This is a genomic window from Streptomyces longispororuber, assembly GCF_024448165.1.
Taxonomy (GTDB): Bacteria; Actinomycetota; Actinomycetes; order Streptomycetales; family Streptomycetaceae; genus Streptomyces; species Streptomyces longispororuber_A.
Window position 1 is genome coordinate 1 of the sequence record NZ_JAMOLN010000011.1, and the last position, 57,095, is coordinate 57,095.

General features: G+C 72.6%; 50 protein-coding genes and 1 riboswitch (1 of these 51 running past the window's edge). Of the genes, 30 read left to right on the top strand and 20 right to left on the bottom strand.

What is annotated here, in order from left to right; genetic code table 11:
* Positions 1-50: 50 nt before the first annotated feature.
* The 3 genes from M4J07_RS05040 to M4J07_RS05050 all read right to left on the bottom strand — a co-directional run bounded on the left by M4J07_RS05040 (position 51) and on the right by M4J07_RS05050 (position 4,188).
* Complete coding sequence (locus M4J07_RS05040; RefSeq protein WP_255967617.1) at positions 51-785, bottom strand: SDR family oxidoreductase; 735 nt, start codon at positions 783-785, stop codon at positions 51-53.
* 115 nt (positions 786-900) lie between these two features.
* Positions 901-1,836, bottom strand: coding sequence for an RNA polymerase sigma-70 factor (locus M4J07_RS05045; protein WP_255967620.1), 936 nt, complete (start codon positions 1,834-1,836; stop codon positions 901-903).
* 30 nt (positions 1,837-1,866) lie between these two features.
* A complete protein-coding gene (locus M4J07_RS05050; protein ID WP_255967622.1) occupies positions 1,867-4,188 on the bottom strand; it encodes a chitinase C-terminal domain-containing protein in 2,322 nt (773 codons plus the stop codon).
* Between the two features lie 246 nt (positions 4,189-4,434).
* Positions 4,435-4,565: riboswitch (FMN riboswitch) on the top strand.
* Between the two features lie 157 nt (positions 4,566-4,722).
* Here M4J07_RS05050 and M4J07_RS05055 point away from each other — a divergent pair.
* The 9 genes from M4J07_RS05055 to M4J07_RS05095 all read left to right on the top strand — a co-directional run bounded on the left by M4J07_RS05055 (position 4,723) and on the right by M4J07_RS05095 (position 12,455).
* Positions 4,723-5,373 (top strand): riboflavin synthase, encoded by a 651-nt coding sequence (locus M4J07_RS05055; protein WP_255967624.1) that lies wholly within the window; start codon positions 4,723-4,725, stop codon positions 5,371-5,373.
* Positions 5,370-6,020 carry a nicotinamide mononucleotide transporter family protein gene (locus M4J07_RS05060; protein ID WP_255967626.1) on the top strand — a complete coding sequence of 217 codons (651 nt, stop codon included), beginning with the start codon at positions 5,370-5,372 and terminating at the stop codon, positions 6,018-6,020. The genes M4J07_RS05055 and M4J07_RS05060 overlap by 4 nt, the downstream gene beginning before the upstream one ends.
* Entirely contained in the window at positions 6,017-7,306 is a 1,290-nt protein-coding gene (locus M4J07_RS05065) for a bifunctional 3,4-dihydroxy-2-butanone-4-phosphate synthase/GTP cyclohydrolase II (protein WP_255967628.1), read from the top strand. Before M4J07_RS05060 ends, M4J07_RS05065 begins: the two co-directional genes overlap by 4 nt.
* A gap of 76 nt (positions 7,307-7,382) precedes the next feature.
* Complete coding sequence (gene ribH / locus M4J07_RS05070) at positions 7,383-7,868, top strand: 6,7-dimethyl-8-ribityllumazine synthase (RefSeq protein ID WP_255967630.1); 486 nt, start codon at positions 7,383-7,385, stop codon at positions 7,866-7,868.
* 35 nt (positions 7,869-7,903) lie between these two features.
* Positions 7,904-8,176, top strand: a complete 273-nt coding sequence (locus M4J07_RS05075) for a phosphoribosyl-ATP diphosphatase (RefSeq protein ID WP_018534786.1) — start codon at positions 7,904-7,906, stop codon at positions 8,174-8,176.
* Between the two features lie 59 nt (positions 8,177-8,235).
* Entirely contained in the window at positions 8,236-9,093 is an 858-nt protein-coding gene (hisG, locus tag M4J07_RS05080) for an ATP phosphoribosyltransferase (RefSeq protein WP_255967636.1), read from the top strand.
* Positions 9,094-9,104: 11 nt separating this feature from the next.
* A complete protein-coding gene (locus M4J07_RS05085; protein WP_255967638.1) occupies positions 9,105-9,548 on the top strand; it encodes a PH domain-containing protein in 444 nt (147 codons plus the stop codon).
* A gap of 490 nt (positions 9,549-10,038) precedes the next feature.
* A complete protein-coding gene (locus M4J07_RS05090) occupies positions 10,039-11,379 on the top strand; it encodes a hemolysin family protein (RefSeq protein ID WP_255967640.1) in 1,341 nt (446 codons plus the stop codon).
* The gene (locus tag M4J07_RS05095; protein WP_255967642.1) at positions 11,376-12,455 is read left to right on the top strand and encodes a hemolysin family protein; all 1,080 of its coding nucleotides are present in this window, start codon (positions 11,376-11,378) and stop codon (positions 12,453-12,455) included. Before M4J07_RS05090 ends, M4J07_RS05095 begins: the two co-directional genes overlap by 4 nt.
* Before the next feature lie 60 nt (positions 12,456-12,515).
* Here the strand turns inward: M4J07_RS05095 and M4J07_RS05100 are convergent, their stop codons facing one another.
* Complete coding sequence (locus M4J07_RS05100) at positions 12,516-14,384, bottom strand: AAA family ATPase (RefSeq protein ID WP_255967643.1); 1,869 nt, start codon at positions 14,382-14,384, stop codon at positions 12,516-12,518.
* A 407-nt stretch (positions 14,385-14,791) separates the two neighbouring features.
* The gene (locus tag M4J07_RS05105) at positions 14,792-15,433 is read right to left on the bottom strand and encodes a uridine kinase family protein (RefSeq protein WP_255967644.1); all 642 of its coding nucleotides are present in this window, start codon (positions 15,431-15,433) and stop codon (positions 14,792-14,794) included.
* Positions 15,434-15,660: 227 nt separating this feature from the next.
* Here M4J07_RS05105 and M4J07_RS05110 point away from each other — a divergent pair, with 227 nt between their 5' ends.
* Positions 15,661-17,031: a peptidase C39 family protein gene (locus M4J07_RS05110; protein WP_255967645.1), complete on the top strand. Its 1,371-nt coding sequence runs from the start codon at positions 15,661-15,663 to the stop codon at positions 17,029-17,031.
* A 46-nt stretch (positions 17,032-17,077) separates the two neighbouring features.
* Here the strand turns inward: M4J07_RS05110 and M4J07_RS05115 are convergent, their stop codons facing one another.
* Complete coding sequence (locus tag M4J07_RS05115) at positions 17,078-18,562, bottom strand: M1 family metallopeptidase (RefSeq protein WP_255967646.1); 1,485 nt, start codon at positions 18,560-18,562, stop codon at positions 17,078-17,080.
* Positions 18,563-18,749: 187 nt separating this feature from the next.
* Here M4J07_RS05115 and M4J07_RS05120 point away from each other — a divergent pair, with 187 nt between their 5' ends.
* Both M4J07_RS05120 and M4J07_RS05125 read left to right on the top strand, forming a co-directional pair.
* A complete protein-coding gene (locus M4J07_RS05120; protein WP_255967647.1) occupies positions 18,750-18,908 on the top strand; it encodes an SCO1431 family membrane protein in 159 nt (52 codons plus the stop codon).
* A 121-nt stretch (positions 18,909-19,029) separates the two neighbouring features.
* Positions 19,030-19,659 carry a TetR/AcrR family transcriptional regulator gene (locus M4J07_RS05125; protein WP_255967648.1) on the top strand — a complete coding sequence of 210 codons (630 nt, stop codon included), beginning with the start codon at positions 19,030-19,032 and terminating at the stop codon, positions 19,657-19,659.
* Positions 19,660-19,723: 64 nt separating this feature from the next.
* On the opposite strand, the gene M4J07_RS05130 is transcribed toward M4J07_RS05125, so the two are convergent.
* Positions 19,724-20,965, bottom strand: coding sequence for a glycoside hydrolase family 18 protein (locus tag M4J07_RS05130; RefSeq protein WP_255967649.1), 1,242 nt, complete (start codon positions 20,963-20,965; stop codon positions 19,724-19,726).
* Positions 20,966-21,294: 329 nt separating this feature from the next.
* Here M4J07_RS05130 and M4J07_RS05135 point away from each other — a divergent pair, with 329 nt between their 5' ends.
* A complete protein-coding gene (locus tag M4J07_RS05135; RefSeq protein ID WP_255967650.1) occupies positions 21,295-22,458 on the top strand; it encodes an acyl-CoA dehydrogenase family protein in 1,164 nt (387 codons plus the stop codon).
* Here the strand turns inward: M4J07_RS05135 and M4J07_RS05140 are convergent.
* The gene (locus tag M4J07_RS05140) at positions 22,421-22,729 is read right to left on the bottom strand and encodes a hypothetical protein (protein WP_255967767.1); all 309 of its coding nucleotides are present in this window, start codon (positions 22,727-22,729) and stop codon (positions 22,421-22,423) included. The genes M4J07_RS05135 and M4J07_RS05140 overlap by 38 nt on opposite strands.
* A 324-nt stretch (positions 22,730-23,053) precedes the next feature.
* On the opposite strand from M4J07_RS05140, the gene M4J07_RS05145 reads away from it, so the two are divergent.
* Together M4J07_RS05145 and M4J07_RS05150 are read left to right on the top strand one after the other, a co-directional pair.
* Entirely contained in the window at positions 23,054-24,118 is a 1,065-nt protein-coding gene (locus M4J07_RS05145; protein ID WP_255967759.1) for a hypothetical protein, read from the top strand.
* 27 nt (positions 24,119-24,145) lie between these two features.
* A complete protein-coding gene (locus M4J07_RS05150; protein WP_255967651.1) occupies positions 24,146-25,249 on the top strand; it encodes a phosphotransferase family protein in 1,104 nt (367 codons plus the stop codon).
* A 9-nt stretch (positions 25,250-25,258) separates the two neighbouring features.
* On the opposite strand, the gene M4J07_RS05155 is transcribed toward M4J07_RS05150, so the two are convergent.
* Positions 25,259-25,702 (bottom strand): hypothetical protein, encoded by a 444-nt coding sequence (locus tag M4J07_RS05155; protein WP_255967653.1) that lies wholly within the window; start codon positions 25,700-25,702, stop codon positions 25,259-25,261.
* Between the two features lie 246 nt (positions 25,703-25,948).
* Here M4J07_RS05155 and M4J07_RS05160 point away from each other — a divergent pair, with 246 nt between their 5' ends.
* The 4 genes from M4J07_RS05160 (at position 25,949) to fxsA (ending at position 30,031) form a co-directional block, all read left to right on the top strand.
* Positions 25,949-26,389 (top strand): Lrp/AsnC family transcriptional regulator, encoded by a 441-nt coding sequence (locus M4J07_RS05160; RefSeq protein WP_018534770.1) that lies wholly within the window; start codon positions 25,949-25,951, stop codon positions 26,387-26,389.
* Between the two features lie 104 nt (positions 26,390-26,493).
* On the top strand, positions 26,494-28,107 hold the full coding sequence (locus M4J07_RS05165) for an amidohydrolase (protein ID WP_255967656.1): 1,614 nt from the start codon (positions 26,494-26,496) through the stop codon (positions 28,105-28,107).
* A gap of 510 nt (positions 28,108-28,617) precedes the next feature.
* Positions 28,618-29,403, top strand: coding sequence for a polyprenol monophosphomannose synthase (locus M4J07_RS05170; RefSeq protein WP_255967667.1), 786 nt, complete (start codon positions 28,618-28,620; stop codon positions 29,401-29,403).
* 46 nt (positions 29,404-29,449) lie between these two features.
* Positions 29,450-30,031, top strand: coding sequence for an FxsA family membrane protein (gene fxsA, locus M4J07_RS05175; RefSeq protein WP_255967669.1), 582 nt, complete (start codon positions 29,450-29,452; stop codon positions 30,029-30,031).
* A 109-nt stretch (positions 30,032-30,140) separates the two neighbouring features.
* On the opposite strand, the gene M4J07_RS05180 is transcribed toward fxsA, so the two are convergent.
* The 4 genes from M4J07_RS05180 to yczE all read right to left on the bottom strand — a co-directional run bounded on the left by M4J07_RS05180 (position 30,141) and on the right by yczE (position 33,622).
* Positions 30,141-30,515: an RNA polymerase-binding protein RbpA gene (locus M4J07_RS05180; protein WP_003977404.1), complete on the bottom strand. Its 375-nt coding sequence runs from the start codon at positions 30,513-30,515 to the stop codon at positions 30,141-30,143.
* A gap of 254 nt (positions 30,516-30,769) precedes the next feature.
* Complete coding sequence (locus tag M4J07_RS05185; RefSeq protein ID WP_255967671.1) at positions 30,770-32,125, bottom strand: MFS transporter; 1,356 nt, start codon at positions 32,123-32,125, stop codon at positions 30,770-30,772.
* Between the two features lie 43 nt (positions 32,126-32,168).
* Positions 32,169-32,936 carry a glycerophosphodiester phosphodiesterase gene (locus tag M4J07_RS05190; RefSeq protein ID WP_255967673.1) on the bottom strand — a complete coding sequence of 256 codons (768 nt, stop codon included), beginning with the start codon at positions 32,934-32,936 and terminating at the stop codon, positions 32,169-32,171.
* Positions 32,933-33,622 carry a membrane protein YczE gene (gene yczE / locus M4J07_RS05195; RefSeq protein WP_255967675.1) on the bottom strand — a complete coding sequence of 230 codons (690 nt, stop codon included), beginning with the start codon at positions 33,620-33,622 and terminating at the stop codon, positions 32,933-32,935. The genes M4J07_RS05190 and yczE overlap by 4 nt, the downstream gene beginning before the upstream one ends.
* Positions 33,623-33,759: 137 nt before the next feature.
* Between yczE and M4J07_RS05200 the strand changes: the two genes are divergently transcribed.
* Positions 33,760-35,259: an SCO1417 family MocR-like transcription factor gene (locus tag M4J07_RS05200; RefSeq protein WP_255967677.1), complete on the top strand. Its 1,500-nt coding sequence runs from the start codon at positions 33,760-33,762 to the stop codon at positions 35,257-35,259.
* A gap of 37 nt (positions 35,260-35,296) precedes the next feature.
* Here the strand turns inward: M4J07_RS05200 and M4J07_RS05205 are convergent, their stop codons facing one another.
* Together M4J07_RS05205 and M4J07_RS05210 are read right to left on the bottom strand one after the other, a co-directional pair.
* A complete protein-coding gene (locus M4J07_RS05205; RefSeq protein WP_255967679.1) occupies positions 35,297-36,907 on the bottom strand; it encodes a hypothetical protein in 1,611 nt (536 codons plus the stop codon).
* A 37-nt stretch (positions 36,908-36,944) separates the two neighbouring features.
* Complete coding sequence (locus tag M4J07_RS05210; protein ID WP_018534760.1) at positions 36,945-37,139, bottom strand: hypothetical protein; 195 nt, start codon at positions 37,137-37,139, stop codon at positions 36,945-36,947.
* 281 nt (positions 37,140-37,420) lie between these two features.
* Here M4J07_RS05210 and M4J07_RS05215 point away from each other — a divergent pair, with 281 nt between their 5' ends.
* From M4J07_RS05215 to M4J07_RS05235, 5 genes are all read left to right on the top strand, one after another.
* Positions 37,421-37,813: an ankyrin repeat domain-containing protein gene (locus tag M4J07_RS05215; protein ID WP_255967684.1), complete on the top strand. Its 393-nt coding sequence runs from the start codon at positions 37,421-37,423 to the stop codon at positions 37,811-37,813.
* A gap of 280 nt (positions 37,814-38,093) precedes the next feature.
* Positions 38,094-39,512, top strand: a complete 1,419-nt coding sequence (locus M4J07_RS05220) for a HEAT repeat domain-containing protein (RefSeq protein WP_255967686.1) — start codon at positions 38,094-38,096, stop codon at positions 39,510-39,512.
* Between the two features lie 161 nt (positions 39,513-39,673).
* Positions 39,674-40,798: a glycosyltransferase family 4 protein gene (locus M4J07_RS05225; protein ID WP_255967688.1), complete on the top strand. Its 1,125-nt coding sequence runs from the start codon at positions 39,674-39,676 to the stop codon at positions 40,796-40,798.
* Complete coding sequence (locus M4J07_RS05230; RefSeq protein WP_255967690.1) at positions 40,795-41,946, top strand: glycosyltransferase; 1,152 nt, start codon at positions 40,795-40,797, stop codon at positions 41,944-41,946. The genes M4J07_RS05225 and M4J07_RS05230 overlap by 4 nt, the downstream gene beginning before the upstream one ends.
* Positions 41,943-42,836: an SGNH/GDSL hydrolase family protein gene (locus M4J07_RS05235; RefSeq protein WP_255967692.1), complete on the top strand. Its 894-nt coding sequence runs from the start codon at positions 41,943-41,945 to the stop codon at positions 42,834-42,836. Before M4J07_RS05230 ends, M4J07_RS05235 begins: the two co-directional genes overlap by 4 nt.
* 91 nt (positions 42,837-42,927) lie before the next feature.
* Here M4J07_RS05235 and M4J07_RS05240 read toward each other — a convergent pair whose 3' ends face one another.
* The gene (locus M4J07_RS05240; protein ID WP_255967694.1) at positions 42,928-43,488 is read right to left on the bottom strand and encodes a TetR/AcrR family transcriptional regulator C-terminal domain-containing protein; all 561 of its coding nucleotides are present in this window, start codon (positions 43,486-43,488) and stop codon (positions 42,928-42,930) included.
* A gap of 106 nt (positions 43,489-43,594) precedes the next feature.
* Here M4J07_RS05240 and M4J07_RS05245 point away from each other — a divergent pair, with 106 nt between their 5' ends.
* On the top strand, positions 43,595-44,818 hold the full coding sequence (locus M4J07_RS05245) for an FAD-dependent monooxygenase (protein WP_255967695.1): 1,224 nt from the start codon (positions 43,595-43,597) through the stop codon (positions 44,816-44,818).
* A 48-nt stretch (positions 44,819-44,866) separates the two neighbouring features.
* Here the strand turns inward: M4J07_RS05245 and M4J07_RS05250 are convergent, their stop codons facing one another.
* Together M4J07_RS05250 and M4J07_RS05255 are read right to left on the bottom strand one after the other, a co-directional pair.
* Positions 44,867-45,664, bottom strand: coding sequence for a putative hydro-lyase (locus M4J07_RS05250; protein WP_255967698.1), 798 nt, complete (start codon positions 45,662-45,664; stop codon positions 44,867-44,869).
* Positions 45,661-46,965: an MFS transporter gene (locus tag M4J07_RS05255; RefSeq protein ID WP_255967700.1), complete on the bottom strand. Its 1,305-nt coding sequence runs from the start codon at positions 46,963-46,965 to the stop codon at positions 45,661-45,663. The genes M4J07_RS05250 and M4J07_RS05255 overlap by 4 nt, the downstream gene beginning before the upstream one ends.
* Before the next feature lie 158 nt (positions 46,966-47,123).
* Here M4J07_RS05255 and M4J07_RS05260 point away from each other — a divergent pair, with 158 nt between their 5' ends.
* The 4 genes from M4J07_RS05260 to M4J07_RS05275 all read left to right on the top strand — a co-directional run bounded on the left by M4J07_RS05260 (position 47,124) and on the right by M4J07_RS05275 (position 55,054).
* Positions 47,124-47,822: a GntR family transcriptional regulator gene (locus M4J07_RS05260; protein ID WP_255967702.1), complete on the top strand. Its 699-nt coding sequence runs from the start codon at positions 47,124-47,126 to the stop codon at positions 47,820-47,822.
* Positions 47,823-47,891: 69 nt separating this feature from the next.
* The gene (locus M4J07_RS05265; RefSeq protein ID WP_255967704.1) at positions 47,892-49,418 is read left to right on the top strand and encodes a hypothetical protein; all 1,527 of its coding nucleotides are present in this window, start codon (positions 47,892-47,894) and stop codon (positions 49,416-49,418) included.
* Between the two features lie 49 nt (positions 49,419-49,467).
* Positions 49,468-50,361 carry a hypothetical protein gene (locus tag M4J07_RS05270; protein WP_255967706.1) on the top strand — a complete coding sequence of 298 codons (894 nt, stop codon included), beginning with the start codon at positions 49,468-49,470 and terminating at the stop codon, positions 50,359-50,361.
* A gap of 52 nt (positions 50,362-50,413) precedes the next feature.
* Positions 50,414-55,054 carry a hypothetical protein gene (locus M4J07_RS05275; RefSeq protein ID WP_255967708.1) on the top strand — a complete coding sequence of 1,547 codons (4,641 nt, stop codon included), beginning with the start codon at positions 50,414-50,416 and terminating at the stop codon, positions 55,052-55,054.
* Here the strand turns inward: M4J07_RS05275 and M4J07_RS05280 are convergent.
* Positions 55,051-56,199: an aromatic ring-hydroxylating oxygenase subunit alpha gene (locus tag M4J07_RS05280; RefSeq protein ID WP_255967710.1), complete on the bottom strand. Its 1,149-nt coding sequence runs from the start codon at positions 56,197-56,199 to the stop codon at positions 55,051-55,053. The genes M4J07_RS05275 and M4J07_RS05280 overlap by 4 nt on opposite strands.
* 20 nt (positions 56,200-56,219) lie before the next feature.
* Positions 56,220-57,095, bottom strand: the final stretch of a protein-coding gene (locus tag M4J07_RS05285) for a GcvT family protein (RefSeq protein WP_255967713.1). Its footprint extends 1,608 nt past the window's final position; 876 of the gene's 2,484 nt are visible here — the last part of the coding sequence; its start codon lies beyond the right edge, outside the window — the gene reads right to left on this strand; it ends in the stop codon at positions 56,220-56,222.

Sequence of the window (57,095 nt, forward strand, 5' to 3'; positions counted from 1 at the left end):
CGCACCTCTCCGGCGGTTGAGGGGGGCGGGGCCGGGGCGTCCGGGCGCGGTCAGCGCTGTGCCATGAACTCCTCGAACGACCGCTTCCCCACCGCCCGTTCGGGCGTCAGGTGCCCGCCCTCGCGAAACGCCCGGTACGTCTTCCCCGCCAGCGGGACGCTGAGCACCGCCCGCTTCTTCCCCGTCGCCCTGAGATACGTACGGGCCAGTTCCTCGAACGTGCGCACCTCGGGGCCGCCCATGTCCGCCACCCGTCCCGCCGGCGGCCGCAGCGCCAGCTCGGCCAGCCGGTCGGCCACTTCGGACACCTCGATCGGCTGGTCGCCGACGCCCGCGGGCAGCAGCATCACCGGCAGCTTGGCGAAGCCCCGCAGGACGCCGCGGACCAGGTCGTGGAACTGGGTCGTGCGCAGCACCGTCCAGCCGAGCCCCGACTCCTCGACCAGCCGCTCCACCGCGTGCTTGGTCCGGTAGTAGCCGAACGGCACCCGGTCCACGCCGACGATCGAGATGTAGACGAGGTGCCCCACGCCCGCCCGGCGCGCGGCCGCGATCAGGTTCGCCGCGGCCTTCTCGTCGCCGCCGGTCTGCGTCGACGCGCAGTGCACGATCACGTCCACGTCCGCCACGGCCAGGTCCAGGCCGGGACCGCCCTTGCGCAGGTCCACGGCGTACGGCTGCGCGTGCCTGCTCAGCACCCGCACCTCGTGCTCCGTCGCGCGCAGCCGCTCGGTGACGAGCCGGCCGAGCGTGCCGGTTCCGCCGGTCACCAGGATCGTGGTCATCGCCGCATCAGCTCCTTCGGGCCGGGGCGCCCCCTCGTGGAACGCCCGCCGACAACTGAGAACCGGCGAGCCCGCGGAAATGTGACAACCGCGGGAGATCCCTTCCCGGACGCTCTCAGCCGGAGGTCAGCTGCCGGGCCATGAAAGCAAGTTTGTCCGGGTTCAGCACGGTGCGCGCAGCCGCCACCACTCCGCCGCGCACCTCGAACGTGACGACCGCGAACAGGGTGTCCCCGTGCCGGGCGACGAGCCCGGTGTCCCCGTTGACCTCGGCGACCGTGAGCTCCATGCCGTCGAGGTACCGCTCGGCGATGCCCTCCAGGAACCGCAGCACCTTCACGCGCCCCTCGACGGGCCTGCGCGCGGCGGTGACCTTGCCGCCGCCGTCGCCCCACCACAGGACGTCCGCGGCGAGGACCGTCTCCAGGTGCGCCAGATCGCCCTCGCGGGCCGCGTCGACGAACGCCTCCACCAGCTCCCGGCGGACCCGCTCCGACGGCTCGAACCGGGCCTCGTCGGCCGCCAGCCGGGACACCGAACGCCGGTACAGCTGGCGGCAGTTGGCCTCGCCGAGGTCGAGCACCCCGGCGATCTCCCGGTACCCGTACGCGAACGCCTCCCGCAGTACGTACACCGCCCGCTCGGTCGGGGTGAGGCGCTCCAGGAGGACGAGCAGCGCGGCGGAGACCGAGTCGCGCTGCTCGGCCGACTCCAGCGGACCGAGCACGCCGTCCGCGGTGAGAACGGGCTCGGGCAGCCAGGGGCCCGCGTACCGCTCTCGCTGTACGCGGGCCGAGGTGAGGCGGTTGAGGCAGAGGTTCGTGACGACCTTGGCGAGCCAGGCCCCGGACTGCTCGACGGAGCCCGGCTCGGTGGCACGGAACCGCAGGTACGCGTCCTGCACCGTGTCCTGCGCCTCCTCGGCGGAGCCGAGCATGCGGTAGGCGAGCCCGAACATGCGCGGGCGGTGCCGCTCGAACTCGGCGGTCCGGCCGGTGCTGCGGGCGCTGTCGGTGCTGTCGGTGCTGTCGGTCTGGCGTGCCGTCGTCACGTCCTCAGCCTGCCAGAACGGGTGGCCGGGTCAGCAGGCCCCCTGGTCCTGCCAGACGCCCCAGTCACCCGTCGTCCCGGGCTCCTCGCCCTTCGTCCACCACTTCGCCTTCCAGGAGCGGCCGTCGTGCGCGACGACGGTGCCGCTGCCGTACTCGGCGGTGGCCGTCCACTCCGGGGCGGTGCAGGTTCCCCCGCCGGGCGTGGGCGTCGGCGTCGGCGTGCCCGATCCGGTGCCCGGATCCACGACGCTCGTGCCGCGCGCCAGGTCACCGGCGAGCGCGTACGTCGTCCCGCCGAACGTCACCGTCCAGTTGGAGGGCGTCGACACCGGCAGGTAGTACACGAAGTCGAGCGTCACCGAGGCGCCGGGGGCCAGTGTCTGCCAGGTCGGCAGCTTCAGCGAGACGCGGTGGTAGTCGCCCTTCAGGCCGCCCACGTTGCTGCCACTGTGGTCGCTGCGCACGATCGTCGTGCCGAACCCGGACTGGTCCTTGGCGTTGGCCGGCGCCGACGTGCCGTAGTCGAACTGGAACTCCGTGCCGCCGGGCAGCGTCGCCTTCGTGTTGTTGGTGATCTTCACCTTGGGCGAGATCGGGTAGTTGGAGTCGCCCAGCGGGAACTCGCCGAAGCTCACGTCGATGTCCAGCGCCTCGGCCGGCAGGTCGATCGTCGAACGCTTCGCGCCGTACGGCTTCGCGGACTTGAACGCGTCGTAGAGCGTGGAGGTCAGGGTGTCACCCGGCTCGTACTGGCCCTTGGCGGCGTTCCACCCGTAGTCGCCCGCGAGCTCCCAGATCATCGTGCCGCCGATGCCCCGGTCGGCGACGTAGGCCGCCTTCGCGGCCACCGACTGCTCGTCCTCCGTCGACAGGAACACCTTCTTCTCGGCGTTCCACAGCCAGGGCGCGACGAGCGTGGAGTCGTAGTTGCGCTGGTAGGTCCCGGTGAGCTTCGTGTCGGCGGGGAAGCCGTACTCCGTCACGTAGTCCCCGACGATCCCCTTCTCCAGGTTCTTCGCGTGCCACATCGGGTTGGAGCCGGCCGGGGCCTCCTTGCCGTTCGTGTCGAGATCGTGCCAGAGGTTGTCGATGCCGACGGCGCCGTCCCCGCACTTCGTCAGCCCCGCCCCGGCCGGACAGTCCGTGGCCGGCGCCCTGCCCCACAGCCCCGCCGTGCCGCCCTGCACGTTCTTGAACCCCCGGGTGTAGTACGGGAGTCCGATGTTGATGCGGCCGGCCGGCATCGAGCCGCGGAAGTAGTGGTACGCCCAGTCGGTGTTCAGATAGCCGATCCCGCCGTACTGGGACGTCGAGTACACCCCCGCCGAGGCGAGCTCGGCGTCCTTGCCGTCGTCGAACAGCGAGGCGTTCGGGCCGACGTACTCGTTCCAGGCGCCGTGCAGGTCGTACGACATGATGTTGACGTAGTCCAGGTACTTCTGGACCTGGAAGGTCTCCATGCCGCGCAGCAGGTACCCGGACGACGGAGCCGCCACCGACAGCAGATAGTGCTTGCCGTCGGCCGCGCCGGCCCGGTCCAGCTTCTCGCGCAGCGTCTTCATCAGCGCCGCGTAGCCCTTCACCAGACCGGCGCGGCGGGCGTTGGCGAGGGACTGGTCGAGCGGATTGCCCGCGTCCTTCATCGTGGTCGGGTACTCGTAGTCGATGTCGACGCCGTTGAATCCGTACTTCTCGACGAACGCGACCGCCGAGTCGGCGAACGTGTCGATGCCCGGCTGGTTGACGCTGCCGTCGGCGTTCGTCGCCATCGAGTAGAAGCCGCCCGAGTCGACGCGCTTGCCGTCGTCGCCGAAGTAGCCGCCCGTCTCGGCCCAACCGCCCACCGAGATCAGGGTCTTGACGTTCGGGTGCTGCTTCTTGAACTTGGTGAGCAGATTGAAGTGGCCCTTGTAGGGGAGGTCCGGGTCCATCTCCGCGCCCGCGACGCCCGGCCAGGTCATGCCCGTCGCGGCGTTCTTCGCGGAGTCGGCGCCGACCGAGATCCGGTTGCCCGAATCGACGTGCGCGAAGGCGTAGTTGAGGTGGGTGACCTTGTCCCACGGGATGTCGGACGCGAGGTAGGCGGGCGTCCCGTCCTGCCCGGTGCGCCAGCCCGTGAAGTAGCCGATGACGCGGCGCTGGTGGTCCGCGCCCATCTTCTCGCGGCCGTCCGTGTCGTAGACCGAGCAGTAGGGGACCGAGACGCCGGGGGTCTCGTACAGGCCGTCGGGGCGACAGGACTCCTGGTCCGCGGCCTGCGACGCGGTCGCGGGCAGCGAGGCGAGCAGCAGGCCCGCGACGGCGGCCGCTCCGGCGAGCAGGGCCGGTCTGGGTGGTCTGGGGAACGGCACGGCGGTTCCTCCCGGGGAAGGGATCGGTGGTGCACGGCTGGAGTTGCGAGGGTTGCGAGGAACCTAAGAGGACTAGACCACGCCGTCAATAGGTCTGTACCAATCTCAACGATCCGCCCGGAGGGCCGAGTTGGCGCCGTATTCCCGGCCGCGCCCGAAAACCATCGAAGCGGGCTGTGAGTCAGCCCACAGCATTCGCATGCATGCACATCGATCGGACGTGGCACACTGGCCCTGTACCAGAAGCAGCGCACTCCGGGGTCGGTGAAAGTCCGAACCGGCGGTTACAGTCCGCGACCCGGTCACGTCCAGTGACCGGTTGACCAGGTGAAATTCCTGGACCGACGGTTAAAGTCCGGATGGGAGGCAGTGCGCGGCGGGCGGGCACCCAGTGTGCGCGTCGCCGTCTGTTCCGGGCACCCGACGGGTGTCCCGCTCTCGGCGTCGTCGCTCCCGGTGTCGTCGCCCGTACGTTCTGTCGTCGTCGTACGACAGTGCCCCGGAGTCTGTGCCCGTAGAGGGAGGACCCGGGAAGTGTTCACCGGAATCGTCGAAGAGCTGGGCGAGATCACGGCCGTCGAGAACCTCGGCGACCCGGTTGAGGCGTCCCGCTTCCGCGTTCGCGGACCCGTCGTCACCGAAGGCGCCAAGCACGGTGACTCCATCGCCGTCAACGGTGTCTGTCTCACCGTCGTCGAGCACGACGGGGACGAGTTCACGGCGGACGTCATGGCCGAGACCCTCAAGCGCTCCAGCCTCGGCGCGCTCACCGCGGGCTCCCGCGTCAACCTCGAACGCCCGATGATCGCCGACGGCCGCTTCGGCGGACACGTCGTGCAGGGCCACGTCGACGGCACCGGCACCATCGTCGAGCGCACCCCCTCCGAGCACTGGGAGATCGTCAAGATCTCGCTCCCCGCCGGACTGGCCAGGTACGTCGTCGAGAAGGGGTCGATCACGGTCGACGGCGTCAGCCTGACCGTCGTCGACGCCGCCGACGACCACTTCACCATCAGCCTCATCCCCACCACCCTCGCGCTGACCACGCTCGGCCTCAAGAAGGCGGGCGACCCGGTCAACCTCGAGGTCGACGTCATCGCGAAGTACGTCGAGCGCATGCTCGGCGACCGGATCGGTTCCCACGGCTCCAACGGCTCCAACGGCACTGACGGGGGCACCAAGTGAACTGGCTCAACTCCGAGGCCTTCACGATCTTCGGCCAGCACATCCTCTGGTCCGACATGATCGGCAACGTGATCGGCCTGATCGCCCTCGCGCTCGGCTGGCGCCGCTCCATCTGGACGTGGCCCGCCCAGCTCGTCTCCGGCGCGATCCTGCTCACCGCCTTCGCCACCGCCCACCTCTCGGGCAGTGCGGGCAAGCAGCTCGTCGTCATCGTCGTCGCCCTGTTCGGCTGGTGGCAGTGGAACCGCGGCAAGGGCAAGGCGCAGGACGGCTCCATCGCCGTCCGCTTCGCCAGCTGGCGCGAGCGCGGCGTCCTGGTCGGCGCCGCCGCCGTCGGCACGCTCGCCGTGGGCGGCCTGTTCACCGCGTTCCCCGAGCTGTCCTGGGACCCGTGGCCGGACGCGTACATCTTCGTCGGCACGATCGTCGCCATGTACGCCCAGGCCCGCGGCATGGTCGAGTTCTGGTTCGCCTGGCTCCTGGTCGACGCGGTCGGCGTCCCGCTGAACTTCGCCAACGGCTTCGCCTTCTCCGGCTTCGTCTACGTCATCTACGGCGCGCTCGTCCTCTGGGGCATGCGCGACTGGTGGCTGCGGTCCCGCGCGGCCGCGGCCCCCGCCCCTGCGCTCGAAGGAGCCCACGCATGAGCACGGCAGCCCACCTGTACGAGGTCACCGACGACACCGACCTCACGCTCGACCCGATCGAGCAGGCCCTCCGCGACATCGCCGCCGGCCGCCCCGTCGTGGTCGTCGACGACGAGGACCGGGAGAACGAGGGCGACCTCGTCGTCGCCGCCGAGATGATCACCCCCGAGATCGTCGCCTTCATGATGAGCGAGTGCCGCGGCCTGATCTGCGCCCCCATGGAGGGCGACGAGCTCGACCGGCTCGACCTCCCGCAGATGGTCGACGACAACACCGAGTCGATGAAGACGGCCTTCACCGTCTCCGTCGACGCCTCCGGCGCCCACGGCGTCACCACCGGCATCTCCGCCGCCGACCGCGCCACGACGCTCCGGCTGCTCGCCTCCGGCGAGGCACAGCCGGGCGACCTCGTCCGGCCCGGCCACATCTTCCCGCTGCGCGCCAGGCCCGGCGGCGTCCTCGTCCGCAACGGCCACACCGAGGCCGCCGTCGACCTCGCCCGGCTCGCGGGCCTGCGCCCGGCCGGCGCCATCGTCGAGATCGCCGGCGAGGACGGCGTCATGCTGCGGCTGCCCGAGCTCGTCCCGTTCGCCCGCAAGCACGGCCTGACGATCATCTCCATCGAGGACCTGATCGCCTACCGCCGCTCGTCCGAGCCCACGGTCAAGCGCGAGGCCACCGTCCAGCTCCCCACCGCCTTCGGCGAGTTCACGGCCTACGGCTACCGCTCCACGGTCGACGGCGTCGAGCACGTCGCCCTCGTCCACGGCGAGATCGGCGACGGTGCCGACGTCCTCGCCCGGATCCACTCCGAGTGCCTCACCGGCGACGTCTTCCACTCGCTGCGCTGCGACTGCGGCCCCCAGCTGGAGGAGTCCATGCGCCGCATCGTCGAGGCGGGCCGCGGCGTCGTCGTCTATCTGCGCGGCCACGAGGGCCGCGGCATCGGCCTGCTGTCCAAGCTGCGCGCGTACGAGCTCCAGGAGCAGGGCCGCGACACCCTCGACGCCAACCTGGAACTCGGCCTGCCCGCCGACGCCCGCGACTACGCGGCCGGCGCCCAGATCCTCGCCGACCTCGGCGTGCGCGACCTGCGCCTGCTGACCAACAACCCCGACAAGGTCGACGCCCTCACCCGGCACGGCCTCAAGGTCACCGCCCGCGAGCCGATGCCGATCACGGCGGGCGAGCACAACCTCCGGTACCTGCGCACCAAGCGGGACCGGATGGGCCACGACCTGCCGTGGCTGGACGCGCCCCGCACGTCGGCCTGCAGCAACCAGTAGTTCGACCAGTAGTTCAACCAGTAGTTCCTGACTCCTGACCCCCTTAATTCATCTACGTACGTACGAGGAGAAGCGCGTGAGCGGCAAGGGTGCACCCGAACTGAGCGTGAAGAACTGCGGCGACCTGCGCGTGGCCGTCATCGCCGCCCAGTGGCACGAGAAGGTCATGGACGGGCTCGTCGACGGAGCGCTGCGCGCCCTGAACGAGCTGGGCATCAGCGAGCCCACCGTCCTGCGCGTCCCCGGCAGCTTCGAGCTGCCCGTCGTCGCCAAGGTCCTCGCGGGCCGCGGCTACGACGCGATCGTCGCGCTCGGCGTCGTCATCCGCGGCGGCACCCCGCACTTCGAGTACGTGTGCCAGGGCGTGACCAACGGACTGACCCAGGTCTCCGTCGACACCGGCGTTCCGATCGGCTTCGGCGTGCTGACCTGCGACACCGAGGAGCAGGCGCTCGACCGCGCGGGCATCGAGGGCTCGAACGAGGACAAGGGCCACGAAGCGGTCACCGCGGCCGTCGCCACCGCGACCACGCTGCGTACCGTCTCCGAGCCCTGGCGTTAAGGGGTGCGGGAGAGCCGCGTAAAGTAGACGCCACCATGTCCAATAAGACGTTCGAGGAGCTCTTCACCGAGCTCCAGCAGAAGGCCGCCACGGGCGACCCCGCCACTTCCCGCACCGCAGAGCTGGTCGGCAAGGGCGTCCATGCCATCGGCAAGAAGGTCGTCGAGGAGGCCGCCGAAGTCTGGATGGCCGCCGAGTACGAGGGCAAGGAAGCCGCCGCCGAGGAGATCTCGCAGCTCCTGTACCACGTCCAGGTGATGATGGTCGCCCGCGGCATCTCCCTCGACGACGTGTACGCGCACCTCTGAGCCGTACGCCACCCCAGTCAGCCAGCCCGACCCACCGTCACACAAAGGAATCCGACCTCATGCTGCGCATCGCCGTCCCGAACAAGGGTTCACTGTCCGGACCTGCGTCGGCGATGCTCCATGAGGCCGGATACCGGCAGCGCAAGGAGTCCAAGGAACTCGTCACGGTCGACCCCGGCAACGAGGTCGAGTTCTTCTACCTGCGCCCCAAGGACATCGCGATCTACGTGTCCTCCGGCAAGCTCGACATCGGCATCACCGGACAGGACCTGCTGATCGACTCCGGCGCGAACGCCGAGACGATCCTGCCGCTCGGCTTCGCCCGCTCCACCTTCCGCTTCGCCTCCCGCCCCGGCGCGGTCAAGGACCTCGCCGACCTGGCGGGCCGCACCATCGCCACCTCCTACGAGGGCATCGTCGGCAAGTACCTCGCCGAGCGCGGCGTGGACGCGTCCGTGGTCCACCTCGACGGCGCCGTCGAGACCGCCATCGAGCTCGGCGTCGCCGACGCGATCGCCGACGTCGTCGAGACCGGCACCTCGCTGCGCAACGCGGGTCTCGAGGTCTTCGGCGACCCGATCATGCGGTCCGAGGCATGCGTCATCCGCCGCAAGGGCGCCGACCTCGACGAGACCGTCGAGCCCAAGGTGCAGCAGTTCCTGCGCCGTCTGCAGGGCGTCCTCGTCGCCCGGACGTACGTGATGATGGACTACGACTGCCGCGCCGAGCACCTGGAGAAGGCGGTCGCCCTCACCCCCGGCCTGGAGTCCCCGACGGTCTCCCCGCTGCACAACGAGGGCTGGGTCGCCGTCCGCGCGATGGTCCCCGCCAAGGACGCGCAGCGCATCATGGACGACCTGTACGCCCTCGGCGCGCGGGCCATCCTCACCACGGCCATCCACGCCTGCCGCCTCTGAGGACGCTCCGCATGTCTGACGTACCCGACCTCCCCGTCACCTTCCGGCCCGGGCGCACCCGCGTCATCCTGCACGCGCTCGGTGCCGCCTCCTTCGTGACGATCACCGTCATCGCGCTCATCCTCAACGGCATGAGCCCCGGGGAGCGCATCTCCTTCGTCTTCACCGCGGCCCTCTTCTGGGGCGTGCTCGGGCTGCTGGCCCGCCCCAAGGTCGTCGCCGACGACCAGGGCGTCACGGTCGTCAACGTCGCGCGCAGCCGCCGGCTGTCCTGGGCGGAGATCGTCCAGGTCAACCTGCGGCCCGGCGACCCGTGGGTGTTCCTCAACCTCACCGACGGCACCAGCATGGCCGCGATGGGCATCCAGCCCGGCATCGCCAAGCACTCCGCCATCCGCGACGCGAAGGCCCTCCGGGCCCTGACCGAGGCCGCCCACACGGGACTTCGGGGCTGACCCCCGCACCATCGGGGCTCACTCAGGGGCCCACGCCCTGACGCTCCCGTCCATGTCTTGATGCTGCTGTTTTTCGGGGGGTGACCCCCGGGCCCCCAGCCGGGCGGCGGATTGGTGGGGGTGCGGGTGAAGTTCCGGGCTCACTCAGGGGCCCGCGCCCTGAGGCTCCCGCCCATGTCTTGATGCTGCTGTTTTTCGGGGGGTGACCCCCGGGCCCCCAGCCGGGCGGCGGATTGGTGGGGGTGGGTGTGAAGTTCCGGGCTCACTCAGGGGCCCGCGCCCTGACGCTCCCGCCCATGTCTTGATTAATCTGGTGGTGGGGCGTGCGCCGAGAGCCGCCCCGCCCCTGACGCGCCCGGACGGGTGACCTGGGGCTCCTGCTAACCGAGGAGTGACTCCCTCCAGCGATGGACGGATCGTCCGGTAGTACCTGCGCCGCCCCCTCCCGACATAGCGCGACCCGCTCGCGTACGTCCGTGGAGGCGGCGGCATGACCATCCCGTTGCTGCTCCTTGCGGCCGCTTTCCTCCTGATCCTCGCCAACGGCTTCTTCGTCGCGGCCGAGTTCGGCCTCGTCACCGTCGAGCGCCCCGACGCCGAGCAGGCCGCGGCCGCCGGCGACAAACGCGCCCGAACCGTCGTCAACTCCCTGAGGGAGCTGTCCTTCCAGCTCTCCGGGACCCAGCTCGGCATCACCATCACCTCCCTCGTCGTCGGCATGCTCGCCGAACCGGCCCTCGCCCAGCTGCTGCGCGGCCCGTTCACCGCCGTCGGCATCCCCGGCGGAGCCGTCGGCGGCGTGTCGGTCGTCGTCGGGATGCTGCTCGCCTCCGCCGTACAGATGGTGATCGGCGAGCTCGTCCCGAAGAACTGGGCGGTGTCCAAGCCGCTCCAGGTGGCCCGCTTCGTGGCCGGCCCCCAGTCCGTCTTCGCCCGGCTCTTCCGCCCGGTCATCGCGCTGCTCAACGCGGTCGCGAACCGGCTCGTGCGGATGCTCGGCGTCGAACCCGCCGACGAACTGGCCTCCGCCCGCACCCCGGGCGAACTGGTCTCCCTGGCCCGGCACTCCGCCCAGGCGGGCGCCCTGGAACAGGACACGGCCGACCTCTTCGTGCGCACCCTCTCCCTCGCGGAGCTGACCGCACAGCACGTCATGACGCCCCGCGTGAAGGTCAGCGCGCTCCAGGCGTCCGCGACCGCCGAGGACGTCGTCAACCTGACCCGTGCCACCGGCCTGTCCCGCTTCCCGGTCTACCGGGAGCGGATCGACGAGGTCATCGGCATGGTCCACCTCAAGGACGCCCTCGCCATGCCGGCGCACGAGCGGCTGCGCACCCCGGTCAGCCGGATCGCGCAGCCCCCGCTGCTGGTGCCCGAGACGCTGCCCGTCCAGCCGCTGCTGGCCAGACTGCGCAGCGAGCAGCCCATCGCCGTCGTCGTCGACGAGTACGGCGGCACGGCCGGGGTCGTCACCCTGGAGGACATCGTCGAGGAACTCGTCGGCGAGGTCCGCGACGAGCACGACGGGCTCGACCTGCCCGAACTCGCCGTGGCCCCGCCCGAGGACGGCCGCCCCGCCTGGGACGCCGACGGCAGCTGCCGCGTCGACATCCTGCGCCGGATAGGACTCGACGTGCCCGAGGGCCCGTACGAGACCGTCGCCGGCCTCGTCGCCGATCTCCTCGGCCGCATCCCCGCCCCCGGCGACCGCGCGGAACTGCCCGGCTGGCGCCTCGCGGTCCGCCAGGTCGACCACTACCGGGCCGAGCGGGTCCGCATCGTACGGACGGCACAGACCCCGCAGGCCGCGGTCCTGGAGGCGGCCCGATGAGCGCACTGCAACTCGTCTTCGCCGCACTCCTCGTGCTCGCGAACGGATTCTTCGTCGGCGCGGAGTTCGCCCTGGTCTCGGTGCGCCGCAGCCAGATCGAACCCCTCGACAACAAGCGGGCCCGACAGGTCCTGTACGGACTCGAGCACCTGCCCCAGATGATGGCGGCCGCCCAGTTCGGCATCACCGTCTGCTCGCTGACCCTCGGCGCGGTCGCCGAACCGACGGTCGCCCACCTCCTGGAACCGGTCTTCGAGGCGGCCCACGTCCCGCACGGCATGATCCATCCGCTCGGGTACGTGATCGCGCTCGCGGCCGTGGTCTTCCTGCATCTCGTCATCGGGGAGATGGTCCCGAAGAACCTCGCCATGGCGGCGCCGGAGAAGACCGCGCTGTGGTTCAGCCCCGGCCTCGTCGCCTTCGCCCGGCTCTGCAAGCCGGTCACGGTCGCCCTCGGCGCCTGTGCCCGGCTGATCCTGAAGCTCTTCCGGGTGGACCCCAAGGACGAGGTGGAGGCGGCCTTCACCAGCGAGCAGCTCAACCGTCTGGTGGAGGACTCGGGGCAGGCGGGCCTGCTCGGCCCCGAGGAACAGGAACGCCTGGAGGACGCGCTGGAGCTGGGCTCCCGCCCGGTGACGGACGTCCTGCTGACCCGCGCCTCGCTGGTGACGGTCGGCCCCTCGGTCACTCCGGCCGAGGTCATCGGCCTGACCGCGCGCACCGGCTACTCCCGCTTCCCGATCTGCGCGGAGACCGGCGACTTCATGGGCTATCTGCACGTCAAGGACGTCCTGGACCTGATCGAGGGACCGGACACCGACCGCGCGGTGCCGCAGCACGTCTGGCGCCCCATGACGGTGCTGCGCGCCGAACTCCCCCTGGACGACGCCCTCACGGTGATGCGCCGTGCGGCCACGCACCTGGCCCAGGTCTCCGACGCGGCCGGCCGGGTGCTCGGCCTCGTCGCCCTGGAGGACGTCCTGGAACTCCTGGTCGGCGAGGTCCGCGACCCGGCCCACCGGGACGACCCGGCGCAGGTACCGGTGGCCCGCAGCAAGGAGGGCGCCCTGACGTAGCCACGGCGCGCACAGGCGACAGGGCCCGCCCCCCCCCGGGGCGGGCCCCACGTCACCCGGTCACGGCCCGGAGGGCCCCCGCCCCGACAGGACCTCCCCGTACGCCTGCATGAGATCGGGCAGCCGCAACGTCGCCAGGTCGTCCCGGGACGGCTCCGCCAGATACCCGGTGAGCCTCAGGTCCCGGTAGGCGCACGACTTCTCGTACAGCGTCCGCAGGAACCGCCCGTTGCCGAGCTCGTCGATCCAGCCCTGGTCCACGACGTGCCCGGCGATCGAGCGCAGTTCCTCCAGCGCCTCCTCGTCCCACACGTCCCCGTTCTCCGCGGCCAGCACCTCGCCGATCGACGTGAGTTCGAGGGGCCGGTACGAGGGGAAGTCCACCCGCGTCGTGAACCGCGAGGACAGTCCGGGGTTGGCGGCGAGCAGCCGGTCCATGCCCTCGGGGTACCCGGCGAGGATCACGACCAGGTGGTCCCGGTTGTCCTCGGCCCGCTTCAGCAGCACCTGCAGCGCCTCGTCGCCGTACGCGTCGCCCTTCCCGTAACCGGAGTTGGACAGGGCGTACGCCTCGTCCACGAAGAGCACGCCGCCGAGCGCCGAGTCGATCAGCTCGTTCGCCTTCACGGCGGTCTGGCCCAGGTACTCGCCGACCAGGTCGGCCCGCTGCGCCTCCACCAGGTGGTCGCCGCCGAGCAGCCCGAGCGCGTAGAAGACCCGCCCCAGGATCCGGGCGACCGTGGTCTTGCCCGTACCGGACGGGCCGGAGAAGACGAAGTGCCGTTTCGGCGGCTGGACCGGAAGGCCCTGGCTCGCCCGCAGGCGCGCCATGTTGAGCTGCGCGGAGAGCGCCTTGACCTGGCGCTTCACGGGTTCGAGGCCCACCATCCGCTCCAGCTCGGTGAGCGCCTCCTCCAGGAGCGCGGGGTCGGCGGGGCCCGGCGGCAGCGGCGGCGGGACGGGCACCACGGCCTTCTCGCGGACCATGTCGGCGTCGTCGGGTCCGGCGCCGGAGCCGGGCGGTGGCAGATCAGGGTCGGAGACCTTCAAGCCGCGCCCGTCGGTCTCGTAGAGCGGATCGACGGACTCGCCGCCGTCCAGACCGTCCTGATAGCCCGTCAGCGACATGGGCGCCAGGTCGGTGCCGTCGCCGAAGTCCCCGTACCCGTCGCCCTCGGCGATGGCCGCGAGCCGCGCCGAGGTGTCCATGAACGCCGGGTCGACCCGGTGCACGGCCCGGTACAGGGGGAGCGCGGCGGCCGAGCGGCCCGTGCCCTCGTGCGCCCTCGCCAGCCAGTACCTGAGCTCCTTGCGCTGCGGCTGCTCGCTGCGGCAGCGCATCAGCGCCGCGGACAGCAGCGGCTCCGCCTGCCCGTACATCTCCAGGCGCACCCGCGCCATGCCGCCGAAGAGTCCGGCCTCGATGCCCAGCATCGGGTCGTCGATCAGCGAGTCCGTGTGGCGGACCAACTGCTCCCAGTCCTTGACCAGGTACGCCCGGCACGCGTGCAGGAACCGCACCTGCGGATCCGCGTCCACCGGCGGCAGCGTCGCCAACGCCCGGTCCAGATCGGGGACATGGCGGCCGTCCAGCCAGTGCGAGGCGTGCGCGAGTAACAGGTCGCGCGGGTGCTCGAGGACCGGCTGCACCCACCAGCCCAGCCAGTACCAGGAGTTGAGCGTGCGGCGGTGCCGCGTGCGCTGCTCGCCGAACCGGTCGCGGTGCCGGAACATGCGCAGCAGCGCCGTCGTCGTGTCGATCCGCAGCGCGTGCAACCCGAGCCAGCCGTCGGCCATGCCGGGGTCCATCCGCACGGCGGCCCGGAACTCCTCCTCCGCCTGCGGATACGCGCCCATGGTGTAGGCGTCGACGCCTCGCAGCCAGGCGAGGTCGGCCGGGCCGGTCGGCGCACCAGTGCCGAAGTCCATCACGTCCCCCACAAACCGTGCCCCCGATGAACCGCTCTGTCATGGACGGGAGTTGCCACGATGCGGACAGCGAGCCGTCCGTAGGCCGCACCGAGAGGCATCGTACCTGCGGGGGCTGCGTCGGCCGTAGGGCGCAACCGGGTCGGATCGTGGCATCGGGCGGGGATTCGGCGCAGGTGAGCGCGGTGCCGGATGGTGACCCTGGGTGAACGAAGAGCGCCTCGGAACGCCGGGGAAAGGGCATTGCGGGCAGAACGAAGCCCCCGATCACGGGGGAACAACCGGGGGCTTCGCGACTGCGGGCGGCCCCGAAAGGCCGCACATTCAGAACGTAAGTCCTGTACGGCCCCTCGGTCAAGCCGAGTTGGGGCACTCACGGAAACTGGCGGAAGGCCGTTTCCGAAGGTTCACCGGACCGCTGGCGGTTCCTCACGGTGAGTGACGTCGGGGCGGTGCGGCGAGGTCCCGGAAGGGCCCTCACGCACCTCATAACCCTCCGGGCACTCGCGTACCAATTGCTGCGAGAAGGGCCGAGAAGGGTCTCTTGCGAAGTGCTCGCGCTCCGCTGGGATCCAGCCGTCCCAGAACTCCCGCTGCGCCGCACCGTCCCGGGCCCGCCCCCGCTCCCACGACGCCTCGGCCGCCCTGTCGAGCCACACCAGCTCCGCCAGGAACGGGCGCACCTCCCGGCGCCCCGCCCCCACGCCCTCGACGAGGACGACGTCCGCGGGCGGCAGCGCGCGGACACCGTCGAAGCGGCGGCCGTGCCAGTCGTACGTCTCGTAGTGCGCGGTCCTGCCGTGCGCGAGCGGATCGAGGACCTGGGCGCGCAGCCGGTCCGTCCAGCCGAAGAGGGCGTCGTGACTGGCGATGTCGTCGAGCCGCAGGACCGGCGCGCCGCCGAGCGCCTCCGCCAGCCGGGTGGCGAAGGTCGACTTCCCGGACCCCGCGTGCCCGTCGATGCCGACGAGGCGCACGGGGCCGCACGAGGGCGACAGCCGCCGCAGCCGGGCGGCGTACCGGTCGAGGGGCAGGCGGTGGTAGCTCACGTCCGCCAGGGTACGGGTCGGCGCGGATCCGTTTGGAGCGCGCCGCCGCAGGTCATGCCAGTGGTGAAGACCAATATTGGTAGGGCGGTACGGCCTCGAAACGCTGGTGGAAATCCCGCTCCGGCGGCCATAGTTGGCGCACTGTTCCAGCAGGAGCAGGCGCTGCACCCGGCCCGTCAGACCCGTCAGGCCCGTCCACCCGATCCGTCGACTGGGGGATCCACCCGATGACCCGAACCGACCCGGACTCCCGTCCGTCCCGCAGAACCGTCCTCGTCGCGGCCGCAGGCGTCGCGCTCGTCACGACGGCCGCCTCGGGAACCGCACACGCCGCACCCGCACAGGAACAGGCCCCCGCACGCCTCGTGGACAACCGCACCTGGACGACGTACACCGACTGGCGTTCCGGCACCGGCCGGGGCACCCGTCCCGTCGCGGGCTCCCGCCCCGGCCTGACGTTCGCGGCGCCGGCCGGCACGACGACGTACACCGACCCGCACCTCAACAGGACCGGCGAGTGGGAGTACGCGCAGTGGACCTCCCCGGTCCACCGGCTCGCCGTCCCCGCCACGGAGGTCATCGCCTCCTGGAACGCGCACACCCCGGCCGGCACCTGGATCCAGATCGAGCTCCAGGGCACGTACACCGACGGCACGCAGACGCCCTGGTACGTGATGGGCCGCTGGACGGCGGGCGACGACGCGGACGTGGACATCCGCCGCACCTCCGTGGACGACCAGAGCGACGGGAAGTCGAGCATCTGGACGGACACGTTCTCCATCGACGACGCCGCGTCCGGCCTGCGCCTGGTCTCGTACGCGCTGCGCCTCACGCTGCTGCGTGCGCCCGGCTCGAAGGCCGCCCCGACCGTCTGGCGCCTGGGAGCCATGGGCTCGGACGTCCCGGACCGCTTCACGGTGCCGGCCTCCGCGCCCGGCCTCGCCAAGGAGCTGACGGTCCCGCGCTACTCGCAGAACGTCCACGCCGGCCAGTACCCCGAGTACGACAACGGCGGTGAGGCGTGGTGCAGCCCCACGTCCTCGCAGATGATCATCGAGTACTGGGGCCGCAAGCCGTCCGCGGCCGATCTCGCCTGGGTCAACCCGGACTACGCGGACCCGCAGGTCTGCCACGCGGCCCGCTCCACCTACGACTACCAGTACGAGGGCTGCGGCAACTGGCCGTTCAACGCGGCGTACGCGGCGACGTACAAGGACCTCCAGGGCGTGGTCACCCGGCTCTCCTCGCTCACCGACCTGGAGAAGCTGATCGCGGCGGGCATCCCGGCCATAACGTCCCAGTCGTTCCTCAAGGAGGAGCTGACGGGGGCGGGCTACGGCACCTCGGGCCATCTGATGACGGTCATCGGCTTCACCGCCGACGGCGACGTCGTCGCCAACGACCCGGCCTCGCCGAACGACCCGGCGGTCCGCCGCGTCTACAAGCGCCGCGAGTGGGAGAACATCTGGCTCCGCACCAAGCGCTACAACGCCACCGGCAAGGTCGTCTCCGGCACCGGCGGCGTCTGCTACCTGTACTTCCCGGCCCACCCGACCCCGAAGCAGCGCAAGGCGCTGGCGGCCGTGGGCGTGCGCTGACCCCCGCGTGGCCCCACCGCCCGGCGGGGCGGTGGGGCCACGACCGTCACCCGGTGACGACCGGATTCACCACCCAGTCGGGGTGGCCCGGCATCGGCGGGGTCGTGGCGCCGTAGAGCCACGGACGGAGGAAGCCGGACAGGTCCTGGCCCGCGACCTTCGAGGCCAGCGCGATGTAGTCGGCCGTCGAGGCGGTTTCGCCCCGGTACCGGGCGAACCAGGCTCGCTCGATCTTCTGGAACGTGTCCGCGCCGACCTGCGCGCGCAGCGCGTACAGGACGAGCGCCGAGCCGTCGTAGCGCATCCGCTTGAAGAGGTTCGGCTCGGTCGGTTCGGCGGGCGCGCCGTAGTCGTGGCGCCACTGGTCGTGGTTCTCGTACGCCGTCCTCATCGCGGCCTCGAAGCTGTCGCCGCCGTGCTCCTCGGAGTACCAGCGCTCGTAGAAGCGGGCGTGGCCCTCGCTGAGCCAGAGGTCCGACCAGGTCGCGATGCCCACGCTGTCGCCGAGCCACTGGTGGGTGAGCTCGTGCACCAGATTGCGCTCCGCGTCGACCTTGGTGCCGAGGAGGTCCGCCTTCGGGACCAGGGACAGGGTCTGCGTCTCCAGCGCCACCCCGAGGTCGGTGTCGCCGACCAGGACGCCGTACCGGTTGAACGGGTACGGCCCCAGCTTCTCCCGCAGCCACCGCAGGTGGTCGGGCGTCAGATCGCGGTACTGCTTGGTCGGGGCGACCAGCGCCGTCGGGACGACGTCGCGCACGGCGATCCCGTCGAGTCCCTTGCTGTCGATCAACCGGAAGTCCCCGATGGCCAGTTGGACCAGCTGGGTGGCGACCGGCTGCTCGGACTCGTACGTCCAGCGGACCCGGCCGCCGGGGCGCTCGGCCTTGTCGGTCAGCCTGCCGTTGGCCACGGCGGTCCGGTCGGCGGGGGTCGTGACGCGGAAGGTGAACGGGGCGCGCTGACTGGGGTGGTCGTTCGACGGGAAGATCATCTTGGCGCCGTTGGGCTGCGGGTACAGGACCGTGCCGTCGGGCGTCGGTATCCAGCCGTAGTCCTCGATCGCGTCGTCGCGGTGCCGCAGCTGCGTCGGATCGGCGGTGTAGTAGACCTTGACGGTGAACGAACTGCCTCTGGTGAGGGGTGACTTGGGTGTGACGACGAGTTCGTCGCCGTCGCGCCGGGTCTGGGCCGGGCGGCCGTTCACGGTGACGCGGCCCAGCTCGTTGCCCGCGAAGTCCAGGTCGAAGCGGGACAGTGCCTGGGTCGCCGTGGCCCGGATCGTGGTCGACGCCGCGAACGGCGTCCTCGGTGCCTGCCAGTCGAAGTCGAGGGTGTAGTGGCGGACGGTGTAGCCGCCGTTCCCGTCGAGCGGGAACATCGGGTCGCCCAGGCCCGGTGCGCCGGGAGCGGGCGCGTCCTCGGCGGCGGCCTGCGAGACGGCTGCCGGGCCGGTCAGCGCGGCGGTGACGGTGATCGCCGCGGCGAGCGCGAGGCGTGCGCTGCGGCGGGACGGCCGGTACGTGCTCATCGGGAACCTTCCGGTCGGAGGGATCGCGTCGCAGTGTGGGACGCACGGCGCGGCGGCCCGGTTGTACGTGACCAAGGTCTCGGCCGCGCGGCGGCGATCCGATGGCAAGGTGGAGGGGGCGCCGGAGGGGACCAGGGCGCCGCCGGGGGAGAGCCAGGACCAGCACCGCGACCCGAGCGAGACAGCCATGACCGCAAGCTCCGCCACCGCCTCCACCACCGCTGCCGCCGCGCGGACCCGTACCGGCGGCCCCGAGGAGGACGGGCCCAAGATCCTCGAGCACGTCATGGGCTGGACCTTCGTCGTGGTCCTCGCGATGCTCGTCACGCAGCTCGGCTGGATGTGACGGGGGCGTCGCCCGGCGCGACGTGACGCGTACCACTGCAGGCCCCGGGCGCACGGGCGAGAAGCGCCCCGGAAAGTGCCATACTGCGGCATCCGCAAGGAGCCGGAGACCGGGACCGCCATTGAACATCAGTCATCAGCGGACGCGCGGCACCGCCCGCTCGGCCGCTCGCCGCGCCGAACTCATCTCCATCGGACGCAAGTTGTTCGCCGACACGTCCTACGACGCGCTGTCGATGGACGACATCGCCCGGCACGCGGGCGTCGCCAAGGGCCTGATCTACTACTACTTCACGTCCAAGCGCGGCTACTACCTCGCGATCATCGAGGACTCCGTCGGTGACCTCGTGGACCGCGCGAACAGCACCGGGGGACTGGCCCCGGTCGACCGCGTGCACCGCACCGTCGACGGCTATCTGCGGTACGCCGAGCACCACCAGGCGGCCTACCGCGCGATCGTCACCGGTGGCGTCGGCTTCGACACCGAGGTGCAGGCCATCCGGGACGGGGTGCGCGAGGAGATGATCGCCACGATCGCCCAGGGCGCCTACGGCAGGCCGGAGGTGCCCGAGCTGGCCAGGACCGCCCTGCTCGGCTGGTTGTGCAGCGTCGAGGGCGTCACGCTCGACTGGATCGGCCGGCACGGGCTCGAACGGGACACCGTGCGCGCCCTGTTGGTCCGCACGCTCGTCGAGACCCTGCGGGTGATCGAGGAGTTCGAGCCGGCCTACCCGGCGCCCGCCCACCCCTGAGCGCACGGGAAGGGCGGGGCCCGGCGCACCGGAACCCCGCCCGATCTCCCTGCGACGACAGGCCCTAGTCGATGGCCTTGATCAGCTCACCGTTCGTCGTGTCGCCGGACAGCTCCCAGAAGAAGGTGCCGCCCAGGCCCTGCTGGTTCTTGTAGTCCATCTTCCCCGCGATGGTCGCCGGGGTGTCGTAGCTCCACCAGTTGGTGCCGCAGTACGCGTACGCGGTGCCGCCGACCGTGCCCGTGGCGGGGCACTTGGTCTTGAGCTCCTTGTAGTCGTCGATGCCCTGCTCGTACTTGCCGGCCGCGGGCCCGGTCGCGGTGCCGCCGGGCGCCGCCTGCGTGACACCGGTCCAGCCGCGCCCGTAGAAGCCGATCCCGAGCAGCAGCTTCGAGGCGGGCACGCCCATCGCCTTGAGCTTGGTGACGGTGGCGTCGCTGTTGTACCCCGCCTTCGGTATCCCCTCGTACGAGGTCAGCGGCGAGTGCGGGGCGGTGGGGCCCTGCGCGTCCCAGGCGCCGAAGAAGTCGTACGTCATCGGGTTGTACCAGTCGACGTACTGGGCGGCGCCCGCGTAGTCGGCGGCGTCCAGCTTGCCGCCGTCGGAGGCGTCGGCCGGGATGGCGGACGTGACGAGCGCGCCCGCCCCGAACTTCGAACGCAGCGCCCCCATCAGGTTCTTGTACGCGTCGCGCCCGCTGGTGTCGCAGCTGAGGCCGCAGGCGTTCGGGTACTCCCAGTCGATGTCGATGCCGTCGAAGACGTCGGCCCACTTGGAGTTCTCGACCAGGTCGTAGCAGGACTGGGCGAACCCGGCCGGGTCCTTGGCGGCGTCCGAGAAGCCGCCCGACCAGGTCCAGCCGCCGAACGACCAGAGGACCTTGAGGTCGGGGTGGAGCTTCTTCAGCTTGCGCAGCTGGTTGAAGTTGCCGCGCAGCTCCTGGTCCCAGGTGTCGGCGACACCGTCCACCGACTGGTCGGCGGTGTACGCCTTGTCGGTCGCGGCGTAGGAGTCGCCCATCGTGCACTTGCCGCCCTGGACGTTGCCGAAGGCGTAGTTGATGTGGGTGAGCTTGTCGGCCGAACCGGACGTCTCGATGTTCTTGACGTGGTAGTTCCGGTCGTAGACACCCCACTCGGTGAAGTATCCGACGACCTTCGAACCGGCCGCCGCCTCTTGGGAGTTGACATCGGTCTGGGCCGCCGCCGTGCCCGCCGAGGCGAGCAGTCCGGCGCCGAGGACGGCGCAACAAGCAGCGGAGACGAGCGCCTTGAAGCGCGCGCGGGGGAGGTGCGGTCTGAGCATCGTGTCTCCTCGTGGGGGGAGGGGAGCGTGGGGGAAGTGGTGCTGTGGACCTGCCGCCGCACCTTAGGAGGACTAGACCAGTGGGGTCAATGGTCCGAACCAATTTCCCCGGTTCCTTCACGGGTGACGACCGCCTCACGAAAAACTTGGAGTAAGCGGTCGTTAACTAGTGACGAGAGGCCCCGGATCGGGAATACTCAACACGCCGCAGCCGCTGGTCAGCCCCATCCGAGACCCGGAGAGGCAGCATCGGCTCGGTAGTGACCACCCGGCGGCACAGCCCCACCCCGGCGCGCCGCCGCAGCGCCCCCAGGGAGGAGAGCGTCGCCATGCCGGAGCCAGGAGTCGAGCGTCAGCTGCCGACGGACGAAGCTCAGGACCTGATTCAGCTGGTCCGTGACATCGCGCAGCGGGAGATCGTCCCGCCCGCGGCCGAGGAGGAGGACGCGGGCCGGTTCCCGCGCGAGACCTTCACCCTGCTCTCCTCGTCAGGACTGCTCGGACTTCCGTACGACGGGGAGTTCGGCGGCGGCGACCAGCCGTACGAGGTCTACCTCCAGGTCCTGGAGGAGCTCGCGGCCGCCCGCCTCACGGTGGGCCTCGGCGTCAGCGTGCACTCGCTGTCCTGCCACGCCCTCGCCAACTTCGGCACGAAGGAGCAGCGCTCGGAGCACCTGCCCGACATGCTCGGCGGCGGACTGCTCGGCGCGTACTGCCTCTCCGAGCCGTCGTCGGGATCGGACGCCGCGTCGCTGCGCACGAAGGCGGTGCGCGACGGGGGCGACTGGGTGCTCACCGGGACCAAGGCCTGGATCACGCACGGCGGCGTCGCCGACTTCTACACGGTCCTGGCGCGCAGCGGCGGCGAGGGCGCACGCGGCATCACGGCGTTCCTGGTGCCGGGTGACGCCGAGGGGCTGAGCGCGGCGGCGCCGGAGAAGAAGATGGGCATGAAGGGCTCGCCCACCGCCCAGGTTCACTTCGACGGGGTGCGGATCAGCGACGCGCGGCGCATCGGGGACGAGGGGCAGGGCTTCCAGATCGCCCTCTCCGCGCTCGACTCGGGACGGCTCGGCATCGCGGCCTGCGCGATCGGCGTGGCGCAGGCGGCGCTCGACGCGGCCGTGGCGTACGCGAAGGACCGGTCCCAGTTCGGCCGCCCCATCGCCGATTTCCAGGGACTTCGCTTCATGCTCGCGGACATGGCGACGCAGATCGAGGCAGGGCGCGCCCTGTACCTGTCGGCGGCCCGGCTGCGGGACGCGGGCCGGCCGTTCTCCAAGCAGGCGGCCATGGCGAAGCTGCTGTGCACCGATGCCGCGATGAAGGTCACCACGGACGCGGTGCAGGTCCTCGGCGGGTACGGCTACACCGCGGACTTCCCCGTCGAGCGGTTCATGCGCGAGGCCAAGGTGCTGCAGATCGTCGAGGGCACCAATCAGATCCAGCGGATGGTCATCGCCCGTCACCTCGCGGGTCCGGAGACGCGCTGAACTGACCGGTGCGCACGGTGGGCGCCACGAGCCGCGCCCACTCCGGGTCGTGCCGACCCGGCAGCGTCTTGCCGCGGTCGGCCCAGCTCGTGACCATGGCCCGGTAGATCGGCGGGTCGTGCGGCTGGAGCAGGGGCTGCTGCGGCTGCGGGTGAGCCTGGTGCTGGGGGTGCGCGGGGTGCTGTGCGGGCTGCAGGGGCTGCGGGTGCGCCTGATGTTGTTGGTGCTGCGGATGCTGCTGGTGCTGCTGATGAACCGATTCTGCGGCCACAGGTACGAGGATGCGCCTGCGCCGTCCGGTGGGCGCAGGGGCGGGTGTCTGCGTCGGGGTCATGCCAGGTCAACGGGCGGGCGACGGAGCAGGTCACCGGTCGACGGATTCGAGCGTCAGTTCAGGACATAACCGTGCGCCGGGTCCGACCCGTCGAACATCTGGTCAGTACCGACGAGCTGACGTACCGTCAACTCCGCCGCCGGGCAGGCCGTACCCCTCCGGGCGACGTCAACTGCCGTGCGCGCAGGGAGGATTGCTGTGGCCGACGACGACCGTCCCGTGGCGTTCGACGAGTACCCCGTGCACCAGGTGCCGCTGTCGATGAAGCACGTCGCGACGAGCGACCGCAACGCCTACGACCGCTGCATCTTCCACCTCTTCGACCCGGCCGGAGAGTTCCTCCTCATCCTCGGCCTGGGCGTCTACCCGAACCTCGGCGTGATCGACGCCTACGCCACCCTGCGCGTCGGCGACACCCTGCACGCCGCCCGCGCCTCGGACGCCCTGAGCGACGACAGCCGTACGCGGATGGAGGCCGGCCCGCTCCGCATCCACGTCGAGCGCCCGCTGAAGGACTTCGTCCTGACCTGCGCCGCCGACCCGGACGACCCCGACGGACTCGCGTACGAGATCCACTGGAGCGCCGACTTCCCCGCCCTGTGGGAACCGCACCACACCCAGCGCAGGGGCGGGCGCCTCATCTTGGAGGGCAAGCGGTTCGTGCAGGCGGGGCGGTGCGACGGCCGGCTGCGCATCGGCGGCCGGGAGATCGAGGTGAGCGGCTGGACCGGGACCCGGGACCGGAGCTGGGGGGTGCGGCCGGTGCCCGGCGAGGAGGGCGGCCGCCTCGCCCAGGAGCACCCGACCGAGGGCTTCCACTGGATCTGGGCGCCGGTCCGCTTCGACGACCGCTTCCTGATGGTCGTCACCCAGGAGGACGCCGACGGCTTCCGCACCCTCAACGACGCCACGCTCGTCCGCGAGGGCCACCGCGACCGCCAACTCGGCTGGCCCCGGGCCGACATCACCTACCGCCCCGGCACCCGCCACCCCGAGAGCGCGGTCATCCACCTGACCGATCCGGCCGACGGCAAACCGCTCGAACTCGGCGTGGAGATCCTCGCCTCCTCGCCCCTCGCGGTCGGCGCCGGCTATCCGCCGGCCGACGACTGGCAGCACGGCACCTGGCAGGGCCACGGCTGGACCGACCGCCGCAGCTACGACCTCTCCGACCCCTCGGCGCATCCCCTGGCCGCGTACGGAGTCATCGACCACGCGGCCCGCTTCACCCTCGACGGGCAGGTCGGGCACGGCATCTTCGAGCACGGCAGCTTCGGCCGCCACGACCCGAGCGGCTTCACCGGCTTCGGCTCCGTGGCGCCCTGACCGCCGCTCACGGAAGGGGAGTCACTGATGGCGACAGCACCACGCCCCCGCACCAGCACCCGCGAGCCCGAGGAGATCGCCCAGCGGCTCACCGCCTGGCTGGGCCGCACGCTGCCCGGCGCGAAGGCGGTCGACGTCACCGTGCCCGAGTCCAACGGCATGTCGAGCGAGACCCTCCTCTTCGACATCGAGCACCCCCGGGCACCCGTGCGCGCCTGCGCGTTGCGGCTCGCCGCCGACCCGTCCGCGTACACCATCTTCCCCGTCTACGACATGCCGCGGCAGTACCGCACGATGCGCCTGGCCGCCGAGCGCACCGGCATCCCGGTGCCGCGCGTGCTGTGGTTGGAGGAGGACCACGGACCGCTCGGCGCGCCCTTCTTCGTCATGGAGCGGGTGGCCGGCCGGGTGCCGCCCGACGTCATGCCGTACACGTACGAGGGCAACTGGCTGCACGCCGCGACCGACGCCGAACGGGAGCGACTGGAGGGCGCGAGCATCGGCGTCCTCGCCCGGCTGCACGACGGCGTGCCGGCGGCCGAGGCGGACTTCCTCGCGCTGCCGGGCGACGGCAGCCCGCTGCGCCGCCACGTCGAGGCCCAACGCGCCTACTACGCCTGGGTCGTCGACCGCCGCCCGCGCTCGCCGCTCATCGAGAGCGCCTTCGACCGGCTGGAGGAACTCTGGCCGCGCGACGAGGGCGACGCCGTCCTCAACTGGGGAGACGCCCGGATCGGCAACATCATCTACGACGGCTTCGCGCCGGCCGCCGTCCTCGACTGGGAGATGGCGGCGCTCGCCCCGCGCGAGGTCGACCTCGGCTGGACCGTCTATCTGCACCGCTTCTTCCAGGACCTGACCGAGAGTTTCGGCCAGAGCGGCCTGCCGGACTTCCTGCGCCGCGACCGCGTCGAGGCCCGCTACGCCGAACTCACCGGCCACACCCCGCGCGACATGGACTTCCACACGCTCTACGCGGCCCTGCGGCACGCCGTCGTCATGCTCCGGGTCGCCTACCGCCAGGCGCACTTCGGCGAGGTCGCCGTGCCGGCGGATCCGGACACACTGATCCTGCACCACGGCAGCCTGCGGGCCATGGTGCAGGGCAGTTACTGGGACGACCTGGCCTGAGCGGCCGGGTCAGGCGGCGCGGCGGGAGGGCTGCTCCGGCACCCGGAAGGGGCGCGAGGCGGGGCCGCCGACGTGCGAGAAGGGCTGGGTGCGCCAGTCGAGTCCCTGAGGGAGCGTCAACAGCAGCGAGGTGTCCTGCTCCTGAGCGCCCGTCACCTCGTCGGCGGGCCGGGCGTCATCGGCCGAGCGGCCGGTGCCCGCGCACACGGTCAGCCCGAACGGGTTCCAGGGCGTGGCGCACAGCGCGTGCTCGGGCAGCACGTCCTCGTCCGCCAGGAGCGCGATCGGCTGGGCGCAGTCCGGGCAGATCACCCGGTACATCTCGAAGGTGTCGTACGCGTCGGTGTCGTCCCCGTCGAAGGCGTCGGGTTCGACGCCCTCCGGCTGGGGCTCGACGACCGTCTGCTTGCGGGTACGCGCGGCAGGGCGTCCGGGACGCTTCACACTCTGCATGGGATTCTCCCCCTCGGGTGGGCCGGCCGCGGATGTCCATGGGGTGCGGCCTCGACCACAGCAAGCACTTCCCGCCCCGTCCTCGGGGTAATCGCCGCATGCCGGTGGACACGGCCCGAAGGGTGTGGCGTTCGTCACATGCCGATTGCAGGTGCCGGGGACGCGGTAGGCGTAACGCCCGCATCCTGCCTTCTCCCGCGTCGCTCAGGTATCCGGGGGGATCAAGGGACCGGTAGGTTCGACGCCATGGAGGAGCTCGACCGACAGATTGTGCAGCTGCTCGTCAAGGACGGGCGGATGAGCTACACCGACCTGGGCAAGGCCACGGGCCTGTCCACGTCGGCCGTGCACCAGCGGGTGCGCCGCCTCGAGCAGCGCGGCGTGATCCGTGGCTACGCCGCGGTCGTCGACCCCGAGGCGGTCGGCCTGCCGCTCACCGCGTTCATCTCGGTGAAGCCGTTCGACCCGAGCGCCCCCGACGACATCGCGGAACGCCTCGCGGGCGTCCCCGAGATCGAGGCGTGCCACAGCGTGGCGGGCGACGAGAACTACATCCTGAAGGTGCGGGTCGAGACCCCGCACGAACTGGAGAACCTCCTGGCCCGGGTCCGCTCCCTGGCCGGCGTCTCGACCCGCACGACGGTGGTCCTCTCCACCCCGTACGAGGCCCGCCCGCCGCGCATCTGATCACCGGGCGCCTGCCCGCGGCCCGGGCGCGGTGATTCCGGCGTCCGGCGACAAAAGGGACCCCGGCCACGGGGCGGCGGTCGGGGCACGGGAAACTGGTCAGCATGAGCACGCCCCCCAGCACCCGTACCGTCCTCCTGCGACGCGGCGAGGTCCACAGCCCCGCCGACCCCTTCGCCACCGCCATGGTCGTGGAGGCAGGACACGTCGCCTGGGTCGGCTCGGAAGGCGCGGCGGACGCGTTCGCGGACGGCGTGGACGAAGTCGTCGACCTCGACGGGGCCCTGGTCACCCCGGCGTTCACCGACGCCCACGTGCACACCACGTCGACCGGCCTGGCCCTCACCGGACTCGACCTCACGACCGCGCGCACCCCGGCCGAAGCCCTCGCCCTCGTACGGAACCACGCCGCGTCCCGCCCCACCGACGGAGTCCTCCTCGGGCACGGCTGGGACGCCGCCCGCTGGCCCGGCCACCAGCCCCTCACCCGTACCCAGCTCGACGAGGCCACCGGCGGCCGCCCGGTCTACCTCTCCCGGATCGACGTGCACTCCGCCGCCGTGAGCACGGCCCTCCTCGACCTCGTCCCCGGCGTCACCTCCCGCCCCGGGTACGACCCCGAGGGCCCCCTCACCCGCGACGCCCACCACGCCGTCCGCGCGGCGGCCCTCGCCGCGGTCGGCCCGCAGCAGCGCGTCGAGGCCCAGCGCGCGGCCCTGCGGCACGCCGCCTCCCTCGGCATCGGCTCCGTCCACGAGTGCGGCGGCCCCGACATCTCCTCCGAGGACGACTTCACCGGCCTCCTCGACCTCGCCCGCTCCGAGCCCGGCCCCCGCGTCATCGGCTACTGGGCCGACCGCGACATCGAGCGCGCCCGCGCCCTCGGTGCGCTCGGCGCCGCGGGCGACCTCTTCGTTGACGGCTCCCTCGGCTCCCACACGGCCTGTCTGCACGCGCCGTACGCCGACGCCCCGCACACCGGCACCGGCTACCTGACCGCGGAGGAGGTCGCCGCCCACGTCACCGCGTGCACGGAGGCGGGTCTGCAGGCCGGGTTCCACGCCATCGGGGACGCCGCCGTGACCGCGGTGGTCGACGGGATGCGCGCCGCCGCCGAGAAGGTCGGCCTGGCCCGCGTCCGCGCGGCCCGGCACCGCGTCGAGCACGCCGAGATGCTCACCCCCGAAACCGTCGCCGCCTTCGCCGAGTTCGGCCTCACGGCCTCCGTGCAGCCCGCGTTCGACGCGCTCTGGGGCGGCGAGGACGGCATGTACGCCGACCGGCTCGGGGCCGAGCGGGCGCGCACCCTCAACCCGTACGCCGCCCTCCTGAAGGCCGGTGTACCGCTCGCCTTCGGCTCCGACAGCCCGGTCACCCCGCTCGACCCGTGGGGCACCGTCCGCGCCGCCGCCTTCCACCGGACCCCCGAACACCGGGTCTCCGTCCGCGCCGCGTTCACCGCCCACACCCGCGGCGGCTGGCGCGCCGTCGGCCGCGACGACGCCGGCATCCTCGTCCCCGGCGCCCCCGCCGACTACGCCGTGTGGCGCACGGACGAGCTGATCGTGCAGGCGCCGGACGACCGCGTGGCCCGCTGGTCGACCGACCCGCGCTCCGGGACCCCGGGCCTGCCGGACCTCACGCCGGGCGCCCAACTCCCCGTCTGCCTAAGGACGGTGGTCTTCGGACAGACGGTCTTCGTACGGCCGGACGAGTGATGTACCGGGGCGGCGCGCACCGGATCCGGGACCCGCACCGTCCCGTACGACCTGCGAATCCTCCGCCCTGACCAGGCCAGTTCACGAAGAGCCCCAGGTCAAACGACTGTTGACAGAACGCGGCGGTCGACGGGTAGGTTCGGCCGGGTCCACCACCTCCAGGCACGACCGGGGAAGTCCACGCAGTCGTCGAACGCAGCTGGGTCAGGGGGTGGTGCGCCGCACCGGCGCACCACCGCTGGGAGCCAGGCCCAGCGCCCGCGCCACGGGGCGCTGGAACGTTCCGGCCGGCCGTGCCAGGTGCGACCCGGGTGGGGCCCGGGCGTTCAGTAGACAACGGCTTTCGGTCGACCCGCAGCCAGCGGGCCCCAGGTCGGCCCGAAGGACGCCCGGCCCCGATCCGCAGTACCCCGTGCCCCCTCACCCGCCTACAGCAGGGCGCCTTATCGGCGTGAACTGCCGTGCTCGCTATGGTGGTCCCCTTGTGCACGGAAGTTATAAGGGGAAGCTGTGAGCGACGGCGGTGGGCGGAAGTTCGGCCCTCTGGGTACGGCCTTGGTGATCATTCCGACCTATGACGAGGCGGAGAACATCACGTCCATCGTGGGCCGCGTCCGGGCGGCCGTGCCCGAGGCGCACGTGCTGGTCGCCGACGACAACAGCCCCGACGGCACGGGCAAGCTCGCCGACGAGCTGGCCGCGGCCGACGAGCAGGTGCACGTCCTGCACCGCACCGGCAAGGAAGGGCTCGGCGCCGCCTACCTCGCGGGCTTCGCCTGGGGCATGGAGCACGACTACGGCGTGCTGATCGAGATGGACGCCGACGGCTCCCACCAGCCGGAGGAGCTGCCCCGGCTGCTCACCGCGCTCAAGGGCGCCGACCTGGTGCTCGGATCGCGCTGGGTGCCGGGCGGCCGGGTCGTGAACTGGCCCAAGTCCCGCGAGTTCCTCTCCCGCGGCGGCTCCACCTACTCACGCCTCCTCCTGGACGTCCCGATCCGCGACGTCACCGGCGGCTTCCGCGCCTTCCGCCGCGAGACCCTGGAAGGACTGGGGCTCGGCGAGGTCGCCTCCCAGGGCTACTGCTTCCAGGTCGACCTCGCCCGCCGCGCCGTCAAGGCCGGCTATCACGTGGTCGAGGTCCCCATCACCTTCGTCGAGCGCGAGCTGGGCGACTCCAAGATGAGCAAGGACATCGTCGTGGAGGCCCTGTGGCGGGTCACCACGTGGGGCGTGGGGGAGCGGGTCGGCAAGGTCCTCGGCCGCCGGCCCGACGACCGCCGTGAGCGAACCTGATCCCCTGCTTACGCCACGTGGACGCGCTCCCAGGCACACTGGAGGCATGACCACTGGCACTCCGCCCCGCAAGCCTTCCGGCACCCGGCGATCCCGGGTCCGCACGTTCCTCCCGCTCGGCGTCGCCGCCTGGGTGGTCCTGGAGATCTGGCTGCTCACCATGGTGGCGGGAGCGGTCGGCGGGTTCACGCTCTTCCTGATCCTGCTGGCCGGCATCGTGCTCGGCGCCGTCGTGATCAAGGCGGCGGGCCGCCGGGCCTTCCAGAGCCTCAGCGAGACGCTGCAGCGGCAGCAGACGGGCTCCCTGACGCCCGGTGAGCCGGGCCGGCAGGGCAATGGCCTGCTGATGCTCGCGGGGCTGCTCCTGATGATCCCCGGGCTGATCTCGGACGCCCTGGGCCTGCTCCTGCTCGTCCCGCCGCTGCGCACGGCCCTGAGCCGGTACACGGAGCGGGCCATCGAGCGGAAGATGAGCACGCCGTCCCGGGGCACGTTCGCCGACGCGTTCCAGCAGGCCCGGATGCACCGCCCCGACGGCACGGTGATCCAGGGCGAGGTGATCCGGGAGGACGAGCGTCCGGGCGGCCACCGGGACGACTCGGACCCGCGCCCGCCGATCATGCCGTGACGGTCGCGACGATCATGCCGTGACGATTCAGCACAAACGGCTGGGGGCCGGACACACGATGTGTGTCCGGCCCCCAGCCGTTTCGCTCACTGCTCTAGCCCCGCAGGGGTCATGCGGACTTGCGGCTGTCCCTCGGGTGGACCGCGATGTTCATCGCGCCCGAGCGCAGCACCGCCAGGCGCTCCTCAAGGACCTCTTCGAGCTCCTCGCGGGTGCGCCGCTCCATCAGCATGTCCCAATGCGTACGGGCGGGCTTGGCCTTCTTCTCCTCAGGGCCGTCGCCGTCCACGAGAAGTGCCTGGGCCCCGCAGACCTTGCACTCCCACTCCGGCGGAATTTCGGCCTCCACCGAGAAGGGCATCTCAAAGCGGTGCCCCTTCTCGCATGCGTACTCCACGGCCTGGCGCGGGGCCAGGTCGATGCCGCGGTCCGTCTCGTAGCTGGTCACTACGAGGCGCGTACCGCGAAGAGCTCGCTCACTCATGAATCGTGCCTCCCGGGCTTGTCGCCCACAGGACAGGTGTCGCTGTCGTCGTCATCCGGTCAACGTCCGGTCGGCGGTAAAGATTCCCGTTCCGGGTCATGCGTCGCCGTCGTAGCCGCCCCTTGTTGTACCCACCAGCGCCCGGTTTGTCACATCTGACACTAGATGTCACCTAGCGTTTCGCACCCTTGACGTGCAGTAACGGTACGCCTGGCAGGCCAACCGCGTACACTACCGGCCTTTGCCTTCAGGTGCTAAATCCGGGTGGGTACGGGATTCCCCGCGTCGCGGACCGCCTGCTGCACAGGTACCCGCGCGAGCAGGACGAAACCGATCACGAAGAAGGCCACCAGGGACACGATGGCGTCCCGATAGCTCCCGGTCAGCTGGTACGCGAGCCCGAACACCAGGGGCCCCACCCAGCTCATGCCGCGGTCGCTCGTCTCGTACGCGGAGAAGTACTCGGCCTCCTTTCCGGACGGCACGAGATGCGAGAAGAGCGAGCGGGACAGCGCCTGGGTGCCGCCCAGGACGAGTCCGATCGCGGCCGCCAGGAGGAAGAACCACACCGGAGCGCCCGCCGGGAGGAAATAGCCGGCGCCGATCGTCACCGTCCACGCGACGAGCGAGCCCAGGATCGTCCGCTTGGCGCCGTACGTGCGCGCCAGCCGCCCCATCGCCAGGGCGCCCGCCACCGCCAGGACCTGGACGAGCAGCACCGCGACGATGAGCGTCGACTGGCCGAGGCCCAGCTCCTCCGAGCCGTACACGGACGCCTGCGAGATCACCGTCTGCACGCCGTCGTTGTAGACGAGGTAGGCCAGGAGGAAGGAGAGCGTGAGCGGATGCCTGCGCATGTCCTTCACGGTGGCCACCAACTGGCGCAGCCCCGGCGCCGTACCGCTCGGCGCGGACGACGAGCGCCGGTCGCGCAGGCGGCGTAGCGGCACCAGGGTGAACGCACCCCACCACACGCCCGCCGACGCCAGACAGATGCGCACGGCCGTCGACTCCGAGACCCCGAAGGTGTCGTGGGACGAGTACAGCACCAGATTCGCCACGAGGACGAGGGCGCCCGACGCGTAGCCGAAGGCCCAGCCGCGCGAGGACACCGCGTCCCGCTCCTCCGGCGGCGCGATCTGCGGCAGGTACGAGTTGTAGAGAACCATCGAGACGGCGAGCGAGGCGTTCGCGATCACCAGGAGCGCTCCGCCGAGCAGGTACCGCTCGCCGTCCAGGAAGAACATGCCCGCCGTGGCGCCCGCGCCTATGTAGGCGGAGAGCGCGAGGAGCGGTTTCTTGCGGCCCGTACGGTCGGCGGCCGCGCCCGCGATCGGCATCACGAAGACCGACAGCAGCACCGACAGCGAGACCGTGTACGCGAAGAAGGAGCCCGCACGGACCGGGATGCCCAGCGGGTGCACGAAGCCGTCCGGGTCCGCCGCGGCCTTGGCGACCGAGGTCAGGTACGGGCCGAGGAACACCGTCAGGACGCTCGTCGAATAGACCGAGCACGCCCAGTCGTAGAAATACCAGCCGCGCTGTTCGCGCCTGCGCTCGGCCAGGGCGGTCGCGCCCGTCGGCGTCTCCCGCGCGGTGTCGGTGCCCACCCGTGTCCCCTTGAAGTCCCCGTGGTCCGGCGCCGCGACGGCGTCAGACCCAGGTTCCCCGGTCCTTGAGGACGTCGCGCAGCGTCTCGATGTGATCGGAAACTATGCCATCGACGCCCAGGTCGAGAAGACGTCTCATCTCGGCTTCGTCGTTCACCGTCCACACGTGGACCTGAAGCCCGCGCGCGTGGGCGGCCCGCACGAAGCGGTGGTCGACCACCGGGACACCGGACCGGGCCACCGGCACCTGGGCGCACACCGCGGAGCGGCGCAGTGCCGCGGGCAGCCCCCACGACCGCAGCCGCAGGCCGAGCACGCCCTTGGTGCCGTACGACGTGGCGAGGCGCGGCCCGCCGAGTGCCTGGGCCCGGGCGACCCTCGCCTCCGAGAACGAGCCGACGCAGACCCGGTCCCACGCGCGCGTGCGGCGGATCAGGTCGAGGAGGGGGAGCAGCGCGGGCTCCGCCTTGACGTCCACGTTCCAGCGCACGTCGGGGAAGGTCTCCAGCAGCTCTTCCAGGAGCGGGACGGGTTCACTGCCCGCCACGCGCGCGTGGCGCACGTCCTGCCACGGGAGGTCGGCGATCAGACCGTGCCCGTCCGTGACCCGGTCGAGCGTCGCGTCGTGGAAGGCGACGAGCTGTCCGTCGCTCGTCGCGTGCACGTCCGTCTCGATGTAGCGGTAGCCGAGGTCCACGGCGCGGCGGAAGGCGGCGACGGTGTTCTCCAGGCCGTCCGCCGCCCCGCCGCGATGGGCGAGGGCGAGCGGCCCGGGATGGTCGAGATAGGGGTGGCGTACGCGATCGGTCACGGTCGAAGTATCGCCCCGCCCGATGACGAGCCGGCGACCACGGTGGAGCCGGCGGGCGGCGCGGGGAGGGCGAAGACGCGCAGGAAGAACTGGGCCAGCGGGCCGATCGCCAGCGCGTACAGGACCGTGCCCACGCCGATCGTGCCGCCGAGGACGAAGCCGGTCGCCACCACGGCGACCTCGATGACCGTGCGCATCAGGCGGATCGAGCGGCCGGTGCGCTGGTGCAGGCCGGTCATGAGGCCGTCGCGCGGACCCGGGCCGAACTTCGCCGCGATGTACAGGCCGGTCGCCACGCCGTTGAGCACGATCGCGACCGCCATCAGCGGGATGCGCACCCCGTAGGCGTGCACGTCGGGGACCGCGGCGAGCGCGCCGTCCATCGCCAGGCCGACCACGAAGACGTTCGAGACCGTGCCGAGGCCGGGGCGCTGGCGCAGCGGGATCCACAGCAGCAGCACGATCGCACCGACGATGATCGAGACGACGCCGATGGAGATCCCGGTCAGCTCGGCAAGTCCCTGGTGCAGCACGCCCCACGGTTCCAGGCCGAGCCCCGCCTCCACGAGCAGCGCCGAACTGACGCCGTACAGCGCAAGCCCCGCGTAGAGCTGGACGAGCCGGCGGACGAGTGAGCCGCCGGGAGAACCGGATGCCCCGGATGCCCCGGATGACGCGGACGGCACGGGCGATCCGGACGGCACGGACGACGACGCGGACAAGAGGTGCCCCCCTGGTGGTGGTAGTGGCCTGACGCATGACACTCTGTGGCTCGGAACAAGGCGCCAACCATGGCCAATTCCGGGAAGGTGGACTGGACTGCATGGCCCAGTGGACTTCGGCGATCGGCTCGGCGCAGCTGGCCCGCCTGCTCACCTCGCAGCAGCCGCGCCCCGCGGGCCCCGGCACTCGCCGCCCGCCCGCCTACCGCGCGCTCGCCGACGGCATCCGGCTGCTCGTGCTGGAGGGTCGCGTCCCGGTGGCCACCCGGCTGCCCGCCGAGCGGGAACTCGCCCAGGCGCTCTCGGTGAGCCGCACCACCGTCGCCGCCGCCTACGAGGCGCTGCGCGGCGAGGGGTTCCTGGAGTCCCGCAGGGGAGCGGGCAGTTGGACCGCCGTGCCGGCCGGGAACCCGCTGCCGGCCCGCGGCCTCGAACCGCTGCCCCCCGAGGCCCTCGGCTCGATGATCGACCTGGGCACCGCGGCCCTGCCCGCCCCCGAACCCTGGCTGACCCGTGCCGTCCAGGGCGCCCTGGAGGAACTGCCGCCGTACGCCCACACGCACGGCGACTACCCGGCGGGCCTGCCCGCGCTGCGCACGATGATCGCCGAGCGCTACACCGCCCACGGCATCCCCACCATGCCTGAACAGATCATGGTCACGACCGGCGCGATGGGAGCCATCGACGCGATCTGTCACCTCTTCGCGGGCCGCGGCGAGCGGGTCGCCGTCGAATCGCCCAGCTACGCCAACATCCTCCAGCTGATGCGCGAGGCCGGTCTGCGGCTCGTCCCGGTCGCGATGGCCGACGGCCTGGGCGCCTGGGACCTCGACCGCTGGCGGCAGGTCCTGCGGGACGCCGCGCCCCGGCTCGCGTACGTCGTCGCCGACTTCCACAATCCGACCGGGGCGCTCGCCGACGAGGAGCAGCGCCGTTCGCTGGTGGACGCGGCGCGCTCGGCCGGCACCGTGCTCGTCGTCGACGAGACCATGACCGAGCTGCACTTCGACCGGGACCTCGCGATGCCGCGCCGCGTCTGCGCCTTCGACCCGGCGGGCTCCACGGTCATCACCGTGGGCTCGGCCAGCAAGGCGTTCTGGGCGGGGATGCGGATCGGCTGGGTGCGGGCCGCGCCCGACGTGATCCGCAGCCTCGTCGCCGCGCGCGCCTACGCGGACCTCGGCACCCCGGTCCTGGAACAGCTCGCCGTCAACTGGCTGCTCAACTCGGGGGGCTGGGAGCAGGCCGTGGAGCTGCGCCGGGGGCAGGCGCGGGAGAACCGGGACGCCCTGGTGACGGCGGTGCGCCGGGAGCTTCCCGAGTGGGAGTTCGACGTCCCCGAAGGCGGACTCACCCTGTGGGTCAAGGCCGGCGGGCTGTCCGGCTCACGGCTCGCCGAGGTGGGCGAGCGGGTCGGGGTGCGCGTCCCGTCCGGTCCCCGGTTCGGCGTCGACGGCGCCTTCGAGGGGTACGTGCGACTGCCGTTCACGGTGGGCGGCGCGGTCGCCGACGAGGCGGCGGCCCGGCTCGCGGCGGCGGCCCGGCTGGTGCGCGACGGCCAGGGTGCGGGCGGGGACGTGCCGCGCACCCTGATCGCCTGACGCCCTTCGGGCGACGACGGGAGTCTGACGACAGGCTCTAGCGCTCCGCGAGCGCCTCGGCCTCGTCGGGGACCGACTCGACGGCCGCGTCTCCGTCCGCGCTGTCGGTGCTGCCCTTGCTCTCCGTGCTGTCGGCGGGTGCCACGCGCTGCGGCAGCAGTGCGGTGACCGCCCGGCGGTGCACCTCGCTCGTCGCCTCGTCGTACGGGTCCGGGGTGGCCGGCACCTGGAGCCGGTGGACGGGGCCCGAGCCGAGCCGGGCGTAGCCGCGGCCCGGGGGGACGTCGGCGGCCGGGGTCGTCTGCGGCTGGGTGCCGAGGACGTCCATCAACTCGTCGGGGGTCGCCGGACCGAGCACCACGCGCGCGCGGGTGTGCTGTCGCACCGGGTCGATCAGGGCGTCGAGGCTGTCGAACTGCTCCGCCACGACGACGGTCACGCCCGCCGCCCTGCCGTGCCGCAGCGGCACCTGGAGCAGCGTCTGCGGGTCCTGGCGGCCGTCCGCCGCCGCGAGGTGACCCAGGGCGCTCGGGCGGTCCAGCAGGATCCACAGCGGGCGCTTGATGTCGTCCGGGGTCGGATGCCCGGCCTGACGTGCCCGGTTCGCCGCGATGAGACGCCGCTCCGTCTCGTGCGCGGCCCATTCGAGACTGGCGAGCGCGCCCGCGAGGCCGCACTCCACGGCGAGGACGCCGTCGCGCCCGACCAGGCACGCGTAGTCGCCCGTGCCGCTGCCCTCGATGACCAGCACGTCGCCGTGCTGCAGCGCCTGGAGGGCGATGGAGCGCATGAGGGACGTCGTGCCGCTGCCGGGCTGGCCGACCGCGAGGAGGTGGGGCTCGGTGGAGCGGACGCCGGTGCGCCAGACGACCGGCGGCACGTCGCGCTGCTCGTCGCCGTCCATGACGGGCAGCGTGCGCTGGACGCCGGTGCCGTCGGTGAAGCCGAGCACGGTCTCGCCGGGGGCCGTGACGAAGCGCTGGGCGGCGACGTCGGTGGGGAGGGGGTCGAGGACGTTCACCGTGAGGTGGTTGGCCTCCTCGTCCCACACGAACTGGTACTCGCGCCCGCGGCCGAGCTTCGCGTGCAGCAGCTGCTCGATCCGGGCGCGGGATCCGGCCTCGCCGTCGGTGAAGTAGGCGGGGTAGCGGATCGCGAGCCGGTCGAAGCGGCCGTCGCCGTCGAAGTCGTAGGTCTCGAACGCCTTCTCCCACTCGCCGCCGTGGGCATACAGGGGACTGGGGTCCTCGGCGACGGAGAAGTAGGGCACGAGCGCTTCGTAGAGCGACGACAGCCGCTGGACCTGCGACTCGTCGGGGCCGGTCTGCACCGGCTGCTTGGGGTCGCGTCCCTTCCACGCGGCCGCTGCCATCAGGGAGATGAGCGCCAGCAGCGGCCCGTACGGAATGAACACCACGACCAGGACCACGGCGGCCACCAGGAACAGCAGCGGTCCGCGCCGGTCCTTGGGGGTGTCCGCCCACTTGCGCCGCCCGGCGGATGCCAGCCGGCGCAGTCCACGAGTGATCGTGATGAGGGGATGGAGGACGTCGGTGGCGCCGTCGGCTGCCGTCCGTGCCATTTCCCGGCTCCGGGCGATCGAGGCGCTGCCGTTGCTCAGAATGCGGGGGAGAGGGCGCCTGGCCACGTCGGTCTCCTGAAGGTGTGTGCGGGTGGGTGGGCCGTCAGAACTTGATCCCGCCGAGCAGGCTGGCGAGGCTCGCGCCGCCTGCCTTGATGCTCGGGGCGATGGCCGTGCCCGCCAGGTAGAAGCCGAAGAGGGCGCAGACCAGTGCGTGCGAGGCCTTCAGGCCGTCCTTGCGGAAGAACAGGAAGACGATGATGCCGAGCAGCACGACGCCCGAGATGGACAGGATCATGAGGGTTCTCCTGGTTGATGGGGACAGTCACCATGAGTTCTTCCAGGCTCACAGCATGTATCTATACGACAAAAGGTGCAAATGGGTGGTTTTTTAAGTAATTCACCCGATCGGCAGGTAGCTGGTGAGCCACCCGAGCGTGCTGCCGGACGGTCGTCCGCACTGTTGGTGATCTTTGCCTCGCCGGGGGCGCGTCATGTGCTCGGGCGGGCAGTACTCTGTCGATTCACTCGTACGGCTGCACCGCCGTACCGGCACGGATGTGAAAGGCGGTTCGACCGATGAGCGAAGCCCCCGACCCGGAGGTCGTGGAGCTGGCCACGAAGATCTTCGATCTCGCCCGGCGCGGCGAGACGGAGGCGCTCGCGGGGTACGTGGACGCGGGCGTTCCGGCCGACCTCACGAACGACCGGGGCGACACGCTCGTCATGCTCGCCGCCTATCACGGGCACGCGGAGACCGTGGGTGCCCTGCTGGCCCGTGGCGCCGACGTGAACCGGGCCAACGACCGGGGCCAGACCCCGCTCGCCGGGGCCGTCTTCAAGGGCGAGGACACCGTGATCCGGACCCTGCTCGACGGCGGCGCCGATCCGGCCGGGGGGACGCCTTCCGCGGTCGACACGGCCCGGATGTTCGGCAAGGCAGAGCTGCTGGAGCTCTTCGGAGCCTCCTGAGGCACCGGTTCTGACCAGGCAAAACGGGGGTGCAGGAAATGTGGTCGCGGCGGGCAGAACCGCTGGGTCATGATGACGGCGTGATTTACGGACGCGATGGCGGGGCAGGTGGTGCCCACGTGCCGCGCGGGCCGTGAACGGCCCGGATTCGGGCCTTGGACGAGAGGCAGAGAGATGGTCTACAGCAAGCAAGAGACGGCGGGCGCTCCGACGTGTTGTCGCGTGGCCAGGTAGTTGCAGGTTCCCGGTTGCGTCGACGCTTGATGTGAGGCTGTTTCCCATGTTCGAACCGGTCATAGCGCCCAGCGGTACGCTGCTCGGCCTGCTGCAGAGGGGCCGCGGCGACGGCACGCTGCACGCGCTGACGGCACCGCGGGACGAGGCGCTCGCGGCTCTCAATCACTGTGTGCTGAGCGACCCCCGCCACGACTGGCAGGTGGAGAACCGCTCCCTTTACTACGCCCGCCTCTACCTCGACCTCCATGGAGAGCTCGGGGAGATCGAGCGGCACCTCTTCGATCCCGACGACCTCGTCGACACCGACGAGTGCCGGACGGGCCTCGCGCTCTCGGTGCTCGGCCACCTCGCCTCGTACGGCAGGCGGGACGCCCTGGAGCTGCTGCGCAGGTACGCGGCCTTCGGCGGGTCCTGGGCCTGGGCCCTGGACGAGCTGGCGCTGCGCGACGACGACGCGGGCCTGCGGGCCCTCGCCGAGCCGATCCTCGCCAGATTCCCGGCCGACGCCGAGGGCACCGCCGAGCTCGCCGCCGCCGTGCGCGACGCGTTCGAGCCACGACCCTGGCGGCTGTGGGCCGAGGATCCGCGCCCCCAGGTCGGCGCACGCGTGCGTGCCGCCCAGGAGACCGGCTCGTTCGACCGCTGGCAGCGGCAGATGCGACCGTCGGGCCCGCGGCCCGAATGGAGCGTCCAGGCGGTCTTCGACTGGGCGCAGGAGGGCTTCGACCGCGGAGCCGCCCTGTACGTCCCGGCCGCCCGCTGTCTGACCGCCGTGGCCGGTCCCGAGGACCGCGCCGAGATCGTCCGGGCCGCACGCGAGGGCACGGACGGCGCGCGCTGCACCGCGCTGCGCTATCTCGCCGATGCCCACGACCCCGACGTACTGGATCTCATCGAGGCCGCCGTGGAGGCCACGTCCCGCACCGTCGTGGACGCCGCCGTCGACTGCTTCGAGCGGATGCGCAGCGTCGCCACCGTGACCCGCGCCCGCCGCTGGGCGCACCGGCCCGACGCGCTCGGCGCCGCGGCGGGACGCATGCTCGCCTGCCGGGGCGGCGCCCAGGACGGCGAACTCGTGCTCTGGGCCCTCAGGGAGGCCGTCCGCGGCGACGGCCCCGACGCCGCCACCCTCTGGCCCCTCGTCGACGGGGCCGGGCGGCTCGGCATCGCCTCCGCCGCCCCCGTGCTGCGGCACGTCTACCGCGAGACCGCGTCATCGCACCTGCGCGGGCACGCCGCCCGCGCCCTCGCGGCCACGGACCCCTCCTTCGCCGCCGGATTCGCCGTCGAGTGCCTGTGGGACTGCGAGGAGTCCACCCGCGAGATCGCCGCACGGCACGCCGAGACCGGCGACGCGCGCGTGGTGGACCAGCTGCGGCGGCTCGCCGCCGACCCGGCCGAGGAGGCCGAGGTGCAGACCGCGGTACGCAGCCGGATCGGTCCTGACGCCCCCGCCTTGTGACCGGCTGATGTACGGGAGGCGGCCCCTTCACGGAGGGGCCGCCTCCCGCTGTTTCCCGCAGTTCTCCGGGCTTTTGTGGGGTGGCTGAAACTCACGGGACGTTCCTCGGCAGGAAAGATCGACGTTGACGTGGGCACGTCCGGCGCGGCGAGAACACCCCTATGCGAGTCGTCATCGTGACCGAGTCCTTCCCGCCCGACATCAACGGTGTGGCGCACTGCGCCCTGCAGACCGCACGGCACCTGGCCGCCCGCGGTCACGACCCCCTCGTCGTCGCCCCGGCCACCGCCGCCGGGCCCGAGGCGGACGCCGGAGCCCCGTGCCCGGTGGTCCGCGTCCCGTCCCTGCCGCTGCCCGGCTACCCGCAGGTGCGGGTGGCGCTGCCCAGCCGCCGCGTCGCCCAGGCCGTGGCCGCGCACCGCGCCGAACTCGTCCACCTGGCCAGCCCGTTCGTGCTCGGCGTGCGCGGCATGGCCGCCGCGGCCCGGCACCACGTCCCCGCCGTGGCCGTCTACCAGACCGACCTCGCCGGATACGCCCGGACGTACGTGGGCGCGGGCGAGGCGGCGGCCTGGCGGCGGATCCGGAGCGTGCACACCGCCGCCGACCGGACCCTCGCACCGTCCACCGTGGCCCAGCGGGACCTGGAGGCGCACGGGGTGCCCCGGGTCCGGCTGTGGCCGCGCGGCGTGGACGCCGTCCGGTTCCGGCCGGAGCGGCGGGACGACCTGCTCCGGGCCGAGCTCGCGCCCGGCGGGGAACTGCTCGTCGGATACGTGGGGCGGCTCGCGCCCGAGAAGCAGGTCGAACTGCTGGCCGGCGCCTGCGGCCTTCGGGGCGTGCGGCTCGTCGTGGTCGGCGACGGCCCGAGCGAGGCGTCCCTGCGGGGCGCGCTGCCCGGCGCCCGGTTCCTCGGCCGGCGCACCGGCGACGAACTGGCCCGGATCTTCGCCTCGTTGGACGTGTTCGTGCACACCGGGCCCTTCGAGACCTTCTGCCAGACCGTGCAGGAGGCCATGGCCAGCGGGGTGCCGGTGATCGCCCCGGCGGCCGGCGGGCCGCTCGACCTCGTCGACCACGGCAGGACCGGGCTGCTCGTGCCGCCCGGCGACGCGGACGCGGTACGGGACGCCGTGTGGGCGCTGGCCGCCGATCCCGGGCTGCGGGCCGCCTACGGCGCCGCGGGGCGCGCCGCGGTGGCGGGACGCACCTGGGAGGCCGTGGGGGACCAGCTCGTCGAGCACTACGCCGAGGTGCTGTACGCGCGGACGGCGGTGGCGGCATGAGCGGGGCGCTGCGGATCGTACGGCTCGCCAACTTCGTCGCACCGGCCTCCGGCGGACTGCGCACCGCGCTGCGGGAATTGGGGGCCGGCTACCGGGCGGCCGGGCACGCGCCCGTGCTGATCGTGCCGGGGGAGCGCTTCTCCGACGAGTGGCGGGCGCAGGGGCGGGTCATCACCCTGCCGGGCGCGCCGCTGCCCGCGACCGGCGGCTATCGGGTGCTGACCGAACGGCGGCGGGTGGCCCGCCTGCTGGAGGAGCTGAGGCCCGACCGTCTCGAGGTGTCCGACCGGACGACCCTGCGCTGGACCGGCGAGTGGGCGCGGCGCGCACGGGTGCCCGCCGTGATGGTGTCGCACGAGACGGCGCACGGCGTGCTGCGCACCTGGGGCATGCCCGAGCGGGCGGCGCGCCGGGCCGCCGATGTGCTCAACGCCCGCACCGCGCACGCCTACGCGCGCGTGGTGTGCACCACCGAGTGGGCGGAGCGGGAGTTCGTGCGGATCGGCGCCCGCAACGTGGTCCGCGCTCCGCTCGGCGTCGACCTGAAGCGCTGCCGTCCCGAGCTCGCCGACGAGCGGGTCCGCGCACGGCACGCGCGCGTGGACGAGGTCCTGCTCGCCATGTGCACCCGGCTCTCCGTGGAGAAGAGGCCGGGCACGGGCCTCGACGCGGTGGCGGAGCTGCGCCGGCAGGGCGTGCCGGCCCGGCTCGTCGTGGCCGGGGACGGACCCCTGCGGGCGCGGCTCGAACAGCGGGCCCGGGCCCGGCGGCTGCCGGTCACCTTCCTCGGGCACGTCGCCGACCGGGACGCCCTCGCCGCGCTGCAGGCCACGGCCGACGTGTGTCTGGCGCCCGGACCCGCCGAGACGTTCGGGCTCGCCGCGCTGGAGGCCCTCGCCTGCGGGACGCCGGCCGTCGTCAGCGCCTCGTCGGCGCTGCCGGAGGTGGTCGGCGCGGCCGGGGCCGTGGCCGGGGACAACGGCGCGGCGTTCGCGGCCGCCGTGCGCGAGGTGCTCGCGCGGCCCGTGCGACAACGGCGGGAAGCGGCACGCGCGCGTGCCGAGTGCTTCGGATGGGACGCCGCGGTGCGCGCCTTCCTGGCCGCGCACGACGCTCCGGTGCGCGTGCACGAGAGGGACGCGACATGAAGGCGCTCAGGTTCGCCGCGCTCGGGGACTCGCTCACCGAAGGGATCGGCGATCCGGTGGACGGGGGTGCGTGGCGCGGCTGGGCGGCGCTCCTCGCCACCGGGCTCGCGCCCGCCGACGTGCCCGTGGAGTTCCGGAACCTCGCCGCCAGCGGGGCCCAGACCACCGACGTCCTCGGACGCCAGCTGCCCGCCGCCCTGGCCTTCGAGCCCGACGTCGCGTCCGTCGTCGTCGGCGTGAACGACACCCTGCGCTGCACCTTCGACATCCAGGCCGTGGCCGCCCGACTCGACCGGGTCTACGGGGCGTTCGGCGAGCGCGGCACGTTGCTGCTCACCGCGTGCCTGCCCGACCCCGGCGTCCTGCTCGGGCTGCCCGGCGCCCTGGCCCGCCCGCTCGCGCGCCGCCAGCATGCGGTCAACTCCGTGGTCCACGCCCTGTCCGAGCGCCACGGAGCCGTCCATCTGCACGCCGCGGAGGGCGACTGGGTGGCCGACCGGTCCCTGTGGAGCGCCGACCGCCTCCACCCGGGCGAGCGCGGCCACCGGCTCCTCGCCGCCCGGTTCCACGCCGTGCTGGCCGCGACCGGCACGGCCCGGGGCGCGGCGCCCGGCACCGCGGCGGAGCGGCCCGCGCCGACCAGGTCGGCCGGATTCTGGTGGCTCGCCACGGCGGGCACCGGCTGGGTCGCCCGGCGCTGCACCGACCTGCTGCCGCAGCTGCTCGCGCTGGCCGCGGACGAGGTGCGGCACGGGCTGCGCGGCACCAGCGCACGGCTCGACCTGCGGGCCTCGGCGGGGGTCGCCGCCGCTCTGTCGGCGCTGTCCGCTCCCGGGGTGCCGATGCCGATGCCGATGCCGGTGGCGCCGGAGCGGGCCGCGGCTTCGTAGCTCCGCGCGGGGCGTCGGTCCGCGCGCGAGCCCGCGGAAGGGCGGCGGGCTCGCGCGGGCAGGACACGGCCGGACCTGCGGGTCCGGCCTTCTACGGCGTGACGCGTGGCGCCAGGCCGTCCACGATGAGGGAAAGGCCCGCCTCGAACGCCGAGGCGTGATCGATGCGTGGCGCGTCGGCCGGGAGGTCCGGTCCTGCACCGGAACCGGGGTCCGCCTGTTCCTCCAGGACACTGCCGACCGTGAAGCGGCCGGCCGCCAGCATGGCCATCTGCGCGTCGCGCTCGGGCACGCCGGAGCCGACGAGGAAGGCCATCTTGCGGCGGATCCGGTCGAGGTCCGCGACGGGCGTGGAACCGGCGTGGAGGCGTGCGCCGTCGCGGCGCATCAGCAGGGTGCGCCGGAAGCCGCGGGTGTTCTCCAGAAACCATGCGCGCCAGTCGTCCCCGGGTTCCGGCAGGGGTGCCTGCGCATGGGGCTGCATCGCGGCCTGCGCCATGGCGGCGAGCAGGTCCTTCTTGGTGCGGAAGTACCAGTACAGCGAGGGCTGTTCGACGCCCAGCCGCTTCGCCAGCTGCCGGGTGCTGACGGCATCGAGGCCGACCTCGTCGAGCAGGCTGAGCGCCTCGGCGATCACGGTCTCACGGTTCATCTTCGTCACGTTGACAATCTATCGCTGATAGATGACGCTGGAAAAGAATCATTCACTGATAGATTTTGAGGTGGTGGACATGTCACAGGGTTCGGGAACGCGATCCTTGCGCGTCCTCATCGCCGGCGGCGGGATCGCGGGGCAGGCACTGGCCTTCTGGCTGGCACGGGGCGGCCACCGGGTGACCGTCGTCGAACGCTTCCCGGCGCTGCGGGCCACCGGCGCCCAGGTCGACCTCCGGGGCCAGGGCATCCAGGCCGTCCGCCGCATGGGACTCCTCGACGCCGTCCGCGACAGGCTCGTGGACGAGAAGGGCGTCGCCTTCGTCGACGCCCGCGGCAGGGCCCGGGCGACGATCATGGCCAACACCTCCGGGCGGGGCCGCCAGACGCTGACGTCCGAGTACGAGATCATGCGCGGCGACCTGGTGCGCATCCTCCACGACGCGACCCGGCACCATGCCGAGTACATCTTCGGCAAGAGTGTGGACGGTTTCGAGCAGGACGAGCACCGGGTCGTCGCGCACTTCTCCGACGGGTCGTCCGGCGAGTACGACCTCCTGGTCGGCGCGGACGGGCAGGGATCGCGCATCCGCCGTGCGATCCACCCGGAGGGCTTCGACCCGTACTGGCGGGTCGGCATCCACATGGCGTACTGGTTCGTCCCGCGCATCGCCTCCGACGGCACCGTCCGGGACACCTACATGGCCCCGGGCGGCCGTCAGATCATGCGCCGCAGCCACAACCCGACCGAGACCCAGGTCTACTTCGTGCTGCGGGAGGAGTCCGAGGAGGCCTCGGCGATCCACCGGGAACCGGTCGAGCGGCAGCAGGAGTTCTGGGCGAGCCGGTTCCGCGACGCCGGATGGCAGACCGAGCGCTTCGTCGAGGGCATGCGGACGAGCCCCTTCTTCTACTCCCAGGAGGTCGCTCAGGTGCGCACCGACACCTGGTCCGAGGGTCGCGTGGCCCTGGCCGGGGACGCCGCGCACTGTGCTTCTCCCTACAGCGGCATGGGGGTGTCCGGCGGTCTGGTCGGCGCCCACGTGCTGGCCGGCGAGATCAACCGGCATCCGGACGACCTGCCGACCGCACTGGCGAACTACGACACCGTGCTGCGGCCCTTCGTCGACGAGATCCAGGCCGAGGTCAATCCGCGTCTCCTGCGGCTGGGCCTGCCGATGACCCGGCGCGCTGTCGACGCCTTCCAGGCGGTCACCGCCCTGGCCTGCTTCCTGCGCGTCCCCGACCTCGTCGCGCGCTGGTCGAAGGAGGACCGCGGCGGCGACTGGCGGCTTCCCCGGGGCGCGCCCCGGCCGAGTGCCGCCTGAGGACCTTTCCCGGGTTCCGTGCCGGCACGGACGGGAGAGTCACAGGCGCTAGGTCACCCGGTACTGGGCGTCGCGGGTGTCCGTGATGAACATGTGGCCCGGCGCGTGGGTGATCGCGAACGGCGGCCGTGACGCCATCACGGCCGCCTGGGGCGTCACCCCGCAGGCCCAGAAGACCGGGATGTCGTCCGGGGCGCGGTCCACCCGGTCCCCGAAGTCCGGGGCGTCCAGGTCCGCGATGCCGAGCGCCGCCGGATCGCCCAGGTACACCGGGCTGCCGTGGACCGCGGGCATCAGCGAGCTCTCCCGGATCGCGGCCCCCACGGCGTCCGGCGGCACCGGGCGCATCGACACCACCAGGGGGCCGTGCAGCCGGCCCGCGGGGCGGCACGCGCGCGTGGTGACGTACATCGGCACGTTCTTGTTCTGGTCGATGTGCCGCAGCGGGACCCCGGCCCCGGCGAGCGCCCACTCGAAGGTGAAGCTGCAGCCGATCAGGAAGGAGACCAGGTCGCCGCGCCAGTGGCCGAGCACGTCGGTCGGTTCGTCGGCCAGCTCGCCGTGCTCCCACACCCGGTAGCGCGGCAGGTCCGTGCGCAGATCGGCGCCGGGCGCGAGGACCGTGGTCCAGGAACCGGCGTCCGTGACGTCCAGGACGGGGCACGGCTTCGGATTGCGCTGGCAGAACAGCAGCGTCTCGTAGGCCCAGTCGGCCGGTACCGCGATCAGGTTGGCCTGGGTGTGGCCGCGCGACCAGCCGGCCGTGGGCGCGCTCGCGCCGGCCCGGAAGTGGGCGCGGGCCCGGTGCGGGGACCAGGTGGCGGTGCGCTCTTGCGTACGGGTCACAGCAGTTCCTTCCCGCGGGTCTCCGGCAGTCCGACGAGGGCCACGACGGCCAGGCCGTATCCGATGGCCCCGAAGACCAGGGCGCCGCCCACGCCCCAGCTGTCCGCGAGGAAGCCGACGAGCGTGGGGAAGACGGCGCCGATCGCCCGTCCCGTGTTGTACGTAAAACCCTGCCCCGTGCCGCGTACGGCGGTCGGATACAGCTCGCTCAGGAACGAACCGAAGCCGCTGAAGATGGCCGACATGCAGAAGCCGAGCGGGAAACCGAGCACCAGGAGAAGGCCGTTGGCGCCGTCCGGGATGTTCGTGTACGCCAGGATGCTCGCCGCGGAGAGGATCGCGAACAGCACGATGTTGCGCTTCCGGCCGAGCCGGTCGGTGAGGTAGCCGCCCGTCAGGTAGCCGAGGAACGCACCGGAGATGAGGAACGTCAGATAGCCGCCGGTGCCGACCACGGTGAGGCCCCGCTCGGACTTCAGGTAGGTGGGCACCCAGGTGGCGAGCGTGTAGTAGCCGCCCTGGACCCCGGTCGACAGGAGGACCGCGAAGAGCGTCGTGCGCAGCAGGCCGGGCCGGAAGATCTCCGTGAAGGAGCCGGTGCGGGGACTCGTGCCGAGCTGCTCGGACGCCTTGGGCGCGTCCTGTACGCGGCGGCGCAGCCACACGACCAGAAGGGCGGGCAGGGCGCCCGTCCAGAACATGACCCGCCAGGCCAGGTCCTCGTCGACGAACTGGAACACCAGCGTGTAGACGATCGCGGCCAGCGCCCAGCCCACCGCCCACGAGCTCTGGACGGCGCCGAGGGTGCGGCCCCGGTGCCTGGCGGAGGCGTACTCGGCGACCAGGATCGCGCCGACCGCCCACTCGCCGCCGAAGCCGAGTCCCTGGAGGGCGCGGAAGACGAGGAGCGTCTCGTACGTGGGGGCGAAGCCGCAGGCGACGGTGAAGACGGCGTACGTGATCACTGTGATCATCAGGGCCCTGACCCGGCCGATCCGGTCGGCGATCACGCCCGCGACGGCGCCGCCGATCGCCGAGACGACCAGGGTGACGGTGGTGAACAGACCGGTCTGGCCGCTGTCCAGGCCGAAGTAGGCGGCCAGCGCCACCATGCTCAGCGGCAGCGTGAAGTAGTCGTAGGAGTCGAGGGCGTAGCCGCCGAAGGCGCCCGCGAAGGCGCGGCGGCCGCGCGGGCCGAGATCCCGCAGCCAGCCGAGCGCGCCCTCGGCGGACGGCTGCGGATCGGGCGCGCCGACCGGGTCGGAGAGGGCTGTGCCGGGCGTCGGTGGAGTCGTGCTCATGGGGCACCTCGCAGTCGGATGAGTGTGCGTGGTGGTGCGTTCTGCCGAGCCGTGAGCGGACGGGAACGGGGAGCGTCCGATCGCCAAGGTAGAGGATCGTTGAACGATCCCTCAATACCCACGTTGTTTCGTTCTTGTATCTGCGCTTGAATTCGGCCGTGGCCACGGAAGAACTGAACGCACTCGCGGACGACCGCGCGCTGTTGGGACGCACCAGCACCGCGGAACGCGTCTCGGACATCCTCAGGAGCCGGATCGCGGAGGGCTTCTTCCCGCCCGGCACACGCCTGTCGGAGGACAGCATCGGCGGCGCGCTCGGCGTCTCGCGCAACACCCTGCGCGAGTCGTTCCGGCTGCTCACGCACGAGCGGCTGCTGGAGCACCGGCTCAACCGCGGCGTCTTCGTCCGCGTCCTGAGCGTCGACGACGTCGAGGACATCTACCGGACCCGGCGCATGGTCGAGTGCGCCGTCGTGCGCTCCCTCGGCGAACCGCCCTACGCGCTGGACCGGGTCGCCGCGGCCGTCGCCGACGGGCGCCGCGCGGCCAAGGCCCGCGAGTGGAAGGGCGTCTCCACCGCCAACATCCACTTCCACCGCGAACTCGTCGCCCTCGCGGGCAGCGAGCGCACCGACGAACTGATGCGCAGTGTCCTCGCCGAACTCCGCCTCGCCTTCCACGTGGTGGACGACCCCCGCCGGCTCCACGAGCCCTACCTCGCCCGCAACCAGCAGATCGTCGAGACGCTCGCGGACGGGCGCCGCGACGAGGCCGAGGCGCTGCTCGCCGACTACCTCGACGACTCCCGCGACGGGCTCGTCGACGTGTACGGGCAGCGGGTGGCGGCCGAGGCGTGACGGCCCGCGCGGGCGGCGGCATCTGCGTCGTTTCGACCGTTGTCAGACCCAGCGCCTAGTCTGTGCTCCGTGACTTCGCCTGCCACCACGGACTCCGCTCCGCCCCAGCTCAGCGCGGGGCCGCGCCCCGCACCGGGCCCGGCCGCCGACGAGGGGCTCGCGCGGCGGCTCCGCGCGCTCGCCTGCACCGCGCCGCTGCACGACCTGGACGTGCGCAAGGCCAACCTCGCGGGCGAGTACTCGACGTACGGCATGGCGGAGGTGGCCCTCTCGGCGATCGACCTCGTCACCCTGAACATGGACTTCGACACGGGCGCCGACCACGAGCAGATAGTGGCTCGCCTGCTGCCCCGCATCGCCGCCCAGGCCCCGCAGCGGCCCGCCGCCGAGCATGAGCGCGTCGCCCGCTGGGTCCTGGAGAACCTGATCAACGTCGGCAGTGTCGACCGCGGATTCCGCGCCGTGTACGGCACGTTCGCGACGGACGGCTCGTACGTCCGCCGTGACTACGACTTCAAGTTGATCGAGGAGGTCCCCGGCTACGGGGGCAGCGTCTACCTCCGCACGACCGACGAGGCCGTCAATGTGCTCGTCGGCGCCCTGGACACCGACGTCACCAGCGCGCAGATCGCCGCCGAGGTGAAGCTCGAGGTGCTGATCAGCCGCGGCCGCCTCGCGGACGCCCAGCTCGCCGCCGAGCAGGCCAGGTACCGGACGGTGCAGTACTCGGAGACGCTGCGCAAGGCCCTCGACGCGACGCGGCGCAATGTGCGCGCCGTCGACTGGCTGGAGGCCGTGCCCGACATGATCGCGGAAGCCCTCGACCACGTCGCCGACCGCTACCGCCACGAGAACGCGATCCTGACGAACATCCGCAAGGCGCGCGACGAGTCCGAGGACCCCGAGCAGAAGCGGCGTGCCGCCGAGCTGGTCGACATCGTGAAGGACTGCATCCGGCGCCACACGCAGCTCCAGTCGCGCCTGCTGGAGGCGGGCCCGCTGTTCCGCGCCGAGCAGGACCGGCAGGCCTTCGCCACGCCCTCCGCGCGCGCGGGCCTCGACCTGTACGGACAGCTGGTGGCGCCGCTCCTGCCGCTGCCGGTGGAGAGCGCGATCAAGGTGACGGACGCGTTCTTCGCACGCGGCACGGGCCTGCGGACACCGGTCTCCGTCCGCGTGGGCGACCTCGTCGACATACTGCTGACGCCGCCCCAGGAGCGGGAGCACCTCGGCATCGAGATGCCCGAGCCCGATCTGATCGCGACGCCGGACGACAGCCGGTTCAGCGAGCAGCAGCTCGCCGGCGCCAAGGAACTGCTCGACCTGCCGCCCGACGCGCCGCGCCGGCTCTCCGGACTGCTCGCGGAGGCCCGCGGCCGCGACGCCGAACTGCCGTACCTGGTCGCCCTGCTGGCGGTCCACGCGGCGAGCCCGGCGGTCGGCACGGCGTACCGGCAGGGCGAGGAGAAGCTGCTGTTCGCCGTCGACGACGGCACCGAGCTCGACGACCCGGAGTTCGGCGGCGCCGACCTCATCGTCGGCACGGCGCTGCTCGACGCGGCCGGGATGGCCGCCGACCGGACGGAGGCGGCCTGATGCCCGCCCGCCACCGGATGTACGTAGGAACGACCAAGGAGCACCGCCCGTGACCGAGCACCCCGAAGAGCACGCCGAGTGGGGCGAGCCCGAGGCGTCGGGCCAGGCCAGGGTCGCTGCCCCCGTCACCCCGGCCGACGCCGCCGACGCCGCGCGGCTCGTCGCCTTCGGCCTGCAGCCCAAGCTCCAGCCCTCCCGCGACCAGGAGTACGCCGAGCTGCTGCGCCGCTACCGCGAGGACCCGCCCTTCGCCCGCCTCGCCGACGCCGTCGCCACCGGACTCGGCCTCGTCGTCCTGGAGGTGTCCCCGCGCGCGGGGATGGCCGTGACCGCCGCCGAGGACTCCGTGTTCGCGGTCCGCATGGGCGACTACGCGCGCCGGACGGCCGCCGACTCCACCGACCGCTTCCTGCACGGCCTCGCGCACCTGTCCGTCGCCGCGCTCGCCTTCCCCCGCCCCGAGGACCTCGCCGACGACGGCTACATCGGCCGCGTCAGTGTGAACGGGGTGGACGCGTTCGTCCGCCAGGCCTGCCGGAAGCTGGAGGAGCAGGCCGAGGAGCACGGCGAGAACACCGACCCGGCGACCGACGCACCGGGCCTGGAGGCGGCCTGGCGCATCTGGGCCCGGCGCAGCTCCACGGGAGCCACCAAGGACACCCGCAGGCTGGCCAGTTCGACGACCGGCATCGTCGGCAAGGCCGTCGCGTTCCTCACCGACTCCGGCTTCCTGCAGAGAACCGGCGACGACGGCGGCGGCACGTACCGCACCACCGCCCGCTACCAGTTGCAGGTGCGCGACATGGCCGGCACCGCGGCCATGGCCGAGCTGCTCGACCTGGGCGTCGTGCCCGTCACCGACGGCACCGCGACCCTGGCGCCGCCGATGGACGAGGACGCGGGCGAGCTCGTCGCCGACGCGGGCCTGCCGTTCCACTCGTAGCGCCCGCCGCCCGCAGAAGCCTCACCTTCCGTACCTACCACGAGAGTCCGCCATGTACGAGCTGTCCCGGGTTCGCCTCTTCTCGATCGGTCCCGCCGGTGCGCGCTACGCCGACACCGTGCTCGACCTGCGGGGCGTCGGCGCGCCCGTGCCCGACCCCGCGCCGACCCAGGCGGAGTTCTTCGAGGACGAGCCGGTCGGCCCGCCGCGCCGCCCGGCCCCGGCCGGCGTGCTCTTCCTGGAGAACGGCGGCGGCAAGTCGGTCCTGCTCAAGCTGATCTTCTCGGTGATGCTGCCCGGCCACCGGAACACGCTGGGCGGGGCCAGCTCCGGCGTGCTGCGCAAGTTCCTGCTCGCCGACGACTGCGGACACGTCGCCCTGGAGTGGCAGCACACCCTCACCGGCGAGTGCGTCGTCGTCGGCAAGGTCAGCGAGTGGCGGGGGCGGCAGGTCTCGAACGACCCGAAGAAGTTCGCCGAGGCCTGGTACTCCTTCCGGCCGGGCCCCGGCATGAGCCTCGACTCGCTGCCCGTCGCCGAGTCGACGGCCGTGCGGCCCGCCGTCGAGGGCGCCTCCGGCGCGCAGGGGCGGCGGCGCACCATGAAGGGCTTCCGCGACGCGCTGACCGAGGCGGGCAAGGCGTACCCGCACCTCGAGGTGAACTGGGAGGAGATCCACGACCGGTGGAACGAGCACCTCGGTGACCTGGGCCTCGACCCCGAACTCTTCCGCTACCAGCGGGAGATGAACGCGGACGAGGGCGAGGCCGCCGGCCTCTTCGCCGTGAAGAAGGACTCCGACTTCACCGACCTGCTGCTGCGGGCGGTCACCGACACCCGCGACACGGACGGCCTCGCCGACCTGGTCAGCGGGTTCGGGAACAAGCTGGGACGGCGCGCCGAGCTGATCGCCGAGCGCGACTTCACCGCCGGCTCCGTCGATCTGCTGACCCGCATCGTCGAGGCGGCCGACACCCGCTCCCGCGCGCGCGACATCCACACCGCCGCCGAGCGCCGCACGCGCACCCTGGCCCGGCGCCTGTCCGCGCGGGCCGGTGTGGAGCGCGGCCGCGCCGGGGACCTCGCCGAGCAGGTCACGGCCGCCGCCCACACCGTCACCGAGGCCGAGTCCGCGCGCGAGCGCAGCTCCCTCATCGCCGCCGAACTCGCCTACCGGCACGCCTCGTTGGCGCTCGCCGGAGCCGAGAAGGCCGCTGCCGCGCAGAAGCGCGAGCTGGCCGACGCCCGCACCCTGCACTCCGCCTGGCAGGCCGCCGAGGCCGTGCTGCGCCACCGCGCCGCCGCCGACCGCTCCGCGCGCGTGGCCGTCGCCATCCGCGAGGCCGAGCGCGACGCCGCCCCCGCCCTCGCCGCCCGCGCCAAGGCCGCCTCCGACCTCGTCCGCGCCCTGCACAGCGCCGCCGAGAAGGCCGAGGCCCACGCGAACGACGAGGAGGAGCGCTCCGCCGTCCTCCAGGAAGCCGGCGAGACCGCCCACCGCGACGCGACGGCCGCCGCCACCGAGACCCAGCGCGCCCGCAGCGAACTCGGCCACCTGCGCCAGCGCCTCACCGAGGTCGAGCAGGAGACCGCCGAGGCCGTCCGCGCGGGCTGGCTCGACGACAGCGCGCCCGACGCCGACCCTGCCCGCGCCGCGCTCGCCGCGTCCGACGCCGAGAAGACGACCGTCGCCGCCTGGGACACCGCCCGGGACGCCGCCCGCCGGGCGACCGAGCACGCGCGCGAGGCCGCGGCGACGGAGGCCCGCGCCGAGCTGACCGCCGCCCGCGCCGCCGACGCCGCGAGCGCCGCCGAGCACGCCCACGAGGCGGAGGAGCGGGCCGCCGCGTCCCTCGCCGCCGAGGAGCGCCTCGCCGAACTGCTCGGCGTGAGCGGCCCGTCGGGCGGGCCGGCGAGCGCCGGATTCCCCGGCGCCGTCCGCGCGCGGACCGCGTCCGCCGACGCACCGCTGACCGCCGAGGACGTGGACCGCGCCGCCGACGACCTCAAGACCCTCCTCGACGACTCCGTCGCCTCCGCCGAGCGGCAGCTGTTCGAGCTGCGCACGGCCGCCGCCGACGACTCCCGCATCCTCGGCGCCCTCGGCGACGGCGGCCTGCTGCCGCCGGGCCCGGACGTCCTGGCCACGGTCGAGTTCCTCGGCGAGCACGGCGTCCCCGCCCTGCCCGGCTGGCGCTACCTCGCGCAGTCCGTCGACCCGGCCGACCACGCGCGCGTGCTCGCGGCCCGGCCCGAGCTGGTCGACGGCGTCATCATCACCGACCCGGCCTCCCACGTCCGGGCCCGCGACGTGCTCGCCGGCGCGGCGCTGCTGCCCCGCTCCGCCGTCGCCGTCGGCACCGCCGCCGCCCTGCTCGCGCCCACCCCGGCCGAGAACGCGTCGGACGAGGCGGTCTTCCTCGTCCCGCCGAACCCGGCGATGCACGACGAGCACGCCGCCGACGAGGAGCGCCAGGCCCTGCGCAGCCGCGCCGCGCAGCGCGACGAGGACATCAGGGCGCTCGCCGGCCGCCTCGCCAAGGACCGCGAGCTCGCGGCGCGCCTGACCTCCTGGCGCTCCGGCTGCCCGGCCGGCCGCCTCGCCGAACTCGCCAGCGCCGCGCACGAGGCCCGTACGTTCGCGGAGGAGACGGAGGCCGAGCTCGCCGAGGCCCGCACCGTGCGCGCCGAGGCCGACGAGGCCGCCGCGGAGGCGTCCCGGGTGCGGGACGAGCGGCAGGAGGCGGCGCAGAAGGCACGACGCGCCGCCGACGCGCTCGCCGGCCTCGCCTACCGGCTGCGCGAGCGCTCCGCCTGGCAGGCGAAGGTCCGTGAACTCGCCGACGAGGCCGTCGAGTTCGAGGCCCGCGCCCAGTCCTGCCTGGACCACGCACGCGCCGCCGACGAGGACCGCCGCGCCGCCCAGCGCTCCGCGGACGACGCCCACCGCACCGCCCGCACGCTGCGTGCCGAGCGCGCCGAGATCGCCGGCGCCCCCGACGATGTTCCCGTGGGCCCGGAGTTCGAGGCCCCCAAGGCGTCGCTGCCCGCGCTGCGTGAGGCGTACCGGGCCGCGTCCCAGGTGTACGAGAAGGTCGGTGTCGGCGCCGACCTGCGGGCCGAGCAGGCGCGCGCCGAGAGCGACGAGAGCGCCGCGCTCGCCGAGCTGAACCGGCTGACGAACAAGGTGCGCACCCGCGCCGCCACGCTCCTGGAGTCGCCCGAGGGCTCCGACGGCCCGTCCCGGCAGGCCGCCGCGGCCCGCGCCGAGGAGCACGTCCAGCTCCTGGAGACCCGCGCCTCCACCGCCAGCGAGCAGCTCGGCCGGCTGCGCGGCGAGGCCGAGCGGCACGCGCCCGAGGACGGCGAGGCCCACACCGAGCTGCCCGACGACCTCGCACCGCGCGACACCGAGCACGCGCAGTCGCTGCTGCGCACCGCCACCACCGAACTGGCCACGCGCACCGAGGCGTTGCAGACCGCCCGCGGCGCCCACGCCGAACTGCTCGCCGAGCACCGCACCGCGGAGGACGGCACCGGGGGCTTCGACGAGACGGCCGCGCTCCTGCGCGACCTGCTCCGCGACCACACCGCCGACACCGACGACCAGGACGAGCCGGAGCCGTACCCGGGCAGCCTGGAGGAGGCCCGCACGGCCGCCGCCGAGACCCGCCGCTCCCTGCGCGGCTGCGCCGCCGACCTGTCCGCCGCCGAGGCCGCGGTCCGCGAGGCGAGCGACATCCTCGTACGGCACGCGAACGCGACCCGGTACGAGCAGGTGCGTACCCCCGCGCGGCAGCAGATCCGCGAGCTGCCCGCGTCGGCGCTGCCCGAGCACGCGCAGAAGTGGGCGGACGCGTTCGCGCCCCGGCTCCGCGTCCTCACCGACGAGCTGGCGCAGCTGGAGCGCAACCGCGACTCGATCGTGGACCGTCTGCGCGGACTCGTCGAGTCCGCGCTCGCCACGCTGCGCTCCGCCCAGCGGCTCTCCCGGCTGCCCGAGGGACTCGGCGAGTGGTCGGGGCAGGAGTTCCTGCGGATCCGCTTCGAGGAGCCCGACCAGGCGACTCTCACCGAGCGGCTCGGCGAGGTCATCGACGAGGCGACCCGCTCCGCCGTGAAGAAGAACTCCGACCTGCGGCGCGACGGCATGTCCCTGCTGCTGCGCGGCGTCAGCGCCGCCCTGCAGCCCAAGGGCGTCGCCGTCGAGATCCTCAAGCCGGACGCGGTGCTGCGCGCCGAGCGGGTGCCGGTCGGGCAGATGGGCGACGTGTTCTCCGGTGGCCAGCTGCTCACCGCCGCCATCGCGCTGTACTGCACGATGGCGGCGCTCCGTTCGAACGACCGGGGCCGCGACAAGCACCGGCACGCGGGCACCCTGTTCCTCGACAACCCGATCGGCCGCGCCAACGCCACGTACCTGCTGGAGCTCCAGCGCGCCGTGTCCGACGCGCTGGGCGTCCAGCTCCTGTACACGACCGGGCTGTTCGACACGACGGCGCTCGCCGAGTTCCCGCTGGTGATCCGGCTGCGCAACGACGCGGACCTGCGGGCAGGACTGAAGTACATCAGCGTGGAGGAGCACCTGCGCCCGGGGCTGCCGCAGCAGGATCCGGAGGGGGAGACGGTGCACGGCGAGATCACCGCGACCCGGATGTACAAGCGGCCCGCGGAGCAGACGCAGGCGGGCTAGGGCCGGGCGTCGTCGGTGGCGTCCACCTGTCGCAGCAGCCACGCGTGGAAGATCCCGATGTGGTGCTCGGTCGGCACGAGGACGCCGCCGTCGCGGTACGCCCGGGACGACATGGCGGGCTGGGTGCGCTCGCACGCGGCGAAGTCCTGGGCGTTGACCCGGTGGAACAGCTCGACGGACTTCGACACGTCCGCGCCCGACGCCACGACGTCCGGCGCGTACAGCCAGTCGCACTCGACGACCGTGCGGTCCTCGGCCAGCGGGAACATCCGGTGCAGGATCACGTGGTCGGGCACCAGGTTCACGAAGACCGTCGGCTTGACCGTGATCGCGTAGTAGCGGCGGTCGTGGTCGTCGCCGATCTCCGGGAGCCGCCCGAACCCCTCGCTCCCGTCGACGGTGAAGCCCTTCACCCCGTCGCCGAACTCGGCGCCGTGCCCGACGTAGTACTGGGCCGCGTAGCCGTCCGCGAACTCCGGGAGGACCTCGGTGAGTTCGGGGTGGATCGTCGCGCAGTGGTAGCACTCCATGAAGTTCTCGACGATCAGCTTCCAGTTCGCCTTCACGTCGTACGTGATGCGTCGGCCGAGGGCGAGCCCCTCGGTGCCGTACCGCTCGATGGCGGCCACGTCGCCGAGCCGTTCGACGGCCGCGCCGATCACCGTCTCCTCGAACGATGGCGGTGCGTCGGCGAGACACACCCACGCGTAGCCGAGCCACTCGCGCAGCGCGACGCTCACGAGGCCGTACGCGGACCGGTCGACGTCCGGCATCTTCACCAGGTTGGGCGCGGCGATCAGCCGGCCGTCGAGGTCGTACGTCCAGGCGTGGTACGGGCATTGGAGGCTGCGGCGGACCTGGCCCTGCGGCTCGGTGCACAGGCGGGCGCCGCGGTGGCGGCAGACGTTGAGGAACGCCCTGAGACCGCCGGTGCGGGTGCGGGTGACCAGCACGTTCTCGCGGCCGACCTGCACGGTCCGGTAGGCGCCCGGCCGGTCGAGGTCGCCCGAGCGGACCGCGCAGAACCACATGCGCTCGAAGATCCGCTCCTGCTCGGTGCGGAAGAGTCCCGGATCGGTGTAGTGGCGGCCCGGGAGCGTGGCGATCAGGCTGGGGCCGGTCGGTGTCGTCGGCACGGGGGGCATCGGCGGTCTCCTGAGGGGCGTCAGCGGCGGATGCGCGTCATCTTCGGGTCGAACAGCGGCTCGTCGGCGACCGTGGCCCGCACCTTCTCGCCGAAGTACGCGATGCGCACGGCGGTGCCCGCGGTCAGCGGCGGCAACCAGGCGTACGCGACGCAGCGGCCGAGGGTGTAGCCGTACGCGGCGCTGGTCACGTAGCCGGCCGGGGCGCCGTCCACGTACACCGGTTCCTTGCCGAGGACGACAGCGGCCGGGTCGTCGAGCAGGAGCGGGGTCAACCTCCGTGTCGGGGGCGGGAGTTGTTCCAGGGCGGCGCGGCCCAGGAAGTCCCCCCGGTCCAGCCGGACGGCGAAGCCGAGCCCGGCCTCGTACGGTGTGTGCTCCTCGGTCATGTCCTGGCCCCAGGCCCGGTAGCCCTTCTCCAGGCGCAGGCTGTTGAACGCCGACCGTCCGGCGGCGATCACCCCGTGCTCCCGGCCCGCCTCCCAGAGCGTGTCCCACAGGCGCAGCCCGAGATCGGCGGTGGTGTACAGCTCCCAGCCGAGCTCCCCGACGTAGCTGACCCGCAGCGCGGTGACCGGCACGTGCCCGAGGTGCGTCCGCCGCGCACGGAAGTAGCCGAAGCCCTCGTGCGAGAAGTCGTCGCGGGTCAGCGGCTGGACGAGGTCGCGGGCGAGCGGCCCCCACACGCCGATGCAGCAGGTGCCGGACGTGACGTCCCGCAGGTGGACGTCGGCGGGCGCGTGGCGGCGCAGCCAGTGGAGGTCGGCGGGGGAGTTGGCGCCCACCTGGAAGTGGTCGGGCGCCAGCCGGGCGACCGTCAGATCGGACCGGACGCCGCCCTTCTCGTCGAGGAGCAGCGTGTACGTGACCGCGCCCGGCTTCTTCGCGACGTTGTT

Excerpts from the sequence above, each read along its gene's own strand:
- M4J07_RS05040 (WP_255967617.1), bottom strand. The coding sequence starts at position 785 with ATGACCACGATCCTGGTGACCGGCGGAACCGGCACGCTCGGCCGGCTC.
- M4J07_RS05065 (WP_255967628.1), top strand. The coding sequence starts at position 6,017 with ATGAGCACGGCAGCCCACCTGTACGAGGTCACCGACGACACCGACCTC.
- M4J07_RS05075 (WP_018534786.1), top strand. The coding sequence starts at position 7,904 with ATGTCCAATAAGACGTTCGAGGAGCTCTTCACCGAGCTCCAGCAGAAG.
- hisG (WP_255967636.1), top strand. The coding sequence starts at position 8,236 with ATGCTGCGCATCGCCGTCCCGAACAAGGGTTCACTGTCCGGACCTGCG.
- M4J07_RS05085 (WP_255967638.1), top strand. The coding sequence starts at position 9,105 with ATGTCTGACGTACCCGACCTCCCCGTCACCTTCCGGCCCGGGCGCACC.
- M4J07_RS05090 (WP_255967640.1), top strand. The coding sequence starts at position 10,039 with ATGACCATCCCGTTGCTGCTCCTTGCGGCCGCTTTCCTCCTGATCCTC.
- M4J07_RS05095 (WP_255967642.1), top strand. The coding sequence starts at position 11,376 with ATGAGCGCACTGCAACTCGTCTTCGCCGCACTCCTCGTGCTCGCGAAC.
- M4J07_RS05100 (WP_255967643.1), bottom strand. The coding sequence starts at position 14,384 with ATGGACTTCGGCACTGGTGCGCCGACCGGCCCGGCCGACCTCGCCTGG.
- M4J07_RS05110 (WP_255967645.1), top strand. The coding sequence starts at position 15,661 with ATGACCCGAACCGACCCGGACTCCCGTCCGTCCCGCAGAACCGTCCTC.
- M4J07_RS05115 (WP_255967646.1), bottom strand. The coding sequence starts at position 18,562 with ATGAGCACGTACCGGCCGTCCCGCCGCAGCGCACGCCTCGCGCTCGCC.
- M4J07_RS05120 (WP_255967647.1), top strand. The coding sequence starts at position 18,750 with ATGACCGCAAGCTCCGCCACCGCCTCCACCACCGCTGCCGCCGCGCGG.
- M4J07_RS05130 (WP_255967649.1), bottom strand. The coding sequence starts at position 20,965 with ATGCTCAGACCGCACCTCCCCCGCGCGCGCTTCAAGGCGCTCGTCTCC.
- M4J07_RS05135 (WP_255967650.1), top strand. The coding sequence starts at position 21,295 with ATGCCGGAGCCAGGAGTCGAGCGTCAGCTGCCGACGGACGAAGCTCAG.
- M4J07_RS05145 (WP_255967759.1), top strand. The coding sequence starts at position 23,054 with ATGAAGCACGTCGCGACGAGCGACCGCAACGCCTACGACCGCTGCATC.
- M4J07_RS05150 (WP_255967651.1), top strand. The coding sequence starts at position 24,146 with ATGGCGACAGCACCACGCCCCCGCACCAGCACCCGCGAGCCCGAGGAG.
- M4J07_RS05155 (WP_255967653.1), bottom strand. The coding sequence starts at position 25,702 with ATGCAGAGTGTGAAGCGTCCCGGACGCCCTGCCGCGCGTACCCGCAAG.
- M4J07_RS05160 (WP_018534770.1), top strand. The coding sequence starts at position 25,949 with ATGGAGGAGCTCGACCGACAGATTGTGCAGCTGCTCGTCAAGGACGGG.
- M4J07_RS05165 (WP_255967656.1), top strand. The coding sequence starts at position 26,494 with ATGAGCACGCCCCCCAGCACCCGTACCGTCCTCCTGCGACGCGGCGAG.
- fxsA (WP_255967669.1), top strand. The coding sequence starts at position 29,450 with ATGACCACTGGCACTCCGCCCCGCAAGCCTTCCGGCACCCGGCGATCC.
- M4J07_RS05180 (WP_003977404.1), bottom strand. The coding sequence starts at position 30,515 with ATGAGTGAGCGAGCTCTTCGCGGTACGCGCCTCGTAGTGACCAGCTAC.
- M4J07_RS05200 (WP_255967677.1), top strand. The coding sequence starts at position 33,760 with ATGGCCCAGTGGACTTCGGCGATCGGCTCGGCGCAGCTGGCCCGCCTG.
- M4J07_RS05210 (WP_018534760.1), bottom strand. The coding sequence starts at position 37,139 with ATGATCCTGTCCATCTCGGGCGTCGTGCTGCTCGGCATCATCGTCTTC.
- M4J07_RS05215 (WP_255967684.1), top strand. The coding sequence starts at position 37,421 with ATGAGCGAAGCCCCCGACCCGGAGGTCGTGGAGCTGGCCACGAAGATC.
- M4J07_RS05220 (WP_255967686.1), top strand. The coding sequence starts at position 38,094 with ATGTTCGAACCGGTCATAGCGCCCAGCGGTACGCTGCTCGGCCTGCTG.
- M4J07_RS05225 (WP_255967688.1), top strand. The coding sequence starts at position 39,674 with ATGCGAGTCGTCATCGTGACCGAGTCCTTCCCGCCCGACATCAACGGT.
- M4J07_RS05230 (WP_255967690.1), top strand. The coding sequence starts at position 40,795 with ATGAGCGGGGCGCTGCGGATCGTACGGCTCGCCAACTTCGTCGCACCG.
- M4J07_RS05235 (WP_255967692.1), top strand. The coding sequence starts at position 41,943 with ATGAAGGCGCTCAGGTTCGCCGCGCTCGGGGACTCGCTCACCGAAGGG.
- M4J07_RS05240 (WP_255967694.1), bottom strand. The coding sequence starts at position 43,488 with ATGAACCGTGAGACCGTGATCGCCGAGGCGCTCAGCCTGCTCGACGAG.
- M4J07_RS05255 (WP_255967700.1), bottom strand. The coding sequence starts at position 46,965 with ATGAGCACGACTCCACCGACGCCCGGCACAGCCCTCTCCGACCCGGTC.
- M4J07_RS05275 (WP_255967708.1), top strand. The coding sequence starts at position 50,414 with ATGTACGAGCTGTCCCGGGTTCGCCTCTTCTCGATCGGTCCCGCCGGT.
- M4J07_RS05280 (WP_255967710.1), bottom strand. The coding sequence starts at position 56,199 with ATGCCCCCCGTGCCGACGACACCGACCGGCCCCAGCCTGATCGCCACG.